This window comes from Salarchaeum sp. III (genome assembly GCF_036418315.1).
GTDB lineage: Archaea > Halobacteriota > Halobacteria > Halobacteriales > Halobacteriaceae > Salarchaeum.
Genome location: NZ_JAZHPG010000026.1, coordinates 56454 through 110891, shown reverse-complemented (window position 1 = coordinate 110891; position 54438 = coordinate 56454). Strand labels below are relative to the sequence as shown.

General features: G+C 60.5%; 62 protein-coding genes and 1 pseudogene (2 of these 63 running past the window's edge). 29 read left to right on the top strand and 34 right to left on the bottom strand.

Annotated elements, in window-relative coordinates:
- On the top strand, positions 1-341 hold the final stretch of the coding sequence (locus U3A55_RS09320; RefSeq protein WP_330991230.1) for a glycosyltransferase family 2 protein. Its footprint begins 772 nt before the window's first position; the window shows 341 of its 1113 coding nt (coding positions 773-1113); its start codon lies off the left edge, out of view; it ends in the stop codon at positions 339-341.
- Here the strand turns inward: U3A55_RS09320 and U3A55_RS09315 are convergent.
- A complete protein-coding gene (locus U3A55_RS09315) occupies positions 338-814 on the bottom strand; it encodes a cupin domain-containing protein (protein WP_330991229.1) in 477 nt (158 codons plus the stop codon). The two genes, U3A55_RS09320 and U3A55_RS09315, sit on opposite strands and share 4 nt — an antisense overlap.
- 78 nt (positions 815-892) lie before the next feature.
- Between U3A55_RS09315 and U3A55_RS09310 the strand changes: the two genes are divergently transcribed.
- A complete protein-coding gene (locus U3A55_RS09310; RefSeq protein ID WP_330991228.1) occupies positions 893-1555 on the top strand; it encodes a hypothetical protein in 663 nt (220 codons plus the stop codon).
- On the opposite strand, the gene aglJ is transcribed toward U3A55_RS09310, so the two are convergent.
- The 4 genes from aglJ to U3A55_RS09290 all read right to left on the bottom strand — a co-directional run bounded on the left by aglJ (position 1544) and on the right by U3A55_RS09290 (position 4081).
- Complete coding sequence (gene aglJ, locus U3A55_RS09305; protein ID WP_330991227.1) at positions 1544-2464, bottom strand: S-layer glycoprotein N-glycosyltransferase AglJ; 921 nt, start codon at positions 2462-2464, stop codon at positions 1544-1546. The genes U3A55_RS09310 and aglJ overlap by 12 nt on opposite strands.
- Before the next feature lie 120 nt (positions 2465-2584).
- Complete coding sequence (locus U3A55_RS09300) at positions 2585-3073, bottom strand: hypothetical protein (RefSeq protein ID WP_330991226.1); 489 nt, start codon at positions 3071-3073, stop codon at positions 2585-2587.
- 3 nt (positions 3074-3076) lie between these two features.
- The gene (locus U3A55_RS09295) at positions 3077-3616 is read right to left on the bottom strand and encodes a DUF7342 family protein (protein WP_330991225.1); all 540 of its coding nucleotides are present in this window, start codon (positions 3614-3616) and stop codon (positions 3077-3079) included.
- Between the two features lie 75 nt (positions 3617-3691).
- Entirely contained in the window at positions 3692-4081 is a 390-nt protein-coding gene (locus U3A55_RS09290; RefSeq protein WP_330991224.1) for an acyl-CoA thioesterase, read from the bottom strand.
- 107 nt (positions 4082-4188) lie between these two features.
- On the opposite strand from U3A55_RS09290, the gene U3A55_RS09285 reads away from it, so the two are divergent.
- Positions 4189-4614, top strand: coding sequence for a DUF7557 family protein (locus U3A55_RS09285; RefSeq protein ID WP_442978294.1), 426 nt, complete (start codon positions 4189-4191; stop codon positions 4612-4614).
- A 159-nt stretch (positions 4615-4773) separates the two neighbouring features.
- Here the strand turns inward: U3A55_RS09285 and U3A55_RS09280 are convergent, their stop codons facing one another.
- From U3A55_RS09280 to U3A55_RS09260, 5 genes are all read right to left on the bottom strand, one after another.
- Positions 4774-6009 (bottom strand): RNA-guided endonuclease InsQ/TnpB family protein, encoded by a 1236-nt coding sequence (locus U3A55_RS09280; protein WP_330991222.1) that lies wholly within the window; start codon positions 6007-6009, stop codon positions 4774-4776.
- Entirely contained in the window at positions 6006-6395 is a 390-nt protein-coding gene (gene tnpA, locus U3A55_RS09275; protein WP_330991221.1) for an IS200/IS605 family transposase, read from the bottom strand. Before tnpA ends, U3A55_RS09280 begins: the two co-directional genes overlap by 4 nt.
- A 171-nt stretch (positions 6396-6566) precedes the next feature.
- On the bottom strand, positions 6567-6995 hold the full coding sequence (locus U3A55_RS09270; protein WP_330991220.1) for a GtrA family protein: 429 nt from the start codon (positions 6993-6995) through the stop codon (positions 6567-6569).
- Positions 6992-7720 carry a glycosyltransferase gene (locus tag U3A55_RS09265; protein WP_330991219.1) on the bottom strand — a complete coding sequence of 243 codons (729 nt, stop codon included), beginning with the start codon at positions 7718-7720 and terminating at the stop codon, positions 6992-6994. Before U3A55_RS09265 ends, U3A55_RS09270 begins: the two co-directional genes overlap by 4 nt.
- Before the next feature lie 267 nt (positions 7721-7987).
- On the bottom strand, positions 7988-9187 hold the full coding sequence (locus U3A55_RS09260) for an orc1/cdc6 family replication initiation protein (RefSeq protein WP_330991218.1): 1200 nt from the start codon (positions 9185-9187) through the stop codon (positions 7988-7990).
- A gap of 624 nt (positions 9188-9811) precedes the next feature.
- Here U3A55_RS09260 and U3A55_RS09255 point away from each other — a divergent pair.
- On the top strand, positions 9812-10087 hold the full coding sequence (locus U3A55_RS09255) for a ribbon-helix-helix domain-containing protein (RefSeq protein ID WP_330991217.1): 276 nt from the start codon (positions 9812-9814) through the stop codon (positions 10085-10087).
- Positions 10080-10259 (top strand): annotated as a pseudogene (locus U3A55_RS09250) (type II toxin-antitoxin system RelE family toxin); the annotation flags it as partial. The gene U3A55_RS09255 and the pseudogene U3A55_RS09250, both read left to right, overlap by 8 nt.
- On the opposite strand, the gene U3A55_RS09245 reads toward U3A55_RS09250, so the two are convergent.
- The 7 genes from U3A55_RS09245 to U3A55_RS09215 form a co-directional block, all read right to left on the bottom strand.
- Positions 10255-10692 carry a type II toxin-antitoxin system VapC family toxin gene (locus U3A55_RS09245; protein ID WP_330991215.1) on the bottom strand — a complete coding sequence of 146 codons (438 nt, stop codon included), beginning with the start codon at positions 10690-10692 and terminating at the stop codon, positions 10255-10257. The pseudogene U3A55_RS09250 and the gene U3A55_RS09245 sit on opposite strands and share 5 nt — an antisense overlap.
- Entirely contained in the window at positions 10689-10964 is a 276-nt protein-coding gene (locus U3A55_RS09240) for a hypothetical protein (RefSeq protein ID WP_330991214.1), read from the bottom strand. The genes U3A55_RS09245 and U3A55_RS09240 overlap by 4 nt, the downstream gene beginning before the upstream one ends.
- 391 nt (positions 10965-11355) lie before the next feature.
- Positions 11356-12132: a sulfite exporter TauE/SafE family protein gene (locus U3A55_RS09235; protein WP_330991213.1), complete on the bottom strand. Its 777-nt coding sequence runs from the start codon at positions 12130-12132 to the stop codon at positions 11356-11358.
- A 4-nt stretch (positions 12133-12136) separates the two neighbouring features.
- Positions 12137-13411, bottom strand: a complete 1275-nt coding sequence (locus U3A55_RS09230; RefSeq protein WP_330991212.1) for an NRAMP family divalent metal transporter — start codon at positions 13409-13411, stop codon at positions 12137-12139.
- 749 nt (positions 13412-14160) lie between these two features.
- Entirely contained in the window at positions 14161-15459 is a 1299-nt protein-coding gene (gene aglM, locus U3A55_RS09225; protein ID WP_330991211.1) for a UDP-glucose 6-dehydrogenase AglM, read from the bottom strand.
- A 422-nt stretch (positions 15460-15881) separates the two neighbouring features.
- Positions 15882-16913 carry a glycosyltransferase gene (locus tag U3A55_RS09220; RefSeq protein ID WP_330991210.1) on the bottom strand — a complete coding sequence of 344 codons (1032 nt, stop codon included), beginning with the start codon at positions 16911-16913 and terminating at the stop codon, positions 15882-15884.
- Between the two features lie 6 nt (positions 16914-16919).
- A complete protein-coding gene (locus U3A55_RS09215; RefSeq protein WP_330991209.1) occupies positions 16920-18089 on the bottom strand; it encodes a glycosyltransferase in 1170 nt (389 codons plus the stop codon).
- A 111-nt stretch (positions 18090-18200) separates the two neighbouring features.
- Between U3A55_RS09215 and U3A55_RS09210 the strand changes: the two genes are divergently transcribed.
- From U3A55_RS09210 to U3A55_RS09195, 4 genes are read left to right on the top strand one after another with little or no spacing between them, the layout of a single operon-like run.
- Positions 18201-19262: a GDP-mannose 4,6-dehydratase gene (locus U3A55_RS09210; protein ID WP_330991208.1), complete on the top strand. Its 1062-nt coding sequence runs from the start codon at positions 18201-18203 to the stop codon at positions 19260-19262.
- Entirely contained in the window at positions 19259-20218 is a 960-nt protein-coding gene (locus U3A55_RS09205) for a GDP-L-fucose synthase family protein (RefSeq protein WP_330991207.1), read from the top strand. Before U3A55_RS09210 ends, U3A55_RS09205 begins: the two co-directional genes overlap by 4 nt.
- 11 nt (positions 20219-20229) lie before the next feature.
- Positions 20230-20703 carry a GDP-mannose mannosyl hydrolase gene (locus U3A55_RS09200; RefSeq protein WP_330991206.1) on the top strand — a complete coding sequence of 158 codons (474 nt, stop codon included), beginning with the start codon at positions 20230-20232 and terminating at the stop codon, positions 20701-20703.
- Positions 20704-20727: 24 nt separating this feature from the next.
- Positions 20728-21945 carry a glycosyltransferase family 4 protein gene (locus tag U3A55_RS09195; protein WP_330991205.1) on the top strand — a complete coding sequence of 406 codons (1218 nt, stop codon included), beginning with the start codon at positions 20728-20730 and terminating at the stop codon, positions 21943-21945.
- A 122-nt stretch (positions 21946-22067) separates the two neighbouring features.
- On the opposite strand, the gene U3A55_RS09190 is transcribed toward U3A55_RS09195, so the two are convergent.
- Both U3A55_RS09190 and U3A55_RS09185 read right to left on the bottom strand, forming a co-directional pair.
- The gene (locus tag U3A55_RS09190; protein WP_330991204.1) at positions 22068-22970 is read right to left on the bottom strand and encodes a glycosyltransferase; all 903 of its coding nucleotides are present in this window, start codon (positions 22968-22970) and stop codon (positions 22068-22070) included.
- A gap of 595 nt (positions 22971-23565) precedes the next feature.
- The gene (locus U3A55_RS09185; RefSeq protein WP_330991203.1) at positions 23566-23841 is read right to left on the bottom strand and encodes a hypothetical protein; all 276 of its coding nucleotides are present in this window, start codon (positions 23839-23841) and stop codon (positions 23566-23568) included.
- Between the two features lie 201 nt (positions 23842-24042).
- On the opposite strand from U3A55_RS09185, the gene U3A55_RS09180 reads away from it, so the two are divergent.
- The 8 genes from U3A55_RS09180 (at position 24043) to U3A55_RS09145 (ending at position 33842) form a co-directional block, all read left to right on the top strand.
- On the top strand, positions 24043-24495 hold the full coding sequence (locus U3A55_RS09180) for a hypothetical protein (RefSeq protein WP_330991202.1): 453 nt from the start codon (positions 24043-24045) through the stop codon (positions 24493-24495).
- A gap of 272 nt (positions 24496-24767) precedes the next feature.
- Positions 24768-25592: an FkbM family methyltransferase gene (locus U3A55_RS09175; RefSeq protein WP_330991201.1), complete on the top strand. Its 825-nt coding sequence runs from the start codon at positions 24768-24770 to the stop codon at positions 25590-25592.
- A 144-nt stretch (positions 25593-25736) separates the two neighbouring features.
- Positions 25737-26468, top strand: coding sequence for a UTP--glucose-1-phosphate uridylyltransferase AglF (gene aglF / locus U3A55_RS09170; RefSeq protein ID WP_330991200.1), 732 nt, complete (start codon positions 25737-25739; stop codon positions 26466-26468).
- Positions 26469-26867: 399 nt separating this feature from the next.
- Positions 26868-28403: a flippase gene (locus U3A55_RS09165; RefSeq protein WP_330991199.1), complete on the top strand. Its 1536-nt coding sequence runs from the start codon at positions 26868-26870 to the stop codon at positions 28401-28403.
- 398 nt (positions 28404-28801) lie between these two features.
- Complete coding sequence (locus U3A55_RS09160; protein ID WP_330991198.1) at positions 28802-32011, top strand: oligosaccharyl transferase, archaeosortase A system-associated; 3210 nt, start codon at positions 28802-28804, stop codon at positions 32009-32011.
- Complete coding sequence (locus tag U3A55_RS09155) at positions 32012-32941, top strand: DUF368 domain-containing protein (protein WP_330991197.1); 930 nt, start codon at positions 32012-32014, stop codon at positions 32939-32941.
- A gap of 167 nt (positions 32942-33108) precedes the next feature.
- Positions 33109-33414, top strand: a complete 306-nt coding sequence (locus tag U3A55_RS09150) for a toxin-antitoxin system TumE family protein (protein WP_330991196.1) — start codon at positions 33109-33111, stop codon at positions 33412-33414.
- A gap of 23 nt (positions 33415-33437) precedes the next feature.
- Positions 33438-33842, top strand: a complete 405-nt coding sequence (locus U3A55_RS09145; protein WP_330991195.1) for an HVO_A0114 family putative DNA-binding protein — start codon at positions 33438-33440, stop codon at positions 33840-33842.
- Positions 33843-33977: 135 nt separating this feature from the next.
- On the opposite strand, the gene U3A55_RS09140 is transcribed toward U3A55_RS09145, so the two are convergent.
- The 3 genes from U3A55_RS09140 to U3A55_RS09130 form a co-directional block, all read right to left on the bottom strand.
- A complete protein-coding gene (locus U3A55_RS09140) occupies positions 33978-35183 on the bottom strand; it encodes an FAD-dependent oxidoreductase (protein ID WP_330991193.1) in 1206 nt (401 codons plus the stop codon).
- A gap of 25 nt (positions 35184-35208) precedes the next feature.
- Positions 35209-36666, bottom strand: coding sequence for an oligosaccharide flippase family protein (locus U3A55_RS09135; protein ID WP_330991192.1), 1458 nt, complete (start codon positions 36664-36666; stop codon positions 35209-35211).
- Positions 36667-36749: 83 nt separating this feature from the next.
- The gene (locus U3A55_RS09130; RefSeq protein ID WP_330991191.1) at positions 36750-37022 is read right to left on the bottom strand and encodes a hypothetical protein; all 273 of its coding nucleotides are present in this window, start codon (positions 37020-37022) and stop codon (positions 36750-36752) included.
- A gap of 29 nt (positions 37023-37051) precedes the next feature.
- On the opposite strand from U3A55_RS09130, the gene U3A55_RS09125 reads away from it, so the two are divergent.
- A complete protein-coding gene (locus tag U3A55_RS09125; protein WP_330991190.1) occupies positions 37052-37363 on the top strand; it encodes a hypothetical protein in 312 nt (103 codons plus the stop codon).
- A 298-nt stretch (positions 37364-37661) separates the two neighbouring features.
- Here U3A55_RS09125 and U3A55_RS09120 read toward each other — a convergent pair whose 3' ends face one another.
- The 3 genes from U3A55_RS09120 to U3A55_RS09110 are packed head-to-tail and all read right to left on the bottom strand — an operon-like array spanning position 37662 to position 38635.
- Complete coding sequence (locus U3A55_RS09120; RefSeq protein ID WP_330991189.1) at positions 37662-37955, bottom strand: DUF7526 family protein; 294 nt, start codon at positions 37953-37955, stop codon at positions 37662-37664.
- Positions 37952-38386: a PIN domain-containing protein gene (locus U3A55_RS09115; RefSeq protein WP_330991188.1), complete on the bottom strand. Its 435-nt coding sequence runs from the start codon at positions 38384-38386 to the stop codon at positions 37952-37954. Before U3A55_RS09115 ends, U3A55_RS09120 begins: the two co-directional genes overlap by 4 nt.
- Positions 38387-38635 (bottom strand): AbrB/MazE/SpoVT family DNA-binding domain-containing protein, encoded by a 249-nt coding sequence (locus tag U3A55_RS09110; protein WP_330991187.1) that lies wholly within the window; start codon positions 38633-38635, stop codon positions 38387-38389.
- Between the two features lie 90 nt (positions 38636-38725).
- Here U3A55_RS09110 and glpK point away from each other — a divergent pair, with 90 nt between their 5' ends.
- Positions 38726-40243 carry a glycerol kinase GlpK gene (gene glpK / locus U3A55_RS09105; RefSeq protein ID WP_330991186.1) on the top strand — a complete coding sequence of 506 codons (1518 nt, stop codon included), beginning with the start codon at positions 38726-38728 and terminating at the stop codon, positions 40241-40243.
- Between the two features lie 390 nt (positions 40244-40633).
- Here glpK and U3A55_RS09100 read toward each other — a convergent pair whose 3' ends face one another.
- The 4 genes from U3A55_RS09100 to U3A55_RS09085 all read right to left on the bottom strand — a co-directional run bounded on the left by U3A55_RS09100 (position 40634) and on the right by U3A55_RS09085 (position 42355).
- Entirely contained in the window at positions 40634-41047 is a 414-nt protein-coding gene (locus tag U3A55_RS09100; protein WP_330991185.1) for a putative toxin-antitoxin system toxin component, PIN family, read from the bottom strand.
- Positions 41044-41307 carry an AbrB/MazE/SpoVT family DNA-binding domain-containing protein gene (locus U3A55_RS09095; protein ID WP_330991184.1) on the bottom strand — a complete coding sequence of 88 codons (264 nt, stop codon included), beginning with the start codon at positions 41305-41307 and terminating at the stop codon, positions 41044-41046. The genes U3A55_RS09100 and U3A55_RS09095 overlap by 4 nt, the downstream gene beginning before the upstream one ends.
- 143 nt (positions 41308-41450) lie before the next feature.
- The gene (locus U3A55_RS09090; protein ID WP_330991183.1) at positions 41451-41918 is read right to left on the bottom strand and encodes a hypothetical protein; all 468 of its coding nucleotides are present in this window, start codon (positions 41916-41918) and stop codon (positions 41451-41453) included.
- The gene (locus tag U3A55_RS09085; RefSeq protein WP_330991182.1) at positions 41915-42355 is read right to left on the bottom strand and encodes an acyl-CoA thioesterase; all 441 of its coding nucleotides are present in this window, start codon (positions 42353-42355) and stop codon (positions 41915-41917) included. The genes U3A55_RS09090 and U3A55_RS09085 overlap by 4 nt, the downstream gene beginning before the upstream one ends.
- Before the next feature lie 85 nt (positions 42356-42440).
- Here U3A55_RS09085 and U3A55_RS09080 point away from each other — a divergent pair, with 85 nt between their 5' ends.
- Positions 42441-43910 carry a TraB/GumN family protein gene (locus U3A55_RS09080; RefSeq protein ID WP_330991181.1) on the top strand — a complete coding sequence of 490 codons (1470 nt, stop codon included), beginning with the start codon at positions 42441-42443 and terminating at the stop codon, positions 43908-43910.
- Positions 43907-44491, top strand: a complete 585-nt coding sequence (locus tag U3A55_RS09075; RefSeq protein ID WP_330991180.1) for a metalloprotease — start codon at positions 43907-43909, stop codon at positions 44489-44491. The genes U3A55_RS09080 and U3A55_RS09075 overlap by 4 nt, the downstream gene beginning before the upstream one ends.
- Here the strand turns inward: U3A55_RS09075 and U3A55_RS09070 are convergent.
- Positions 44488-44787, bottom strand: coding sequence for a hypothetical protein (locus U3A55_RS09070; protein WP_330991179.1), 300 nt, complete (start codon positions 44785-44787; stop codon positions 44488-44490). The two genes, U3A55_RS09075 and U3A55_RS09070, sit on opposite strands and share 4 nt — an antisense overlap.
- A 101-nt stretch (positions 44788-44888) precedes the next feature.
- Between U3A55_RS09070 and purM the strand changes: the two genes are divergently transcribed.
- Positions 44889-45863 carry a phosphoribosylformylglycinamidine cyclo-ligase gene (purM, locus tag U3A55_RS09065; protein ID WP_330991178.1) on the top strand — a complete coding sequence of 325 codons (975 nt, stop codon included), beginning with the start codon at positions 44889-44891 and terminating at the stop codon, positions 45861-45863.
- Here purM and U3A55_RS09060 read toward each other — a convergent pair.
- From U3A55_RS09060 to U3A55_RS09050, 3 genes are all read right to left on the bottom strand, one after another.
- Positions 45850-46539, bottom strand: a complete 690-nt coding sequence (locus tag U3A55_RS09060; RefSeq protein ID WP_330991177.1) for a TVP38/TMEM64 family protein — start codon at positions 46537-46539, stop codon at positions 45850-45852. The two genes, purM and U3A55_RS09060, sit on opposite strands and share 14 nt — an antisense overlap.
- Positions 46540-46541: 2 nt before the next feature.
- Positions 46542-47081: a CBS domain-containing protein gene (locus U3A55_RS09055; protein WP_330991176.1), complete on the bottom strand. Its 540-nt coding sequence runs from the start codon at positions 47079-47081 to the stop codon at positions 46542-46544.
- A 68-nt stretch (positions 47082-47149) separates the two neighbouring features.
- Positions 47150-47515, bottom strand: a complete 366-nt coding sequence (locus U3A55_RS09050; RefSeq protein WP_330991175.1) for a DUF555 domain-containing protein — start codon at positions 47513-47515, stop codon at positions 47150-47152.
- Between the two features lie 251 nt (positions 47516-47766).
- Here U3A55_RS09050 and U3A55_RS09045 point away from each other — a divergent pair, with 251 nt between their 5' ends.
- The 4 genes from U3A55_RS09045 (at position 47767) to U3A55_RS09030 (ending at position 49984) form a co-directional block, all read left to right on the top strand.
- Positions 47767-47931, top strand: coding sequence for a hypothetical protein (locus U3A55_RS09045; protein WP_168219965.1), 165 nt, complete (start codon positions 47767-47769; stop codon positions 47929-47931).
- A gap of 52 nt (positions 47932-47983) precedes the next feature.
- A complete protein-coding gene (gene psmB / locus U3A55_RS09040) occupies positions 47984-48715 on the top strand; it encodes an archaeal proteasome endopeptidase complex subunit beta (RefSeq protein ID WP_330991174.1) in 732 nt (243 codons plus the stop codon).
- A 334-nt stretch (positions 48716-49049) separates the two neighbouring features.
- Positions 49050-49418, top strand: a complete 369-nt coding sequence (locus tag U3A55_RS09035; protein WP_330991173.1) for a hypothetical protein — start codon at positions 49050-49052, stop codon at positions 49416-49418.
- Entirely contained in the window at positions 49415-49984 is a 570-nt protein-coding gene (locus U3A55_RS09030) for a hypothetical protein (RefSeq protein WP_330991172.1), read from the top strand. The genes U3A55_RS09035 and U3A55_RS09030 overlap by 4 nt, the downstream gene beginning before the upstream one ends.
- 107 nt (positions 49985-50091) lie before the next feature.
- On the opposite strand, the gene U3A55_RS09025 is transcribed toward U3A55_RS09030, so the two are convergent.
- Positions 50092-51624: a hypothetical protein gene (locus U3A55_RS09025; protein WP_330991171.1), complete on the bottom strand. Its 1533-nt coding sequence runs from the start codon at positions 51622-51624 to the stop codon at positions 50092-50094.
- An 81-nt stretch (positions 51625-51705) separates the two neighbouring features.
- Here U3A55_RS09025 and ligA point away from each other — a divergent pair, with 81 nt between their 5' ends.
- The 3 genes in view from ligA to U3A55_RS09010 are tightly spaced (at most 57 nt apart) and all read left to right on the top strand, a layout consistent with a single transcriptional unit that may run on beyond the window.
- Positions 51706-53361 (top strand): ATP-dependent DNA ligase LigA, encoded by a 1656-nt coding sequence (gene ligA / locus U3A55_RS09020; protein WP_330991170.1) that lies wholly within the window; start codon positions 51706-51708, stop codon positions 53359-53361.
- A 57-nt stretch (positions 53362-53418) separates the two neighbouring features.
- Entirely contained in the window at positions 53419-54267 is an 849-nt protein-coding gene (locus U3A55_RS09015) for a mechanosensitive ion channel family protein (RefSeq protein ID WP_330991169.1), read from the top strand.
- Positions 54264-54438, top strand: the 5' end (the start) of a protein-coding gene (locus tag U3A55_RS09010; protein ID WP_330991168.1) for an HAD-IIA family hydrolase. It continues 605 nt past the right edge of the window; the window shows 175 of its 780 coding nt (coding positions 1-175); it begins with the start codon at positions 54264-54266; the stop codon falls past the right edge of the window. The genes U3A55_RS09015 and U3A55_RS09010 overlap by 4 nt, the downstream gene beginning before the upstream one ends.

Here is a 54438-nt window from a genome sequence, read left to right as displayed (position 1 = left end):
AAGGCCAGGACAGACTGTTGCCGCCGCACTACTGGGTGCTGTACGCGGTGCGGAACGCGTCCTGGGCGATGAGTCCGTTCGCACCCATCGTGACGTTCCTCGCGTACCGCCACCACACTCATATCGCGTTCGGCACCGCGTTCCGCGTGTTCTCCGCGGTGTTCGTCGGGTTCACACTCGTCTGGATCGCTGTCGGCCTCTCCTACTACGAGGACACGAACCGCTGGGACTATCTCCTGTTCGTTGCCTCGCCCTTCGTGTACGCATTGCACGCTATGGGCGCGCTCGTCGGGTACCTTCGGAAACCGGAGACGTTCGAGACGACGGAGAAGGTCGACTAAGCGAAGCGCGTGACTTCCGCACCGCACGACTCGCAGTACAAGACGTACTCGCCGTCCGCCTTCTCGTGCGTCCGTCCCGTGACCTCGCCGCAGGCGGGACACTCCTCTTCGATTACCGCGTCGTCGGCGTCCTTCGGCGCGCCGACCGCGACGACGCGCGCCGGCCGGTCACCGACGGCTTCCGCCGCGACGGGCGCGTTCTCCGGGACGAAGAAGGCGTCCTCAGCTTCCAGGTGCTGGGTGCCGTCTGCGGTGTCGACGCGGAGTTCGCCCGCGACGACGTAGAACAGTTCCTCTTGTGCGGGGTGGCGGTGGTAGCCCCACGGCAGTTGCTCGCCCGGGTCGGCGGTGTAGACGTTGAAGCCGAACGCGGACGCGCCGACCGCCTCGTCGACTTCCTTCTTCTCCCGGCTCGGGTTCGGCGTGTGCTCGATGTCGGGGACGTGGACGCGCGCGTACTCGTGGTCGCTCATACCGATGGCATCGCGCGGCACGACCTAAACCCCCGTGGCGGGACGAAGACGTATCCGGAACGCGTGCGAAGGACGACTATGGTTATGCGTGTTGACGGGCCGGCGGACGAGTACCGCGAGATAGACCGCTTCGACGGCGGCGTTGGCTGGCTCGCCCATCCGGACGAGGCGATGCAGCGCGCGAGTCACGTGCTCGAAATCGACGGCGAGGCGTGGGTTATCGACCCCGTTGACGCGCCCGGCGTGGACGACCTCGTCGCGGAGTTCGGCGACGAGGTCGCGGGCGTCGTCGTGTTGAGCGACCGGCACGCGCGAGACGCGGACGCGTTCGGCGAGCGACACGACGCGCCCGTCTACGTCCCGAGTTTCGTCACGCCCGAACTCGCGGGACCGAGCACGCCGTTCTCGGACGAACTCGAGGACACGGGGTTCGAGGTGCTGCGGGCGGTGGACGTGCCGGGCTGGCGGGAGGCCGCATTGTACGACGGGGAGACGCTCGTCGTCGCGGACGCGCTCGGGGACACGGAGTACTTCACGGCGGGCGACGAGCGCATCGGCGTCCACCCGATGCTGCGCGCGTTCCCACCGAAGGCCTTCCGGGGCCTCGAACCGGAACGCATCCTCTCCGGACACGGCCCAGGTGCCCTCACTGATGCGACGAGCGCGCTCGACGACGCCTACCGTACGTCTCGGAAGAACATCCCGCAGGTGGTGGTGAACGGCCTGAAGTCACTCTTCTGAGCGTTCGCGGACCTGTTCGAGGCGGTGGAGTTGCTCGCGGTGGAGGGTGACGAAGAGGTCGGAGAGCACGCCGAACATGATGAGTTGCACGCCGAACAGGAGTGCGACGCCGGCGGCGACGGCGATGACGTTGTGGGAGACGCCTTTCGCGAACCACTCGTAGGCGACGTAGACGCCGAGCGCGAGGCTGAGGAGGAGTGCGCCGCCGCCGACGCTCCCGAAGTAGAAGAGGGGGTTGTTCGTCTTCGCGAGCCGGTAGAGTGTGTAGATGATGCGCGCGCCGTCCGTCACGGGATTGAGGTTCGTCTCCGAGTCTTCGGGCCGGGGCTTGTACGCGATGTCCACGACGCGCACGGTCTGGTTGTGGCGCGCGCACTCGACCGCCATCTCCGTCTCGATGCCGAACCCGTCCGCGGTGAGACTCATCTTCTCGAACGAATCCCGGGTGAACGCGCGGTAGCCGGAGAGGATGTCCTCGTAGTCGTGACCGTGGATGCGGGCGAACGCCCGATTGATGAGTGAGTTCCCGACCCTGTTGAGGCGCGTCATCGCCCCCGACTCCATGTTCGCGAACCGGTCGCCGACCACGTGCTCGGCGTCCCCCGACACCACCGGCTCCAGCACGTTCGGGGCGTCCTCGGTGCGGTAGGTGCCGTCCCCGTCGAGCATGAGCACGTACGGTTCGTCGATACGCCGAACCGCCTCCCGCACCGCCTGTCCCTTCCCGGAGCCGGACTGCTCGAAGACGTCTGCGCCGTGCTCCCGCGCAATCTGGCGCGTCTCGTCCGTCGAATGGCCGTCCGCGACGAGGACGTTCTCCAGGCCCTCCTCGCGCAGGCCGTCGATGACGCTCCCGATGGTCTCGGCCTCGTTCAAAGTCGGGATGAGCACGCACACGTCCCCGTACATCTATCCGTACTCTCGGTGGCGCGTGGAAAAGGATTACCGTTCCCATCCCGGACAAACTCCGTCCGGTCGTTGAAACGGAGCGTAACTCCCCTAGAACGCGAGACCGAGATGCGGAACGCGCTACGACTCAACGAGATACGTACCACCGTATTCGTCGCTGAACTCGTATTCGCTGGGAAAGACTGGATCGGTTGCTGTCGTCCAGAGGTCGTTGATGCGGCTCTCAATCGTTCCGAAGACGAGCCGAAGGACGTCACCGATGTCCGTCGGATATGCAGCGGTAACTGCCGTGTCTTCGCGGGGCTCGGGTGGGCTGTGGAAGTGCTCGCGTGTATTGTGCGTGTTCGGGTGGCGGTCCCACCGACACGACCAGCGCTCACCGGCCCACTCCTCAATATACTGCACGTTAAAGTCACCATTCACTCGAAGTCGTACTTCGAGGCGAGCTGTCTCGATAACATCCGGATAGTAGCTGTCCTCGATACTGGCGACGACGCGGTCTTCCTTTCCGGGTGGGAAGTACTGGACGGTCGCAGCGAGCGAGAGGTCGGCGAGATACCGTCTGAGAATCCGAAGCCGTTCCTCGTTCAGGTCCGCAACCCGGGTCATGCGTCAGGGGAACGAGGAAGCGGGCGCCGGCTCGGAGTCCGATTCGAGCCGGAGTTTCGCTTCGTGGAGTTCGCGTAAACGCCGTGTGACCGCACGCCACTCGCTCAACGTGTCGTAGGCTGCGTCCAGGTCGTCGTGGTCGGTGTCCGAGAGGACGACTGCCGCTGGCGAGGCCGCCTCGAAGGACGCTGCGAGTGTCCGCTCTCGCTCACGGTACTCCTCGATTGCGTCCGCGACCGCGTCCGCCGTCTCGAACTCGCGCGTGAGCTCCGTGACGCGACGGAACGCGAAGTAGGCCTCGTTACGGACGAAGAGCGCCGGGTTGTCCGCGACCTTCTCGAGGACACCGAGTTCGACGAACCACTCCAAGTGGGGTCGTGCTCCTTCCTTCGTGCAGTCCGCTCGCTCCGCAATCTCCGTGACCGCTGTCGGTGATGTCAGCGTCGTTGCGACTTCGTAGACGCGATCCTTCACCGTCCGCGCCTCTCGGGCCGCATCCCACTCCCCGGTGAGATCCAGCTCCGGTGGCGTCTCCTCACTCATCACGTTCCTCTACAGCCCACACTCACATTAGTTTGTGGGCGCGAGAATATCTTATCGCCACCGGTCGGATGGTAGTTACTCGTATCCGTCGAGCGCCTCGCGCCAGTCGTCCGGAATCGCGGTCGGCCGGCCGTCCTCGTCGAGGTAGACGGAGACGGTCTGCCCGGTCGCCACCACCTCGTCCGCGACGCGGAGTTCGTAGTCGATGGTGAGACTGCTCTTCCCCACCGAAATCGGCGAGAGTTCGGCGGTCACCGTACTGTCCGGCGGAATCGAATCCCGGTACTCGACGTTCAGCGACCGCACCACCGTCGGGGAGTCCGCGAGCGACACACCCAGGACTTCCTCGTAGAGGCGTTCCTTCGCGTGCTCGAAGTAGGACGCGTACACCACGTGATTCACGTGACTCCGGGTGTCGAGGTCGCGGAACTGCACGTCGATGTCGTGCGTGAACGGCTCCGGCATACGTAGGAACTCAGGAGCCGGCCGCTTCAACGCATCGCCCGGCGACTACTCCACGGGGACGCGCCGCGACACCGGCGAAATGACTTTGCAGGGCTGCATACAACTGTATGCATATGTCGAAGAGTATTCAGCTTTCCGAGGAAGCCTACGAGCGTCTCGCCGCGCACAAGCGCGAGGACGAGACGTTCTCCGAGGTCGTCCTCCGACTTGCGGGCGAGCGCTCTCTCCTCGATATCGCTGGCGTGCTCAGCGACGAGGAAGCGGACGCACCCGAGGATGGTGACGGAGAGGGCGAGATGGTGAAACTAAATGTGAAAGTGCCGGAACGCCTTCTAGACGAGATTGACGAACTGGCGGAAGAGTTGAACTACACCAATCGCTCGGAGTTTATCCGGGAGGTGCTGCGCGATACCACGGAGCCGATTCTCACTCTGGGTGCGCAGGAGGGCGTCTCACAGGGATATGCGGATGTCGCTGCTGGTCGAACCACCAGCCACGAGGAGATGAAGAAGAAGTTTGGAATTGACGGCTGAGAGGACTGAACGGTGGCTCACAACCTGGAATACTCCGATACCATTCAGGAGACCTTGAACGAACTCGAACGCGAGGACGCACAGCGATTGACCTCCTCCCGCGCCTGAAGTTGCGGGAATCCCACCATGGGATTTCAGGCCAGGCGTGGCCCTAAGGTTTCAAGACGCATACGGTCCACGCGTCGCTTGCTGGGTGTCAGCATCGGCGTGGCTGTCTTGTGGGACGGTCAAACGTCCCCCTTCCTCAGCCGAGTCATCGCCACTCGTGTCTTCTCTTGAGTGACTCTCTCCGCTGAGGTAGCGGTCTGCAATATTGAGCGCGGCGTTCACGTCTGCGTGGTACTCCGAAACCCAACACTCCGAGTTGGAACAGTTGACCGTCGCCTGCGTCGGACGGGAGCCCTGTTCTCCGCAACAGTGGCACGTCTTCGAGGTGTACGCGGGATTCACCGTTCGGACACGAAGCCCCTTCTCAGCCGCTTTGTAGCAGATCTGAGCGTGCATCTTCGCAAACCCCCACCCGTGAAGACGGCGGTTCATGAACGCGCCGTAGTCCATGTTCTCACGGATATGCGTCAAGTCTTCCAGAACCAGGACGGGGTTCTCGAATTGGTCGGCGTAGGCGACGACCTCTGACGTGACCGTATGAAGAATGTGGTCGATGTGTCGCCACAACTCGTCACCGTAGGACTCTGCGATACGTTCGCTTCCGCGTTTCTGAAGGCGTCGAGTCGCCGTGAAATACGTCTCACGGAGTTGTCGAACCGTCTTGCCTTCGTCGTTCCAGAGGGTGGGTGCAGTCGGGGAGCCGCGCTCATTACGGTGACACACCGTTACTAGAGTGGCTTCCCCGATGTCTACCCCAATCGGCGTCTCCGCCGAACTGGTTTCTCGTTCCGCCACGTCCCGCGTCGCCGTGATGTGGAAGTACCACTCGCCGTCACGGTCGAACAGCCGACATTCACCCATCTTCGCGTCTCCCGCGTGCAACGCTTCCAACCACTCTCGCTGTTCCGGGTTCGGTGACGCGGGCAACCAGAGGTCGTAGTCGTCGTGGTGCGGAATCTTGACGTACCACTCGATGGCGTTCTGTGGCTTGTGGTCGAGCTTCGGGCCTTCGTTCGTGAACCGAACGGGATGGTCATCGTGGAGCTCTTTTGCGTCGTAGCTTCCGCCACAGAGTTGCGGGACGTACTTTTTGAGCGCGTTCTTCGCGTACCCGCTCAGATCGTAGTTAATTACTACGTCGTTAGCCGCCGACTGTGTAGTGCAGTTTGCGGTGAACGCGGCTTCGAGCGCGTCTTGATACGCTCGTTTCGTTTCACAGAGTTTCCGATGCTTGTGGGCGTTCGGTTCCACAAGCTTCAGTTCCAATGTCTCGGTGAGTCCGGTCACTGTTCGTCCTCCTCGTGTCGCTGAATGTACTTTTCGACAGTCTCACTCGAAACGTGGCCTGCCGTTCCCGCATAGTAGCCGCGTGCCCACGTGATCTTCTCGCTGTCGTGGGTGGCGTAGCGGTGGTTGTATTTCCGCGAACTGATGCCTTTGAACCAGTTAGCGAGAAGTGATGGGGCGTGTTTTGGTGGGCTACTGACGAATAGGTGGATGTGGTCGGGTTGAACGGTCAGGTCGATTATCTCTAAGCCCTTGTCGTCGGCGATTTCGTGGAGGATGTCTCGCACACGGTCGGCGACCTCATTGACGAGTACCGATTGGCGGTACTTCGGTAACCACACTATGTGGTAGTTGAGGTTGTAGGTCGCGTGCCGTGTGCTCTTCATCCGTATGTACACTATAGTTCGTTGGCACCTTATCACCTTCGGTGACGCGTGGGAAATCCGGTAATAGGGAGAGTCGTGGATTGACGCACTATGCCTATCGCTTGACCTCCGCCTGAAGACGGAGGTATGCGCTATCGGTCTATATGACTGATTCCGAACCCAGCGACAGTCCTACTCCATGTGGACGCGCCACGTGAACAGGCTTTCCGCGACGTAGTTCACGACGAATCCGACGCCGATGCCGATGACGTTCGCGAGCGCGTACCAGACGCCGAACTGGCCGTTGAGAACGTAGAGCACGGACAGCGCGACCGCGACGCCGCCGGCGCGCACGACGTTCGAGCGCACGAACCGCTTGCCCGTCGGGACGAGACCGCCGCCCGCCTCCCCGGAGAACGTCCAGCGGTCGTTCACGACGAACATCAGGATGATGGCGGCTTCCGCGCTCACGAACTTCGCCCAGAACGGCTCGATACCGGCGAACTCCACGACGAGCGTCAGGACGAGCGTGTCGAAGAGCGCGCCCATGATGCCGACGGAGAGGAACTGGCCCGCGCGCACGCCTCGAATCAGCGCTTGGATGTCTTCTGTGAGCGTCATCGGTCCACCAGCCGCGTTCGAGAGCGCTGTTCGGTTCCGTCCGCGATACTCGGATAGCGCTGGCGGAGCGAGAACACCGTCCGCGCGAGTTCCTGCACGGTGTCCGTCGTGTCCACGGTGGAGCGCGGGTCGTCCTCCCACTCAATGGGGACTTCCGCGATGTCGAGGCCGCGCGCGTCCGCGACCGTCACCAGTTCCACGTCCCACGCGAACCCGGGTTCGTAGAGGTAGTCGCGGACTGACTGCCAGGCATCCCGGGTGAGCGCCTTCGCTCCGCACTGGTAGTCCGAGAGCGACACCGGGAGGAGGACGCGGCTCCCCCACGCGAACGCGTCACCGAGCTTCCGCCGGAGCACGCTCTGATGCGTCTGAATCCGGGACTCTGGGTGTCTTCGAGAGCCGACCGCCACGTCCGCGTCGTCGAGCGCCCCCACCACGTCGGCGATGGAGTCCGCGGGCGTACTGCCGTCCGCGTCCGCGAACGCGAGCACATCCGTATCAAGCGCTTCGAACCCCTGCGTAATCGCGAGGCCCTTCCCCCGACGCTCCCCGACGACGTTCACCTCGACAGTGTCGTACTCGGGAAACGACAGGCTGGAGCCGCCCGGTGCATCGAGCTCGATGCGGACGACAGCGGGCTGCAGAACGTCGAGGAGGGCATCCACGTACGACCGGAGTTTTCCGGTGTCCGGCTCGTACGCAGGGAGGACCAAACCAACCGTCACGCTACCCCGTATTCGGACTCCGCGAATAAGAATTGTGTTCTCCCGGGTACGTCGGATGTGGGCTGGACCAGTGACGAGGGAGAGAGTACGTTTCGTCTGTCCGGCAGTCCGCGAGCGGAGGAGGGGAGCGTTCTGTTGGGCGTGGACGCTTGGTGAGTCGTAGGGAAGCGGGGGTTCTGGGGTGGTGTTCGGGAAGGGAGAGTACGTTTCGTCTGTCCGGGCGGTTACTATCCCCTTCGGAATTCCCCCGTTAGGGGTGAGAAGAGGTCACGGGGCGTGTTCGGTTTCGATGTCGTCGCGGACATCGAGGATGATGTCGGCGTCGAGGTCGAGGTCGTACTCGTAGTAGCGGCCACCGCGTTCGCCGTGGTTCTGTCCGTTCCGCCGGAGAAACCCGAGCATGTGGAGGTCCGCGAGGTGGTTCTGAATGCTCTTCAACGTCGTTAGTGGGTCGGACGCGTGAGATTGGGCGACCTGCTCGTAGCGCGTCTTGATGGTTTTCGAACGCGCGGGCGTCTCGCCCTCCCGGTCGAGGTACGCGAGCGTTTCGAGGATGTACTGTGCGTGCTGGGTCTGATCGCGAATGCGATTGCTCAGCCGGCCGCGTTGCACGAGCTCTTGAGCGTCCGTGATGTGGTCGTCGGTCACTCGGCCGTCCCCCTGTTTCTCCGCGACTTCCGCGCCTACGCGGAGGAGGTCGATGGCCTGCCGGGCGTTCCCCCGGTCTTTCGCTGCGATGGCCGCGGCCTTCGCGATCGCCGAATCCGCACAGCCATCATCGACGAATGCGCGGTCCGCGCGGTCCCGGAGGATGGTGCGGAGTTCGGACTCGTCGTAGGGACTGAACGATATCTCGGCCTCCATCAGGGTGTCCTTGACTTTCGGGGAGAGCGACTGCCGGAACGTGTAGTTGTTGCTGATGCCGATGACGCCGATTTTCGAGTCGGTGATGTGGCCGTTCGACTTCGCGCGAGGGAACTCATAGAGGAGCGTGTCGACATCGTCGAGGTGGTCTATTTCGTCGAACACGACCAGGTGGGTGCCGCCGAGCCGGTCGAGCTGGGCGTACAGTTCTTCGAACGCGTCTCCCACGCCGAGTCCGCGTTTCGGGAAGTCACTCGCGCTGTCGGGGAGGAGGTCGTTCACGAGGCCGCGAACGACCGTGTACACCGTCTTCCCGTTGCAGTTGCACTCGTGGACGTGGAGTTCGTCGGCCTCCGGCCGCGTCGCGACCTCCTCTCGGAGCGCGTCCATCATGTAGGTCGTGACGGCCGTCTTCCCCAGTCCGGCCTTCCCGTACAGCATGATGTTCTGCGGGTTCCGCCCGAACAGCACGTCCTGGAGTGCGAACCGGTACTCGTCGATTTCCTCGTCCCGTTCGAGGATTTCGCTCGGCTGGTAGCTTTCCGCGAGTACTTTCTTCTCCTCGAAGATCGTTTGTTCGATGTCGCTGAACGGCCCACCCATCGTCTATCGACCCCAACACGAACAATATACTTAAAACCTTCTTTCGTCTGATTCGTATGTCTATCAGAATTCGATACACTCCCGGAGTAGATGACCGGCACTCCCAAAGACAAACGAAACGCCCTCTCTCACTTCACCCAGCTACCCCTCCACACATCTTCCGGCCCGCCATAGCAAAGCCACGTGTCGTTCCAACACACCCTTTCGCAAAGACAGACGAAATCCACTCTCTTTCTCCCCACCGCAGATTGCACACATACGTCTAGTCCACCACCCGCCGGCAATATTCCACGAAACGGACGGTGTTGCCATCCCGACGGACCCGGTCGAACGCTGAGAGATACGCGAGCCGCTTGTGAACCTTCGAGAAGCCCTGACCTCGAGGCTGTCGCCTCTCGTTGATAAGACGTGACCCCCTCGTGGTCAAGCGCCGAGACACTCGCCTTGCCTCTTGATGCCGACGGCGTCCTTGACTACGAACGGTCGAACCGGCTTAAGAACCCGATCACGCTTTGTCGTGACGTACCTGGTGGCGCCGATGGAGACGCGGATTGAGGGAAGCGATGCGTGAATCGCCGGCGGAGGCACGGAACGTTTTTCTGTAGTCCCGCTGTACTACAGCACATGAGCGCCGACACGGACGCGAGCGACGACCGGATGGAGAAAATCAACGTCCGACTTCCTGAACCGCTTCTGGAGACTATCAACGAGGAGTGGGAGCGACGCGGGTACTCCAGTCGATCCGAGGCCATCCGCGACGCGCTGCGGGACTGGGCAAACCCGTCCGTCACGCTCTCTGCTGAGACGCTGGACGACCTCGAGGATAGCCGTGAACAGGCCGAACGCGGTGAGACGGTGTCCGCTGAAGAGGCACGCGAGCGTCTCGGACTGGATGACTGATGTCGAGCTCACTGAGAATGCACTCGGTCACCTAGAGGAGCTCGATCCACAGGTCGCCGACCGGGTGCTGAACAAGGTCGAAGAGGCGACCGAGTGGACCGAACACCGCCTTGACCCCCTCTCCGGGTATCCCTACTACAAGCTTCGAGCTGGGGACTACCGGGCGATTATCGTGAGAGGGTTGTTGGGTCGAGTCGAGAGATGAGGCCATCGAAATCGTCGTCGAAACTGAGGAGTGTATCGATGTCGTGTCGTTCGACGAGTGCGATGTTGGTTGCGTCTGTGAAGCTGAGCCCGTGGTCGTCGTAGTGTTCGAAGATGTCGACTGCAGTGTTGAAGTCGGTGGTGGAAATGGTGAGTTGCTCATAGACGTTGGGATAGGGGTCGACGCCACGGAGTCGTTGTCCGAGTTGGATTGCTGGGTCGGTTGTGCCTCCGCGGGTTGCTGTTAACGTCACTGCTTCGTCGTAGATGTAGTCGCTAATGTATGGTTGCCCGTACTCTCCATTATAGACGGTTTCAAGAGCGGTAGCGGCTGGTTCGTGTCTGGTTGCATCGGTGTCGTGGTCGGCGTAGAGGACGCCGGTGTCGATGAGGACGGTCATCCGTACAGAATTTCATCGATATCGGATTCGTCTGTCTCAGTTCCTGAGCTGAACCGTCCTTGCTGCATTTGTTCTTTTTCTGCCTCGGTGAGTGGAACGTGCTCCTCGCGGAATGAATCGATGAAGTCATCGCGGGAGTCGTAGGCAGTAGTGATGAGTTGGGAGAGTAGTTCTTGCTGTGTGACCGACGTCCCCGTCTGTAATCGAATTGCTGCCTGTAATTCTTCAAGTCGGGATTTCGCGTCCTCGTCAACTTTTACAGCGGTCGCCATACGATTAGTTACATCTGCAACCAAGTAAACGTTTCTACCACATTGGATAGCCCAGCAGCCAGGAATGCGGTGCGCGCGTCAGCCAGGGATGTGGGGACAGGCATCTGTCGCCATATCCTGTTGGCCCCTTAATATAAATACGTTCAACAGAGTAATGGCGTCCAGCACCGATTCCTCGGCGGCGGTCGACGACGAGGTCCGCCAGCTGTACGAGCGGTATCAGGTGGCCGAGAGCGACGCAAAACGTCACGAGATCGCTCTCAACAGGGGGAAGCTCGACGGACGCCGTCACGCGGAGATCTACAGGCGGAGCAGGCCGAGTGCCTCGGGGATTGACCCCGAGGCGGTTCACGCAGCACTCGAAGACGAGTACGGTCCAAGCGAGCGGATGTCACCGGAGTGCGATATATGGCCCGACGACGAGCAAGAGAATCGCGAGTACTCGGGTGAGTGTTTCGGCATCGATGGATTGAGCGATCTTCCAGCCGGCGACGACGCCGACGAGTTCGGGGATACCAATCGCGATGGCGAGTGGCCACGAGACTGCGTCCTGGGTGAGATAGCCGGCCGTCGCGAATGCGGCGACAAACACTGACTGGACTTGTGCGACGCCGACTGCGATTAGCATTGGGACGCCGATAGCCACCAACAGCGGAACGGCGAGGACCGGGCCACCGACGCCGAGGAGCCCGCCCGAAATACCGACGAACGCCCCGATACCGGCGACGCCGAGCGTGCCGCGGGGCGTCATCACGTCAAAGTCGCTCCCGGACGTTCCGTAGCGGGTCCGGTAGAAGACGAGGACACCGGTCAGGGAGACGAACACACCGAGCAGGACGCTGAACGTCGATTCATCGATGAGCGCGTTCAGCCGGACACCGATAAGTGCACCTGCGAGCCCAGTGAGGCTCAACACGAGCGCCATCCGCTTGCCGTCCCGTGAATCGAGCTCGCCGGAGCGCCGATAGCTCTCGGCGCCGACGAGGCCCGTTGCGACAAACGTGGCGCTGGCCGTGCCGACAACGACCGCCGGTGGGAGGTCGGTCAGCGCGACGAGCGCGATGGTGATGAAGATTCCACCCGGACCGACGGCGGTGATGCCGACGCCGGCGAACAGCGAGAGGACGACGAGGACGACGAGCGTCGCCGTGGGAAGGCCAGCGATCATCGACTCAGATTCCGCCTGTGAAGATGGCGTTGATGACGAACTGGCCGGCGCTCCACGCCGAGTAGATGGCGAGGAGGATGAGCGCGCTGTTGATGACGTTCAGCTTCCAGCCGTTCGTGTACGCGCCCATCATGTCGCTGTCGTTGACCGCCCAGAACAATAGGACGGCGGTGATGGGCAGGCCGACGACGCCGTTGTACGCCGGGAAGAGGATGATCATGTCGATGACGCTCAGCCCGAGGTACTGATGGACGAGCGGCGAGAGGCTGCCGAGCGCGACGCCGCCGACGTAGATCGCCTTGAACACGCGGGTGCTGTCAGCAACCTTACCGCCGATGGCCTCGGGGATCATGTAGGCGGGCGCCCACATGATGGGGATGATGCTGTTGAACGCGGCTGTGAGCGTGCCGGCGAGGAAGACGACCATTGCCCACTCACCAAGGACGGACGCGAGCGCTTTCCCGGGCGTGAGGAACGTCTCAAGCTGAGTGTAGCCCGCCGGTTGGAGGACCGCTGCGGCGGCAATGACAATCGCGATGGTCGTGATACCACCGACGGTGTAGCCGATCGCGAGGTCGCGACGCATCGTGGGGATGTCCGAGCGGTCGGTCCAGCCCTTCTCCTCGACGAGTCGCGACTCAAGGAAGAAGTTCGGCCAGAGTGCGGTCGTGCCGAGGATGCTCACGGTGAGGGCCATCGAACTCGGCGATAGCCCTGTCGGGGCGAAGCCGGCGACGACGGCGGTGAGGTCCGGACTACTCGCACCGGCGACGACGACGTACGTGAGCAAGAGGGCGAACATCATCGCGACCATGATCTTCTCGACGGCGTCGTAACTGAGGACGCCAATCACAATGGCGAGGAGTCCCGTCAGATAGGCGAAGGGCATCCACCCGATTGCCTGTAGGTCGAGAAGGACGACGATCCCCTTCCCGACAGCGGCAGTGAGTTCGAGCGTCCAGGCGACACAGCCGATTGAGAGCAAGACCATCACGACGGTCGCAAGCGTCGACCCGAGTTTCTCCCGGGCGAACGCGCCCAAGGAGTCACCGTGAATACCGAGTCGGGCGCTCATGTCCTGTGCCACGAACCCGAGGAGTACCGCACCGACAACAGCCCACAGTAGTGTGTAGCCGAACCTGACTCCGGCGGAACTTGCAATGAATACTGACCCCGACCCGAAATAGCTCGCGACCATCACGAGCGCGAGTCCATACCGTTCGAAGAACTCCGAGACCGAGGGAATTGATGCACCGTCTATCGCTTGTCTGACACTCATAGTTAGTCGAAAACGACAACCGAACACTCACTACACGACGACTCTCCCCTGCAGTAACCGACGCGTCAGTTGGATATGTGCCCAGGAAGGGAAATGCGTGATGGCTCATCGCTCGACGAACGTCAGTCGTGGTTCTCAGTACCGCGCTCGAATATCTGCTGTGCGAGTCGCCCCTCTACTCACCGACACGCCACCGCCGCCGGAGCGCTTCGGACGGAGCGCCGGCCGTGACGGGGCCAACACCCACCACATCCTGGTTCCGAAGAACCCCAGGCTCGATCCATCCGCATCCGCCAGATTCGAATCCGTGCATCTAGTGTCTGACACCCCCGTCCGCGGTAAACGGCGTGGCTTCCACCACCGGTGGACTACCAGCAAGTGCTGGAGTGAGTAGTGAAACCATGGGCCCTCCAGGAGTAGGGTATGTCGCGCCCGGAGCGCACATCGTGAATGACGCCCATGGACAGCGATCTTCTCGAACGACTCCAGAACCCGGGTAACGACGACCTTGTCCGCTCTCCGCGAAGGATCGCCGAACACTGACTAGACGCGGACACGTATTCGAGAGCCCTTAATTACGCATCGTGAGAGCGGGCTGGTCGAGTACTACGACGAGGAACGCGGTATCTACCAGCTCTCTGAAACGGGGCTCAAATGGCTACAGGACGAGATATCCACTGCTGATATCGAGGAGTGATGCAGAGCGGTAGTCAAGAGAGGGGTCGCAACTAGATTGCTGGCGAGGCCGGCTACCAGGTCAATCCTTCATACGTCATTCCTTCGCGGGGTGCGATACAACGGCGTCCATCCACGACGATTTGCTGGGTCATCGCGTCGAATTCTTCGTCGAGGACTTCGAATTCGTCCCAGTCCGTACAGACGAGACACGCAGAGGCGTCGGTGAGAGTGGCTTCGGCGGAGTCTTCGTATTCGATATCTGGGAGTTGTTCACGCATGTTCTCGGTCGCAACTGGGTCGTAGGCAGCCACGGTCGCCCCGCGTTCTTGGAGTCCTTCGATGACGGGAATCGCACGCGAGTTCCGAACGTCGTCCGTGCCGGGTTTGAACGCGAGACCGAGAACGGCGACGCGCTTCCCGGAGACCTCGATGTGGTCGTCAAGCAGGGAGAGGAGGCGCTCGGGCTGTCGGTCGTTCACTTCCACGGCGGCTTCGAGCATCGCGGGATCGTAGTTCTGGTTACGGGCCGCAGCGATGATGGCGTTCGTGTCTTTCGGGAAGCAACTTCCACCCCAGCCGAGGCCGCTCCGAAGGAACTGCTCGCCGATTCGGTCGTCCAACCCCATGGCGTCCGCGACCTCGTACGCGTCGATTCCGAACTCCTTGCAGATGTTCCCGATGTCGTTGATGAGCGAGACTTTCGCCGCGAGGAAGCCGTTGTTCGCGTACTTGATCATCTCCGCAGTTTTCGTGTCCGTCTCGACTACTGGCGCGTCAGTTCGCTCAACGAGGGGGTCGAAGACATCGTGCATGTCGGTGAGCGCGCGCTCGTCGTCCGCTCCGAGCACGACCTTGTCCGGATCGAGGAAGTCGTGAACTGCCGTTCCCTCCCGGAGGAACTCCGGATTCATGCCGACACCAAACTCTTCGCCAGCCGTCTTTCCCGCCGCATCCTCAATCACTGGCGTGATGACATCCTCCGTCGAACGCGGAATCACCGTGCTCTTCACGATAACCGTGTGCCAGTCCTGCTTCTCCGCGAGGGTCTCCCCGAGCTGCTCCGCGCCAGTCTTCATAATGGAGAGATCTATACTCCCATCCTCGTTCTGTGGCGTCGGCAGACAGAGAAACGTAACGTCGGTATCGAGTACACTGTCGTAGTCCGTCGTCGCTTCCAGACGTTTCGTCTCCTGAGTGTGTTCGCGCACTAGTTCTGAGAGGGCGTCCTCGTGAATCGGAGCCTCCCCCGAATTAATCGTATCGACGATAGATTCATCGACATCGATATTTACGACCTCGTGACCGATATCAGCGAAACACGCAGCGATAGTAGTGCCGACGTATCCACTGCCGATGACGGAGATGCTCATATTCGCACGTAGTGGCGGCACTTATATGAAACGTCCGAGGGATCGATAACGGTTGAACTATTGGGCATCTTTACGGCCAGAATGTAATCAACTATTTGAACATCCGGGGATGTAGCAACAGATAGAGCTGTGCGGCTTTGTTGAAACACTTTAAAGTTGACATTGAGAAGGCTGGCTCTTCCGACCGGATCAGACGGATCCGCTACGAAACTGGCTTTTCAGCAAACCGCAAGACTGCAAGAGGGTTTCAACAGAGCCAGATGTGCATACTTCCTGGTAACTTGAGGATTGACAATATCTTGGGCTGTAATCCTCTTTGCCGATTTACTGGCATTTTCATGCTGGTAAAATATCTTGATCGTCGCTGGGACGCCGCAGCTCATTAATATGGAGGTTCCGTTTTCTCTGCCCATATTGGCGCACTATCTGAATTCTTCGCGAGAGCTCCTATCGATATCCCACATCCCGGATGTATTTCCACTCCGAAGTGTCGATATTATCCCTGAAACCAATGATGTATTAATGTCTATAATTGAATATATTGGCTGGAACGGTCCTAACTTTTCGCGCCCCCCCAACCAAAGTGCTACAACGAACAGTCCTGGAACCACTATTCCAAAAGGACCTATCCATACTAGCGAAACCAAGGAGGCCCCCAAGAACGTTAACACTCCCAAAATTGGCATCACAATCATCAACAACCAATTTACCGGAAGAATAATCCGCCCATATTTCCCAAATTTACCCAACATATCCCTATTTCGAATGAGGGTTTGAACTAATCCAGCAGCTCTCCGGTCTTTCCTTGCTCTTCGTGACGTGAATTTGGATGCCCCTGCTTCTGCAAACTCCATCTTTTCATTAAATTTGACGTACTTCCCTTGCCTCCTAATTTCAAGCCCTTCAGCTGTATCATCGGCGATTGTGTTCTCGGGAAGTGGTTTGTATAAATCTGCTTCAAAGGCAAAACAAGGGCCATGGCAAATATACGTCGAATCTACTTTCGACTCGATTTTTTGCCAGGTAGACAAGTAGTTTCGGTAATCTTGTTCCACTGACGATCCACCGATAACTTCGGATTGTTGGCCCGTAACAGCTCCAATTTCCTCGTTAGATAGTGTTTCTACTGCTTCAATCAATGTTCCCGGTGAAGTACGGGAATCCGCATCCGTTCTGAAGATTATATCCCCGGAGGCTTGTTCAACCCCGATATTCACAGCACTAGCTACTCCCCGTCTCTTGGTTTGGCGAATTATTGTTAACTCAATATCCTGGTTAGCGAGGTATTCTCTGGCCCTTTCAACTGTTTCATCGTCTCCCGAATCAACAATAACTATCTCGACCTTCCCTTTCGGATATTCAACATCCATTAAGTTATCCAAACGGTTTTGGATGATTTCTTCTTCATTAAAAGTCGGAATTAAAACGCTCACCTTAGGATAATCGTCTACCATACTGATTTATAGCCTCTGGAGAACACTTTCTAGCTGTTCGGATACGTATTCTGTAGTGCCTTCTCTTTCGATTCGCGCCTTTGCAGCTTGGCGATATTTACCATACTCGTTTGGGTGTTCTTTAATATCCAGAATCGCCCCCCATATTGATTCGGGGTCGGGATCTGCAAATATAATTTCAGCCCCAAATTCGTCCTCGAGGTCCGACATTTTTGTCGAGACTATATAATTCCCTGTCGCCATGAAATCGAGCAACTTCGAGGGGAATGTATATTTTGAAATTCGCCGATCTGGGTCCTGAAGATTCACTAATACATCGGCAGATCGGATATATCTAGGATAACAGTCCCATGGAAGTGTGCCAAAGAAGGTCACGCTCGAATAATTTCCCTTTTGAACCTCTTTTTTCACCCGAGTTTGTTGAGGCCCGTAGCCCGATATCCAAAATTCAACTTCTTGATTAACTCTGGTATATTTCGAAATCACGTCCAGAAATGCGTGGATGCCACGGACATCGTCAAACCTGCCCGCAAACATCACGGTGAATTTGTCGGGGTCCTTTGAATCAACCTCCTCGAACTCTGATGACATCTCAATAGATGGTTTTCCGCGTATTATTTTTACATTTTTAGACGGCAATTTTTTTGAAAGAGGTTGGTTCACACAGACGCCCCCGTCGAGTATCGGTCTAGTTAAATTTCGTAAGAGTATATCTGAGTATTTTCTTGGGCGGTCTGAACCTGCGAAGTTTCCGTCTTCCCACTCTACCAGTATGGCTATATCTCGGATTAGACCGACTACTGCTGTTGGAAATCCCGTATGTGGGAGGTAATTATAGAACAGTATGGCGTCCGAATCGTTATCACCCGAATATTTTAATAGAATATACGTGGTAGAAATTAATAACCAAACGTAATTCACAAGTGGGATGTCGATGATAGATGGGACAATAATCTCAACATCCTTTTTGGGGTGTTTATATTTCTTTTTCGGGATGTATTCGAATGAAGCCTCTCGCTTCGTGATTGGGGAAATCACTGAGACGTTGTGGTCATTGTACGTGAGCGATTCAATGATTGTCTCTTTCTTATTATTCGCCGCAAAAGAATGGGTGGAATAGTCTAAGTCGTTAATAATTCCTTCTGTATAATAACTCGCTACATAGATGAGATCCATTGCAATCTCTTGTGGGATGGTTGACGCTGGACCTCAAGTATCTATCGGAGTATCTGAACCTCCTTCGAGTCCACAGATTGATTACCGCGGCCTACTTTTCCCTGAATTAGAATGGCGATTGATTACGACTTAGAGGACCGCCCAGTACTCGTGACGGGGGCAGATGGATTTGTCGGCTCGCATCTCGTTGACGAACTAGTCGCCAACGGCGCGGACGTACATACCTTTATACGTGCTACGTCGAGTGGAGAATTGAACAACATTCGCCATCAGTCTGAGAAAGTTACTGTTCACCGAGGCGACCTCCGCGATAAACACTCGGTACGAGAAGCGCTTTCCACTTTCACGGATTACTCCGACACGCTAATTTTCCACCTTGGTGCTCAGGCCCATGTGGGTGAATCCTGGGACCGTCCCTACGAAACGGTCGATACCAACGTCACGGGGACTCTCAATCTCCTCCAGTCCATCGTTGATTTGGATCTAGACATTGCCAAATTTGACACGGCTGGTACAAGTGAAGAATACGGAAACGTGAAGGACGAGATGTTCGAAAAGCACGACTTCGAAGAAGACGGTCGTGTGCTACTCTCCGAACGCTCGCCAGTCAATCCCACGAGTATCTATGCGACATCGAAACTGGCAGCCGACTTCCTCACGATGAACTTCCACGACGCATATGGTCTTCCAGCTGTCACCACACGGATGTTCAACAACTACGGACCACGTCAAAACCCACGCTACATCACGGGTACTGTGATTACCCAGGCGTTAGAACGAGACATAGTCGAGCTCGGAAACCTATCACCAAAGCGGGACATGTGTTACGTCCAGGATGGTGTACGAGGACATCTCCATGTCGCTTTAGAAGGGAAACCTGGTGAACAGTACGTCTACGGATACGGAGAGAACATCTCGATGCGTGACTGGACGAATCTCATTCTGGACGTTGGCGCAGAGCATGGCTACTGGGAACGGCCCGAGATCGTTCAGGACGAGGACCGGTACCGCCCAGGGGACAGCGACGTCGAAGAGTTACTTGTCGGCTACGAAAAATTGAACGAACTAACTGGGTGGGAGCCCCAAGTCGAATGGCGCGAGGGCGTCAGACGGACCATCGACTGGTATGCGAACAACCGTCGATCGTGGTACGGTCGGGTGGACTGGCGATGACTGACTTCCATCGCGAGACTACCGACTATTGGGATGGAAAGTCAGTGATGGTTACTGGCGGGGCAGGCTTCCTTGGTAGTCACCTCATCGAAGAATTGGAGCGTCGTGCTAACGACGTAGATATCTTCGTTCCACGTAGCGACGAGTACGATTTGAGGGAGAAAGCAGACATCCGCCGTGCTCTGACCGATTCAGATCCGGACGTTGTGCTCCATCTTGCCGCCACAGTGGGGGGTATCGGTGCGAACCGTGAAAACCCTGGAAAATACTTCTATGAGAATGCGGTGATGGGCATCGAGCTGATGGAACAGGCCCGGAAGTTCGGCGTCAAGAAGTTCACTATCCTCGGGACTATCTGCTCGTATCCGAAGTACACGGATGTCCCGTTCCAAGAGGAAGATCTCTATAGTGGGTATCCAGAGGAGACCAACGCACCGTATGGAATCGCTAAGAAGGCACTCCTCACCCAGTCGCGAGCATACCGAAAGCAGTACGATTTCAACAGCATCTATCTGATGCCGGTCAACCTCTATGGTCCACGTGACGATTTCGACCTCGAGACTTCCCACGTTATCCCCGCCATCATCCGGAAGGCGATCGAGGCACGGGAGAACGGTGATGAGTCGTTCGTGGCATGGGGTACTGGGGAACCAACGAGAGAATTCCTGTACGTAAAGGATGCAGCAGACGGCATCTTGACGGCGACCGAACGATACGATCAGAGTGACCCCGTGAACCTGGGCAGTGGCATGGAGATCTCTATTCGGGATTTGATCGAATTGATAGCCGATCTTGTTGGATTCGACGGTGAGGTCGAATGGGACACATCGAAACCCGATGGGCAGCCTCGACGACGACTGGATACGTCGCGGGCAAAAGAACGGTTTGACTGGGAAGCCACAACGGAATTTGAAGAAGGGCTCCGTAAAACGATTGAATGGTACGAAAATCAGTGAGTGGGTCGGATATGAGTGATTCATACATCCCCGAAGATGAGTGGGAGACTATCGTCTCGAACGTCCCGATAGTTTCTGTTGACCTCGTGGTTCTCTACGACGGGGGAGTGGTCCTCGGGAAACGAACGAATCAACCGGCAAAGGGAGAGTGGTTTGTGCCGGGTGGTCGAGTGCATAAACACGAGCGGCTCCGAGAGGCTGTTCACCGTATTGCACAGAAGGAATTAAATGTCGAAGTGGAAATTCAGGAGTCGCTTGGATCCTACGAACATTTCTATGAAGTTTCCGACGTCGACGGTAGCGATGGAAAACACTACGTCGCCCACGGGTTCGTTGTGACGCCTACTAGAGATGTTGGGTTAGGGCGGGACGACCAGCATGCAGATGTCCGTGTCTTCGAGTTTTCGGAACTTCCTTCAGATCTCCATGAGTATCCGAAATCATATTTAGAAGACGCAGAAGTATTAGATTCAACAATACAGTAAGTCAATAGGTAAGGGGTTTAAGAAATGAGGGTTCTTCATTTAAGTAATTCGGATAAGAAGGGGGGTGCTGCCATCGCAGCCTATCGGCTTCATCGAGGTCTTAGAGATCTGGGCATTGACTCTCAAATGCTCGTCCAGCACAAGGTCACTGATGACGATACAGTTCATGGGCCTGCGGGACTAACTGGGAAGGCGATAACCGGGATCCGTGGGGGCTTGGACTCAATTCCGACTTATCGTTACAGTGATAGAGAATCTAGGCCGTTCTCACCCGCCTGGTTACCTGATAACGTTCCCAAAAAAATCTCAAAATACGACCCTGACATTGTACATCTTCATTGGATCAATAATGGGTTTATGCAAATAGAATCAATTAGCGAGATAAGTACACCGATAATTTGGACTCTCCATGACATGTGGGCATTTACTGGTGGCTGTCACTACGACGCGAATTGTAGGAAATATCAACGAGAATGCGGATCATGCCCTCAACTTTCGAGCAGAACTGAAGATGACTTATCTCGATCTCAATGGGAGCGAAAGCGAAAAACATACTCAAACTTAGATATTCCAGTGGTAACTCCCAGCAATTGGCTACGTGATAGAGTTTCCGAGAGTAAGTTGATGGGCGATATGCCCGTTGAAGTCATCCCCAATGGTATCGATACTAAGCAGTACCGGCCAAGGGAACGTACAATTGGAGTCGATCGATTCAATCTAGACTCTAAAAAGAAATATATTTTATTTGGGGCGTCGTATGAAACCAAAAGAAAGGGGGGTGATCTATTTGCCGAAGCCGTCAAACAATTAGATAGGACGGATGATGTGCAGGTAATTACTTTTGGTAACTCCGGTCTCGACGCTTCCCAAATTCCCATCAAGGTTCATGAGTTGGGATACTTGTCTGACGATGAACTGAAAATTGCATATAGTACGGCTGACGTTATGGTTGTACCATCAAGGCAAGAGGCGTTTGGCCAAACAGTCACTGAATCATTGGCGTCTGGAACACCGGTTGTTGGTTTTGACATCGGTGGGCTTTCGGATATTATTAACCATGGTGTATCTGGCTACTTGGCGGAACCGTTCGACACTTCTGAGTTATCAATGGGAATAAGGTTGGTAATCGATAGACAATCTCCGTTTGAAAATATTAGTAGATTAGCGAGAGATAAATGTACAGAGCAATACAAAATTGAGAACGTATCCAAGAGGTATTTGGCCTCTTATAGGAAACTATAGGTCGGATGATTTTCCGCTTGGGACGAGTATCTAGAGAACCCCGTTCTCTCAGAGATCGATTCCAACTGAGGCAATACGCGATCTATTAATGTCAGAGTAGTCGGGCTTTCGTAGACACGCTCTTATATTGACCGTATTTTATTCAGGATTTTCAGCTTCGTCTCGACTAGCCTTCCTCCCGCTATTGCTCTATTATATCTGCGATTGATAGTGCTTTCTATAAATGGGTTATCGGGCAGGTCCAGCTCAGTTACTGGCTTCGGAGATAGGTCCACCTCAAACTTTTCCGTGCTGGTCGTGTGCGTCCCCGAATCGTCATGACCAATGTTTTGGATATGTGATTTTATTGGATTAACACACAATCCTCCTTCTTTAGCGATAGCATATGACCACCAGACAGCCCATGAATTAATCTCTCCTTCTAAGTGCTCCTTCATCATTGGATAGAGATCGTGGCCAGCCTTTCGGGTTACCTTGATTAATTCCTCCCTATTGGATTCCAATTCATCCAGGTCAAAAGGCTCAAATACGTAATTTTCCCAAGCCGACTTCCACGTCCCCCACCCCCATGACGAGTTCCGATATGTGAAGTATATGTCGGGATCATATGAGTCAGGGATTCTTATCGGCGGGCTGTACCCATTCACATTCATCACTCGTCCGTTATTCTCATACTTATCCAACATTTTTCTCATATAACTTATATAATTTTTAGACGGCATACAGTCGTCCTCGAGAACAATTATCCGGTCATAATCCTCAAAAACCCTATCAACTCCAGTAATTATGGATTTTGCTAATCCGACGTTCTCATCACGTTTTATTATCGTTGTCTCACACCAGTCTATTGCGTCGATCTGGGTTCTGACTTTCTCAATATCTCTCAAATCCTCTTCACCTTCTTCTGCCTTCGGCCCATCAGCGAATATATATAACTGATTGATGTCATTTTCCTTTAATTTCTTTAAAACTCGATTTAGGTGCTGTGGCCGATTGTAAACGAACAGGGCAATTCCTTCTTGCATACTGGTCTTACGCACTGGATCTGATTACAACGATATTATAATACTCCTCTCTGGTTGTACACACAATTTATTTTGCATCAATTCATTCTATTTTCTTTAACTATTGTATCATTAATGGATATTGTGGTTAGCGTAACTGTATTTGCCATGGGTTGTAAGCATCAACGACGGGATCATATCCCGAAGTGATTTGGCTAAATCGACGTTCCGTTCTATACTTAAGATGATGCCCCCGTCTGGGATTAATCTGTTGAGTTCTTGCATCGACATCACTCGCTGTATGAGCCTCCTCGGAGAGTCCTATGCCAATTGGTATTCCAGGCTTTGTTGAAATGCTTTAAAGTTAACATTGAGAAGGCTGGCCCTTCCAACCGGATCAGACGGATCCGCTACGAAACTGGCTTTTCAGTAAACCGCAAGACTGCAAGAGGGTTTCAACAGAGCCTTATTCCAGCATCCTGCCCGGAGCATACATCACTACTTATTTATCTCAAACTCAAGTCCATACTCAGATACAATGGAAAACCGTGACCACACACTTATTTTCACTGCAGGGGGCGGTCGACTTGGGAACCAATTGCTTAACTACGCCAATTTACTCGCGTTCTCTCTGGAATATCCCGAGTTTGACCTGATTAATCTTGCATTCTCGCCGTACGTGGCAGACTACGGCAACGATTCGCTCGCCTGCTCCCCTGTTGACTCCTCTGACCTCGAGCGTCCTTGGAACGTACTCAGCTGGCTTGCTGCGAGTGAACTTCCCGTAATCGAGTCCTCCCCCTTTCCTTTTAAGGAACTCCGCTTGAAGGCCCTTCATCGAATCGCCTGCTATCGCTCGGACGCACAGAGCATCATCGCTGGTCCAACTCATACACGATTCCAGTTCACCGGCGACCGATACGATCAGTTTGACCTGGTAGCACAGGAGAATGTCGATCGATTGCGGTCGCGATCGGTTTCACTCGTCGCCGGTTGGAACGTCAGAGCGTGGCCACTCATAGAAAAACACCAAAAAGACCTTCGGTCACTGTTGCAACCTGGGAATAAGCATCGGACCGTCGCCAATCGGTTTGTGGAGTCACTCCGCGACGAGTTTGACATACTAGTCGGCGTGCTCGTCAGACAGGGGGACTATCGGAACTGGAGAGACGGTCGATACTTTATCGAGCCTTCCGAGTACCGCGAACGGCTTCTTGAGTTTGCAAGTGAATTTCCTAATGAGAAGGTAGGATTTGTTATAGCTTCGGACGAACCACAGTCGGAGTCAGTTTTCGTCGATGACCGGTTCGTATTCACGACCGGAATCGCTGGTGGCGACGGCCACTACGTCGAGAGTTTCACCGAGCTGTCGTTCTGTGATGTCGTGATGACACCACCAAGCACGTTTTCCGTCTTCGCGGCGTTCTTGGGTGACATCCCAGTCGTCCCGCTATATGAGGACATCAGTAGTAGGGAATGGGAGTGGCTTGAATCCGCACTCATGGACTCGGTTGGCCATCCCGAAATGAGCGCGGCGATCAACTGACGACCGGATAAGTTCGAATATTTTGCACTCATTTTCGTCAAGTCCTCGTCCCTACATTGGATCCAATAATCTTTGAACTGAGGTTTTGGCAAGCGTCTCCGTCGAACTTCAGGGCAGCCGGCGTAATCCCCTCAACATCCAATCCTATGACACCTGGTTGAAGATACATCAGGAGTGCCCGATATATGACATTATCTTATTGTGCCTTTATATAATACTGAGCTAATCGGATGATGGTCGGCTTTATACAGCACGCATCAGTCATTTATGGTATGCTAAAACAACTGGCGGCAAAATTACTCCGAGGCGCATTCAGAAATAGATTTGTGAAGTCTGCCACTTCTCACCGACTTTCGCAGGAAGGATTGGAGCTGGTGGTATCTGAATTGGAATATCTACAGGGAATCGGAGCAGGTGCAGGAGTAGAATCTAGTGGCGAACAAGTAATAACGAAATTATTAAAAAGTATAGAAGGAAATAAAATTATTTTTGACGTTGGTGCTAATATGGGTGATTACACAGATATGGTGGACAGACAGGTTGATCAAGCCTATTTCCATCTATTTGAGCCTCAACAACACCTCAAAAACCAATTGAAGGATAAATACTCAACAGATGGGAGAAAATGTGTGAATGGCTTTGCTTTGTCAGATGAACGTGGCCAAACAACCATTCACTATAACGAACAGGGGTCGGGCTTGGCCTCGATGACTAATAGGAAACTTGATTACTTTGATATTGAGTTCGATCAAAAGGAAAATGTAGAAACAGAGACGCTCAACAACTATTGCGAAGACGAGGAAATCGCGGAAATTGACTTGTTAAAAATTGATGTAGAGGGTCACGAATTGCAAGTATTAAATGGTTCTGTGGATATGATTGCGTCCCAAAGTATAAAATATATAACTTTTGAGTTCGGGGGTGCAAACATAGATACACGTACGTATTTCCGAGATTATTACTACTTTTTCGATGAGTATGGTTACGATATTTATAGAATTCTCCCAAATGGTAAATTGTACCATATTGACTCATACAACGAACTCAATGAAAAGTTCAGGACCACTAATTATATTGCTGTTAGGGATAGTATATAAAACTTCTAGGCCATTAAAACTAAAGCCCGAACTCAACAGCAAGTGGATAAACGTTGAGTTCGGCGTTAAAGTATTTCAACGCGCCAACCTATTCAATAATATAACAGCAAAATCTATTTCCTGCGATACACCAATAAGATATCAATGCAAGCAGTCGTTCTAGCTGCCGGCAAAGGAACCCGTCTCAAGCCGCTAACCGACGACAAACCCAAAGGTATGGTCGAAGTCAACGGCCAACCCCTCCTCGCACACGTCTTCGACCAACTCATTGGCCTCAACGCTTCCGAACTCATCGTCATCGTCGGTTATCAGAAGGAAGACATCATCAGCCACTTCGGCGACGAGTACCGCGACACGCCCATCACCTACGCCCATCAGCGCGACCAAGCCGGACTGGCCCACGCCCTCCTCACCGCTGAGGAGCATATTGACGACGACTTCATGCTCATGCTTGGGGACAATATCTTCCGGGCCAATTTGGAGGATGTCGTCAATCGACAGCAGGAGAACCGCACCGACGCAGCCTTCCTCGTCGAAGAGGTCCCCTACGAACAAGCATCCCGGTACGGCGTCTGTAACACAAACGAGTACGGCGAGATAGTGGATGTCGTGGAGAAACCCGACGACCCACCGAGCAATCTCGTCATGACTGGCTTCTACACCTTTACACCGGCCATCTTCCATGCTGCCCACCTGGTCCAGCCTTCAGACCGCGGGGAGTACGAACTTTCGGATGCCATCGACCTTCTCATCCAGTCCGGCCGGACCATCGACGCGATTCGAATGGATGGCTGGCGTATCGACGTGGGCTATCCCGAGGACAGGGACAAAGCTGAAGAACGTCTCCAAGAACTCGATGAGGCACCGGCCGAGTGAGGAAGAGATTCTGTAGCCTGACTACCCGGTCTACTCTTTGTAATCGATTCATCACCGGTCGACAATGCCAGCTGTCGACGATCATAAGCATCTTCATTCCGTTAGTTGATGACTCCCTCAAATCTATTGATGCCGTTCTCGGGTTTGTAGATGATACTGACCTTCGACGCAAGGAGGCGATATTCTCAAACTTGATGAACCTTGCCTCCCGGATTCCCGAATCGACGACTATCGTCCTCTGGGCAACTATGGGAGAGCGTCGCCCCTCAGTCTGTTATTACATTGTTTAAAAATAATTTCACTTCTTGACCCTTGTCATGGTTCAAAGACCCGACTCGTGTTCTCGGGAGGGGCACACCGATTCGCAAGACATACGCATCCCCCTCTTTGAGTTACATCATGGGCACTTCCCTGGACGGCGCTGTGCGGAAACTCTTCAAGGGTGGTGGCATTCTCTTCATCGGGCTCGTCGTCCAACTCGGTGTTTCTTTCTTCGCGAAGGTCATCATCGCTCGCGTCTTGACCCCCGTCAACTATGGGGCCGTCTCCCTTGGGGTCACCACGCTCGGCCTGCTCTCAACGCTCTCCTTGCTGGGCATCCACTCCGGTATCGGCCGATACCTCCCTCGATATGAGACTGAGGAAGAGCGGAGAGGGATTCTTGTTTCCGGCTTCCAAATCGCCCTTCCGCTCGCGACAGCGACTGGCCTGACGGTCGCCATCCTCGCCGGTCCGATTGCTCGGCACGCCTTCACTGACCCATCCGTAGCACCATTCCTCCGTGTGTTCGGACTGGCCATTCCCTTCGCCGCGCTGATGAACCTCTCGATTGGCGTTATTCAGGGCAACCAAGAGGCACTCCCTAAGGTAGTCGTCCAAAATGTCACCCCCCCAGTGACGCGCTTCACTGCCGTCGGGATTGCCGTGGTCATTGGTGCGGGTGCGATCGGAATCGCCACAGCCTACGCTCTGGCCTATGTCATTGCAGCCCTGGTGGGTCTCTGGTACGTATTGCGTCGCACGTCGTTGCTCTCCGACGTCACACCAGTGATGAGGCGGCGCGAACTTCTCTCCTTTTCTGCCCCGTTGGTCGTCACCGCTGCGATGGGTTTCATCCTCTCAGATCTCGATACGTTCATGCTCGGGTATTTCTCGAGCACTGCCGCAGTGGGGGTCTACAACGTCGTCTACCCGATTGCCCAACTTTTGACTGTTGGTATCTCCGCTTTTGGTTTTCTATTCATGCCCATCATCTCGGAACTCGACGCCGAGGGAGCACAAGACGAGATGCATCGTGTCTACCAGGTAATCACCAAGTGGGTCTTTATGGGAACGCTGCCGGTCTTCCTCGTGGTTGCCCTCTTTCCCGAGATGACCATTGCTGTCACATTCGGCGAAAAGTACATGGCGGGTGGGACGGCGCTCTCGCTGTTGGCGATTGCCTACTTCTCCCACGCTATCGCGGGCCCGAACGCTAACACGCTCACCTCGATCGGACGGACGCGGACCATCATGTGGGATAACATCGCGATTGCGGTCCTGAACTTCCTCCTCAATCTCCTGCTGATTCCGCAGTACGGCTACTTGGGGGCAGGTGCGGCGACGGCCGTTTCCTATATAATCCTCAACCTCCTCTACTCAACGCAACTCTACCGAGAGACGGGTATTCATCCCTTTTCGGCGGCTCTTGTCAAGCCCGGAGTCGTCGCCGTTATCCTCGTCGCCGTCGTTTACTGGGTTACGCGGACCTTCTTCCCTATTACGATTCCCGTCCTTATTGGAATGTTCTCCATCTTCATGCTGTTGTATGGATTAGTTATCATCCGATTTGGAGGGATTGAAGAGGAAGAAATCATGCTCGTCTTAAGTTTCGAGGATCGGTTTGACATCAACCTTGGCCCGCTGAAAGACATTGCAAAGTTCCTCATGCGGTAACCATCTGCACGTCAAGGTCCATTCCTACAACTAGGCGATCGAGACATTCCGAAAATCTGCCAGTAGTTCTATTAATCCTGTTGGAACCTGCTAGGTTTGAGATGCGCTCGCGGATGTATTCCTGATTCTCAGGTTCGAGGCGTGCAAATGCTCTCAACGGCTTTCCACACAAGAACGTTCGACTAGTGTGCGTTAGTCCGCGCTCCATCGTGCAAATCACGAGCCGATACTCTTGATGTTGAGGGGCGGAAGCGAGTGTCCGTCTGTTGCCGGTTGTCAGCTGTACGTACTCGACAAATTCTCATCGGCTCACGGGTTGCGTTTGGAGGGCGCGAGGCATAGACGAACCCTCCTCGCTTTCACAAACCTTATCCTCGTCTTCCCCAACCCTCAATGCAATGAGCGACGACGACGACCAGTCCGGCGAGGCCCTCCAGCGCGCTGGGGACTGGCTCAAACAGTATTATCAGTATCCTACGCTCGCACTGGTGCTTGCGTTCATGTTCTGGGTGCGGGCGAAGTCGTGGGATGCGTTCACGCGGAGTGGTGAGGTGTACTTCTCGGGGAACGACGCGTGGTATCACTTCCGGGAGGTTCAGTACACGGTGAGTAATTGGCCGTCGACGATGCCGTTCGACCCGTGGACGAACTTCCCGTTCGGGACGTCTGTGGGGCAGTTCGGGACGTTGTTCGACCAGCTCATCGCGACGGCGGCCCTCGTCGTCGGCCTAGGAAGTCCGAGCGAGAACACGGTCGCGATGACGCTGTTGTTCGCGCCACCAGTGTTCGGGACGCTCATCGCCATCCCAACGTACTTCATCGGGAAGCGCCTCTCGGGGCGTCTCGGTGGCGTCATCTCGGCGGTCGTGCTCGGCCTTCTACCCGGTCTCTTCCTGTCCCGGTCGCTCGTCGGGTCGGCGGATCACAACGTCGCGGAGCCGCTGTTCATGTCGCTGGCGGTGCTCGCGATGATGGTCGCGCTGTCCGTCGCGGAGCGCGAACGCCCCGTCTGGGAGCAAGTCGTCGAGCGCGAGTTCGCCGCACTCCGCGAACCGCTCGGCTGGAGTGTTCTGGCGGGTGTCGCGACGGCGCTCTACCTGTTCGTCTGGCCGCCGGCGGTCCTCCTCGTCGGTATCTTCGGCGCGTTCTTCGTCGTGCAACTCTGCTCGGACTACTACAACGGCACGAGCCCGGACCACGTCGCGTTCGTCGGCGCGGTGAGCATGACCACGACCGGCCTGCTTTCCCTGCTGGCGTTCGGCGAGATGGGTTTCAGCGCGTCCCAGCCCTCGCTCCTCCAGCCCTTGTTCGCGTTCGCGGTCGCGTTCGGCGCGGCGTTCATGGCGTGGCTCGCCCGCCAGTGGGACGCCCAGAACCTCGACACCACCCTGTACCCGGTGACGGTCGGCGGCGTCATCCTCGCGGGCGCGGGCGTCGTCGCCGTCGCGATTCCGAGCCTGTTCTCGATGGTCCAGTCGAACCTCCTGCGGTTCGTCGGCTTCGGTGCCGGCGCTGCGACGCGCACCATCAGCGAGGCCCAACCGTTCCTCTCGCAGGCCTCTCGGTACGGCATCAGTGATTTCGCGGTTATCTTCCTCGACTACGGGCTGACGTTCTTCATCGCGGTGCTCGCGGGCGCGTGGCTGCTGTGGCGGCCGACGCTCCGCAACCGGAACCTGAACCGCGTCGGGTTCGTCGCCGCGTCCGCGCTCGTCGTGCTCGGCATGATCGCGTTCCCGGGTGTGATGCAGGGCCTCGGTGACTTCGTGGGCGTGGACTCCCAGCTCATCGGCGTCGCCGTCATCGGCCTCGTTATCGCCGTCTCCGCCATCATGGACGACCGGCCGGCCGAACACCTCCTCCTCATCGTCTGGGGCGTGTTCCTCACGTCCGCGGCGTTCACGCAGGTGCGGTTCAACTACTACCTCGCCGTCCCCATCGCTGTTCTGAGCGGGTTCGCGGCGGTCGAAATCCTCCGAATGGTCGGTGCGAGCGCGGCGGCGACCCAGAAACTCGAGGACGTGGACGCGAGCCAGGTGTTCGCGGTCGCGCTCGTCGTCCTCGTCCTCGTCGTTCCGCTCGCGGTGCCGTTCACGTTCGCCAGCACGCAGTACGGGAACGTCTCCTCCAGCACCGCCGTCTCCACGGGCGACACCGGCCCGCAGTCGTCCGTGCTGTCCTGGGATTCGATGCTGGACTGGATGAACGAGAACACGCCCGCGGAGGGCAACTTCGGTGACGCCGAGAACGCGGACCAGCTCGACTACTACGGCACGTACTCGAAGACTGACGACTACGAGTATCCGGATGGCGCGTACGGCGTGATGAGCTGGTGGGATTACGGCCACTGGATTACGGTCGAGGGCGAACGCATCCCGGTCGCGAACCCGTTCCAGCAGGGCGCGACCACGGCCGCGAACTACCTCTTGAGTGGGAACGAGACGGCCGCGAACGACATCCTCGAGAACCTCGGAAGTCCGGGTGAGGAGACGCGGTACGTCGCGGTGGACTGGCAGATGGCGTCGCTGAGCGCGAAGTTCAGCGCGCCCACGCAGTTCGCGACCAACGCCACCGCCTACGACTTCTACAGTCCCTTCTACGTCCTGAACAGCGAGGGCGCGGTCCAGCAGCAGACCCAGCTCCGGAGTCAGGCGTACTACGAGAGCATGATGGTGCAGCTCTACCGCTACCACGGGAGCCGGGTCGAAGCGAGCGGGACGACGGTTATCGACTGGGATCGTAACATCCCGCTGTCTGACGGCGGCTATCTCCGTGTCTATCAGCCGAGCGGCGAGAACGATTCGCCGACGAAGTCCTTCGACACGCGCGCCGAAGCTGAGGCGTTCGTCGCGAACGACTCGACGAGCCAGGGCCAGCCCACCAGCCAGATCGGCGGCCTCGGCGGCACGCCCGTGGAGGACGTTGAAGCCCTCGACCACTACCGGCTCGTCGGCACCAGCGAGGACTCCGTGAGCTTCCAGCAGATAATTCGGGGGTCGCAGTTCACGAACCTCCCGAGCGCGGTGAAGCTGTTCGAGAAGGTCCCCGGCGCGACCGTAGAGGGCACCGGCCCCGCGAACACGACCGTGACGGCGTCCGTCACGCTGAACGCGACGACCTACCAGGGCAACCAGCTCATCGGGAACCAGACGACGTACACCCAGCAAGTCACCACGGACGAGAACGGCGAGTTCACGATGACGCTCCCGTACTCGACGACGGGCTACGACGAGTGGGGGCCGGAGAACGGTCACACGAACGTCAGCGTGCGCGCGGCCGGTCCGTACACGTTCAGCACGCCCGCCTCCGTGAACGACTCCGCGTACACGGTGACGTACAACGCGACAGAACACGTTTCCGAGGGCGCGGTCCTCGGTGAGACCGACGAGACGGTCCAGGTCGAACTGACGAAGGAAGTCCTCGACGTGCCCGGCGGCGCGGAGAACGACAGCGAGACGAACACGACGAACGACACGAACACGTCCAGCCTCGTCTCGCCGTCCGCGCTCGACGCGTTCGCGACGGACACCGACACCAGTGGGTCGACCACTGGACCGACGGCCGCGATAGCTGACACGACTACCGCGTTCGTCGCGCGCCCCGTCTAGATGTCCGCGCGCGACTGGCTCGCGGTCTACCTGAAGGGCGTCGCGATGGGCGCCGCTGACGCGGTGCCCGGCGTCTCCGGCGGCACCATCGCGCTCATCACGGGCATCTACGACCGCCTCATCGCGGCGCTCGCCGGCCTCGACCCCCGGGAGGCGTGGGCGCTCCTGCCGTTCCTGGCGCGCGTCCACCGCGACGACGCCCGTGCGGAACTCCGCGCCGGCCTCGGCGTGCTCGACGTGCCGTTCCTCGCCGTCCTCGGATTGGGCGTCGTCTCCGCCGCCGTCACCGTCGCGAACCTCGTCGAAGCCGCGCGAACGACCTATCCCGCACTCACGTACGCGTTCTTCTTCGGCCTCATCGCGGCCTCCGTGGTCGTGCTGTGGAGCGAACTCGACCTCACCACGCCGAACCGGAAGTTCGTCGCGCTACTCGGGTTCGCGCTCGCGTTCGCCGTGAGCGGGCAGGCGTCCGCGACGCTCCCAACGGGACTGGTGACGATGTTCGTCGCGGGCGCTATCGCCATCTGCGCGATGGTGCTCCCCGGCGTCTCCGGCAGCCTCCTCCTCCTCACACTCGGCCAGTACCACGTCGTCACGGGCGCCGTCGAAACCGCGACGGACGCCGTCTTCGCCGGCACGCTCGGGGACGCGGTCGACCCCGTGACGACGCTCGCTGCGTTCTCACTCGGCGCCGCGGTCGGTATCGTGTCGTTCGCGCGCGTCGTCGCGTGGGCGCTCGACACCTACCGCGCCGCCACCCTCACCTTCCTCGTCGCACTCATGGCGGGCGCACTCCGCGCACCCGGCCAGATAGTTCTCGACGAAACAACCGCGTGGACGCCCGAAACCGCGCTCGCGCTGCTCGCCGTCGCAGCGGTCGGCGCACTCGCCGTGGCCGCGCTCGAACACACCACCGGCGACATCACCTGACGTGGAGTGCTAACTGGGAGTCCCATGCAGGGGAAGCCTCGCCGGTTACGGCGAGGCGAATGTCACGTGGCGTGGCTGGCGACGTTTGGCGCAGTCGCGTCGCTGTCCGGCCTATGTAGTGGCGTCCATAGGATTATGTGTATGGAGGGAGTAACATAGGGTGGCGGATGGCGTCCTACACCACCATCGAAGACTGGCAGGCTGTCGAAGACGGCTACGTCGTCGATGTCACCATCCGAAAGACGCAGGCTGAGACGTATCCAAGTGGATGGGACTACGGCCTCCACCTCGGGGAAGTCGGTGGCGACACCATCCTTCGCTACGACAACGCCCACGAACGGACAAAAGGCCACGAACGCCACACCCGCGATGGTGTCGAAACCATCGAGTTTCCCGGGATGCTGACGCTCTACGATCGCTTCACACGTGACGTTGAAGAGCTGTCGCCCGTCTCGTGGGAGTGGCCGGAGTAGGACGCCGCCAGGAGGAACACACCATGCCAACGCTCAAAGTCACCGTCGGCGACCGTGACCGCCTCGATCAGCGCACGCGTAACCGCATTAAGGCCGCTCAGGACGGGGACGACCTTGAGGACGCACAGCCGGTGCTGAACGTCGGGTCGTACGCCGAACTCAGTCGATTGCTGAGTCCGAAGAACCTGGAGCTACTGGACGCGATTTCCCAGCACGACCCGGAGAGCATTCGCGCGACCGCCAGCATAGTGGATCGGGACTACAAACAGGTTCACCGAAACCTCTCTGAACTCGAAGATATCGGTGTTATCGAGTTCGAGGGCGGCGGGCCGGGGCAAGCGAAACGGCCGACGCTAGTCTACGATGGTCTCGAAATCGACCTCCCGTTTGTTGGTTCGAACGAGACTATCGGCGCAGCAACCTCGTAGCAATCATTCGGTGAGCGGATGCCACGAGCATCGACGTTGACTTTGCAGCCGTCCCTCTCTTGAGACGGATACGGAGCGTTTGGAGCACTAGTTCCGGTGAGCTAGAGTACCGCTTTGAGAGCGATTCTCCCGCGTTCACGTACTGAGTACGTCCACGTCCGCCGGCCCGCCCGCGTCGAACTCCCGCACGAACGAATCCAACGCCTCCACGTCGTCCGCGCCCGGTAACTCCTCCTCGGCGGTCCGACACTCCGCGTCGACATTCAGGAGGTCGGTGACGTGGTCGGCGGTCGCTTCCGCCATCAACCGATACGTGGTGAGCTTCCCGCCGACAACACTCGTCAACCCGGACACACTGTCGCGTTCCGCGTGGTCGAGCACGAAGAACCCCCGACTGATTCCGCGGCCCTCAGCGACACCGCTCGGTTCGTAGAGCGGCCGCACCCCCCAGTACGCGTGGTCCAACGCGGCGTCCGCAACCGCGGGCAAGAGGTCCGCACACTCCGCGCGCATCCGCTCGACCTCCTCCCTGCTCTCCAGGTCGCCGTCGGGGTCGTCCACCTCGACGCTCGTCGTCCCCAGAACCACCGTGTCCTCGTGCGGGACGACGATGTCGCCGTCCGCGGGCGGCCGACACCGATTCAGAACGGTATCGAGGTCGTCGTACTCGACCGTGACCATCACGCCCTTCGTCGGCGTCATCTCCAGGTCGATATCCGCCGTTCGCGCGAGGTCGCCCGCCCACGCACCCGTCGCGTTCACCACGTGCTCAGCACGAATCTCCCCCTCAGAAGTGGACGCCCCACTAACCTCCCCACCTGTCGTGAGCAAGCCCTCTACTGGCGTGTGCGTCAGAATCCTGGCGCCGTGATCGCGTGCGCTCCCGGCCGTCGCGGCCACGAGACGCGACGGATAGATGACCGCGTCCGGCACCTCCAATGCACGCTCCACGCCGTCAGGCAGGCCGGAAACCAGCCCGCGCGCGTCGTCGCCGTCGTAGACGGTCGCGGGAATCGAGAGGTCGCGACACGCCGCGAGCTTCTCGTCGAAGAACCCGGGGTCGTCCGAGTCGAGCTGGACGAACAACCCCCGCGTGTCCCGTACGGCCTCACCGGCGATATCTTTCAGAATACGATTCTCCCGGATGCACTCGCGCGCGCCGTCCGGGTCGTGCTCGGCGTACCGCGCGCCCGAGTGCAGGAGGCCGTGCGACCGCCCGCTCGTCCCCGCGTTCAATCCACCGCGCTCCGCCAGCACCACGTCCACGCCGCGCATCGCGAGGTCGCGCGCCACCCCCACGCCGGTCGCACCACCACCCACGACCAGTACTTCGGTATCCATACCGACTTCTGGAACTGCCAGCACCTTAGAGTCCGCCGTCACGCGACCCAGCGAGGTCGGCGCAGATGCCGCGCACGGTCTCGCGGTGGTAGGTCGAGACCGCGAACAGCACGAGGAAGTAGACGGCGGCGCCGAGCGCGACGACGCCGACAACCGCGGGCCAGCCGCCGATTCCGACGCTGGATTTCGCCGCGAACACGACACCACCCATCACCGCGCCGGCGCCGAGTTGCGCGAGGAACGGCCGCGTCACGACGACCTGCACGTCGGTGAGGCCGCGGACGAGCAGGGTGTTCGCAGCGTACGCGAACGCCTGCGTCACCACCGTCGCGGCGACGATGCCGAGCGGGCCGTACGCGTACCAGAGCGCGAGACCGAGCGCGACGTTGATTGTGAGTTCGGCGGCCGACACCCAGAACCCGAGGTCGGGGCGGTCGAGGCCGCCGAGCACGGCCCCGCGGGGCGCGGTCTGCGTTTCGAGCAGCCGGTATGCTGCGAGACCGACGAGGAACGCGCCAGCGCCCGCGTACGCGCCGCCGAACGCCGTCACGACGATGGATTCTGCGAGCACGAGACTCCCGACGAAGATTGGGACGGCGAGCACGCTCCCCGTCGAGAGCGCGTTCCGGAAGTCCGGCGTCCAGTCGCCGCCCGACCGGCCCGCGAGCGCCGACACGCGCCCCATCAACCCCGCCGTGATAGCGCCGGAGACGAACGTCGCGGGCATCGACACCTTGAGCGCGACCTGATAGTTACCCGCCGCGCTCGCCGCCGCCAGCCACCCCAGAAGCAGCACGTCCATCTGCGACAACCCGGTGCCGACGAACCCGCGCGGAATCGACCACTTCGAGAACGCCACAACCGACCGCAGCGACTCCCGAGAGGGAAGACGCGCCCGGACGCCGAGCCAGCGATACACGACGGGCAGGACGACCAGCGCGCCCGTCACGGCACCCCCGACCATCCCCCAGAGGCCGAACCCGAGCAGGACGAACGCGACCTGCGCTATCGTCGTCACTACGGTTTCGACGACGAGCGCCCAGTCCGCGAGCGCGAAGTTCGCACGCCCCGAGAGCAGGGTCGTCGACGACCGGTACGCCGCGAGCGGCACGAACAGCACGGGCACCGCGAGCGGCAACACCGGGTTCGCCGTCACCGCGTCCACCACGACGTACCCCACCGGCACGCCGACGACGCCGAGCACGCCAATTGCGACCGCGAGCGACCCCACCGCCTCGCTCGCCGCGAAATCCGGTTCCGTCAACCGCTTCTTACACGCCGTCGCCCACCCCGTCACGGGGTTCACGAAGAACGCAGCGACGGAGAGCGCGACGTAGAACAAGCCGTAGTCGCTCGGCCCCAGGGCGCGCGCCAGCACCACCGACCCGACGAACCCCACGACCGCCGTCGCGGCCTTCCCCGCGAACCCGAACCCGGCCTGCACGCCGAACGCGGCGTCCGCGATATCGCCCTCGTCGCTCATTCGAACACAGATTCGAACGCGAACCTGATAGGCGTACTCGTCCGGACTTTGCGGTCAGACGGTGGTGATCAGCGGCCGAACGTTCATCGCGCCGGTGTGGGTCCCTCACCGGACGGCCGGCCGACGAATTCGACGTCTAGGTGGATGCGCTCGTAGGGGAGGTACGGGCGCTTCGCCTGGCCGTCCTCGACGATGAACAGCAAGCCGTAGTCCGCAAGTAGCGAGATACTCTCGGCCGCGCCGTTGAAGTCACACAGGATGCCGACCCCGTGTTCCTCCGAGAGGGGGCAATCACGCCCTTCGAGTAGCGTAGGAAAATCGCAGACGTTCCCACACGTACCCTTGTGGGAGAACACTTATTTCTGGCACGCTCTTACCTATTGCTATGAGTCAGGGCTCGTACGACGACACGATTAAATTCCGTGCGGGCGCGCTGAAGGAAGCTGCTGGCGAACTCGATTCAATCCACCTCGGCGGGATTAACATCAGCGAGCTGGCGCGCACGGGTCTCACGGACATGCTCCGACGGGCGATGACTGACGAGGACAAGATCGCGCTCTACGAAAACTACAAGGCAGGCGAAGTCTCCGAGGAAGCAACTCGGCTACTCCTCGGCGACGAGTTTGAGCTCCTCCAAGAGGACATCGAGGAGTTCTCGGCGGCCGCCGACGAGGACACCAGTCAGTACCTCGTCTAGATGGCAGGCGATGGTCCACAGTATCCGATTCTCGTCGATACTGACGCTCTGATCGCTGTCGCCGGGTGCGTGCTCGCGCCACGCTTCTACGACAGCCGCCGCGTACGCTGTCCTCGCCATTCCTCAGGGTGTGCACGCCCGAGTTCGTCCTCAATGACGTCCTGGAGTCGACTCGTTTCGAATAACTCCTCTCCATCGTCCGCGCGCACCTCCTCTCACGTCGCCAGCTGCCGCGCCTCCCGTGCCGGGAGGTAAATCACTGTTACAGGCGCTCACTCGTCGGAATAGAGAACACCCGCTAGGCTTCTCGTATCTCGGTCGCGTCGAACACGCCCGCCATCTCCGTTTCCGTGGCGGTGACGTGGAGTTCGTCGCCCTCCTCGTAGGCGTCGTCGGTGATGACGGTGACGGCTTCGATGGAATCGCGGCGGAAGAATGCGACGATGCGGTCGAGCCAGGATGGCGACCCACCCTTTCGAACGACGAGCACGTAGCGGTCCTCGCTGAGGCGTTCGAGATACGGGGTGAGGTCGTGGTCGTCGCGCTCGTCCGGGCCGACGACGTGCATGACTTCCGCACTGAACGTGATCATTCTGTCTGGTATGGGTCGGTGGCGGTCGTGAGTCGATACACGTCGTCCGCGGCGTCGAAGTCGTCGTCGAACGCGTACAGGTAGCCCAGGCCCTCGGACTGCATGTACGCGACGAGGCTGGCGTCGACGAACGAGAACCCCGCGTGCTGGCGGAAGACGGATTTCGCCGTCGCGCGACCGTCCGCGCTCAACGCCGCGATGTGGACGCGCGCGTTCTCCTCGATTCGGTCGAGGAAGTCCACCGCGGCGTCGTGGCCGGCGTGCGCGGTGAGGCCGTTCAGCGTCTCCGCGAGGACGTAGTCGAGAAGTACGGCCTCGGGGAGCGTGCCGTCGTCGACGCCCCGGAGAATCGGTAGCGCGTCCTCGTGGCGGGCGTCGCGGCGGTACGCTGCGGCGAACAGGACTGACGTGTCGACGAGCGCTCGCGGCATCTACTCGGGGGAGACGCCCCACGCGTCGTGGCCCGCGGTGGCGTCGGTGTCCGTCGCGCCGTCGTACCCCTCGAACTCGCCGAATGTGCCGGTGCGGCGCTGTACGACCTTCACGCGAACCGCGCCGTCTTCGACGTGCCAGCGCAGCCTGTCGCCGTCGTCGATGTCGAGCGCGCGGCGGACGCGCGCGGGGATGTTCGCTTGGTTCCCCGACACCTTACTCTCCGCGTCGACTCGGTCGCTACTCATGTCGTCGAGTTCGGCGGCCAGTCGTAAAAACGTAGTGTGGCGCCACACTACTCCCGCGCTTTTATCGGGACGCGGCGCGCGTCCCCGACTATGTACGTCGGCGCGATAGACCAGGGGACGACGGGCACGCGTTTCCTGGTGTTCGACCGGGACGCGTCCGTGGTCGCGAACGCGTACGAGACCCACGAGCAGTACTATCCGGAGCCGGGCTGGGTGGAGCACGACCCGGGCGAACTCTGGGCGAACACGAAACGCGTCGTCGAGTCGGCGCTCGCGGACGCCGGTATCGCCCCCGGTGACCTCGCGGCCATCGGCGTGACGAACCAGCGCGAGACCACCGTGCTCTGGGACGCGGAGACGGGCGACCCCGTTCACGACGCGATCGTCTGGCAGGACCGCCGCACCACCGAACGCATCGAAGGACTGAGCGACGACCTCGACGCCTACGCGCGGGAGACGACGGGACTGGAGCTGGACGCCTACTTCTCCGCGTCGAAACTGGAGTGGCTCTTGGAGAACGCAGACCCAATCGAACCGACGCGTTCGGCCACCCGGAGCGTCCGCGAACGCGCCGCGAACGGCGACGTATTGTTCGGCACCGTCGACTCCTGGCTCGTCTACAACCTCACTGGCGCGCACGTCACCGACGTGACGAACGCGAGCCGAACGATGCTGTACGACATCCACGACTGCACCTGGGACGACCGCCTACTCGCGGAGTTCGATGTGCCGCGCGCCTGCCTCCCCGACGTCCGCCCGTCCTCCGACGACGAGTACTACGGGTACACCGACCCGGACGGCTTCCTCGGCGCGCGCGTCCCCGTCGCGGGCGCGCTCGGCGACCAGCAAGCGGCACTGTTCGGGCAGGCGTGCTTCGATCCCGGTGACGCCAAAAACACCTACGGCACCGGTTCGTTCTTCCTCCTCAATACCGGTGAGATGCCGGTCGAGTCGACGCACGGTCTCCTCACCACGGTCGGCTTCCAGCGTCGCGGCGAACCCGTGCAGTACGCGCTCGAGGGCTCAATCTTCGCGACCGGCGCGGCAATCGAGTGGCTCAACGACGTCTCCCTTGTGGAGAACGCGGGCGAGACGGAGTCGCTCGCGCGCACCGTCGACGGCACAGACGGCGTCTACATCGTCCCCGCCTTCACCGGGTTGGGCGCGCCACACTGGGACCCCCGCGCCCGCGGCACCATCGTCGGCCTCACCCGCGGCACCCGCCGCGAACACCTCGTGCGCGCCACCCTCGAAGCCATCGCGTACCAGACCCGGGACGTGGCCGAAGCGATGCTCGCCGACAGCGACGTGTCGCTCTCCAGTCTCCGCGTGGACGGCGGCGCGGTGAAGAACGACTTCCTCTGCCAGCTCATCGCGGACGTGATGAACACCGAAATCGACCGCCCCGTCGTAGACGAAACCACCGCGCTCGGCGCCGCCTACGCCGCCGGCCTCGCCGTCGACTACTGGAACGACCTCGACGACCTCCGCGAGAACCGACGCACCGACCGCGCGTTCAGCCCGCGCGACGGCGACTGGGACGCGAAGTACGACCGCTGGCAGGACGCCGTCGAGCGCTCGCGCGACTGGGCGACGGAACGACCTTAAGGAACTCAAAGGTAGGTAGATTTGATACGCCCATATATGGATAAGACGCTTACTGTGGAAGGGCGTGTGTTCTGATACGGCGTGCGAGACCGCCTCCCCCGGGGCGTCCCGCACCCGTTAACCATTGGTACACGCAGAACTCCCGGCCTCCCGCCGGGACGTACTGCAATACGACACCGGAGTTTCTTGTATCCCCTGCAGCTTTGTTTGAACCCCATCTACAGTGAAGCAACTAGGGGGTTGTCTCTAGACGGAGCAAGCCGAGTGCCTCGGGGTTTGATTCCCGAGGCGGTGTACTGGTTTGGGCTCGATTGAAATCCCCAACGGCCGACATCTTCTGGTGGGGGTCGCTAAGTACAGACGAATTACTGGACGCTACCTACAGGCACGCTAAGAGGTATCGAGTTGATCGTAGAAAGTTCTCGGTTCAACGATATCGATACCGCGGTATGAGTCTAGAGAGAGTAGATGTCCATCACCGGAAACGAGATACTCAACATCGCCAGCTACTGCTGCTTCTAGGAATTTGTCGTCGTCCGGATCATCGTCAACAGCTGTGATGTCTTCCTGTGGGGTTACGAACTCAGCGAAATACCGAATCGTTTCGACCTCCTCCTGCACTTCGTCTTCGCTCATGTGGAATCGCTCGGGATACTTGAGGAGGGTTTCGCGGAACTCAGTGAGCGTTGCTACGGAAACGACAATCTGATAGTCGTGGTTGAATCCCTTGACGAGTAGTTTGTGTGGGACACCGGTTGCAATAACTCCCGAAATGAGTACGTTTGTGTCAAGGACGGCCCTCATTTATCGTTGCTTCGTGCTTTGTGGACGAGCTGTGAGACTTCTTCGGGGGAGACATCGACTGTTTGTGCACGCTGTTCGACTCGTTGTTGAAATTCTTCGACCGACGGGAGGTCAATTTTCTTCAATACGAGTCCATAGTCTGTCGGAACGACCATGAGCTTCGTTCCTTCTTCTAACCCAAACTGCTCTCGAAGGCTGCTTGGGATTGTGATCTGTCCTTTCGAGGTGACGGTCGTCACCTCGGGTTCGTCAGATGCCATGCTATCCTCCTGTGTAAGAATTCCTTACGAAGGAGTTTGAATCTACCGGTCAATACGCACACCACGCCGGAAGAACCCGAAAAACAACTCGGCGAAGGCCGTACTGACGAGGAACTCGAAGCCGACATAGGCGGCGGAACTGACTAATCGAAGTCCGGCAGGTCGTCCGGCGCCTCGTACTCCGCGTTCCAGTCCACGTAGTCCGCTTTCAGTCGGTCGGAGACCGTTCGTCCGAGTTCGGTGAGTGATGCGTTGATGGCTGAGACCGTGCTCCAGGAGTCGAGGTCGGGGTGGAGGTCGCGTTCTTGCCAGTCCTCGGGGAGGCCGGGGGCGTGGTAGCCGACGCGGTCGGCGAAGTCGTCCCAGAAGAAGTCGAAGTTCGAGAGGAGGTCGAGGTCGAGCACGATTTGGTACTCCTCTTCGGTGAGTTCGGTGTCGTCCGCCCATTCGGCGAACGCGTCTTCCCACGCGCCCTCCCGGAGGAAGGCTTCGAGGTCTTCGCGGTGGTAGTCGTTCCCGCCGACGTCGAGGTCCTCGTAATCGTCTACGTCCGCTTCCGTGTCGAGTTCGGGCGGATCCGGGACCTCGCCCGTCGAGATGTCGAGGCTCATTCGCCCTCGCCCTCCAGCGCGATGCGCCGATACTCCTCGCCCTCGTCGGTCTCGACCGTGACCTCGGGGACCGCTGTCGGCTGACCGTCGTCGTCCACTGCAACGTACACGAAGAAGGACTCCGTGGTCTGCTCGCGCTCGCCCGTTCGCGGGTTCTCCCGGAACGTCCGCAGGCGGACGCGCATGCTCGTCGACCCGGCCGCGTACACGTACGCCTCGATGAGCGCCGTATCCCCGACGGGGATGGGGCGGCCGAAGTTCACCTGATTCATCCGTGCGGTAACGACCTCCTCGCCCGCAAAGCGCATCGCGCTCATCGCGCCGATTTCGTCCATCCACTTCATCACGTTCCCGCCGTGCGCGGTGCCGTGGGTGTTCGCGTGGTTCGGCTGCACCATCTCCCGGTTCTCCACGTACGTTTCCATCACCGAAGGCATACCCCGACGTACTGGCGTCGGCGGGAAGAACGTGCCGACCCCCGACCGACACCTGTAAGGCCCGCCGACCGACTACTCCACGCTAATGAGCGACGAGTCCCGCGAGGGGTCGGTCCACCTCGTCGGCACGGCGCACGTCTCCTCCGACTCCGTCGAAACCGTCGAGCGCGAGATCGAGGAGCGCGACCCGGACGTGGTCGCCGTCGAGCTGGACGAGGGCCGATATCGGCAGATGAAGGGCGACGCGCCCGACGACATCGACCCCAAGGACCTCCTCCGCGGGAGCATGGCGTTCCAGTTCCTCGCGTACTGGCTGCTCTCGTACGTCCAGCAGCGCCTCGGCGAGCGCTTCGACGTGAGTCCCGGCGCGGACATGCTCGCCGCCGTGGACACCGCGGAAGCGCTCGGCATCGACGTGGCGCTCGTCGACCGGAACATCCAGGTGACGATTCAGCGGTTCTGGACCCGCATGGGCTTCGTGGAGAAACTCCGGATGGTCGGCGGGCTCGCGTTCGGCCTCGCGGACCCGTGGACGCTCGGCCTCGCATTGGGGTTCACGGGCGGCGGGTTCCTCGGCCTCATCGTCGAACTGCTTGCGGGGCCGTTCGTGCTCGCGGGCGGCGGATTGCTCGGCGTGCTCACGATGCTCGTCGAAGTCGTCGCCATCGCCGCCGGCGTCGCCCTCGTCGTCGGCACCGTCCTCGGACTGCTGTTCGCGCGCACCGGCAGCGAGGAGGACTACGAGGAACTCAGCATGGAGGACCTCACCGACACGGACGTTGTGAGCGCCATGATGGAGGAGTTCCGGCGGTTCAGCCCCCGGGGCGCCGAAGCCCTCATCGACGAACGCGACGCCTACCTCGCGCACAACATCCTCGCGCTCCGCCAGCAGGGCAAGGACGTGCTCGCCGTCATCGGCGCCGGCCACGTCGAAGGCGTGAAAGGCTACCTCGACAACCCCGAAACCCTCCCGCCGATGGAGAGCCTGCAGGGACGCGAGGAAAAACGGTTCTCGATAGCGCGATTCATCGGCGCGCTGATGTCCGTGAGCGTGCTCCTGTTCTTCGTCCTGATGGCGATGTCCGGCCTGAGCACGGACATCCTCATCGAGGCGTTCGCCGTGTGGTTCATCGTTAACGCCGTCTTCGCGGGCGGGTTTGCGCTCGCCGCCGGCGCACATCCGTTCAGCACGCTCGCAGGCGCGGGAAGCGCGTGGCTGACGAGCCTTGAACCGACCCTCGCCCCTGGCTGGATCGCTGGCTACGTCGAACTCCGGTACACGCCCGTCTCCATCAGCGACATCAGCACCCTCAACGAAATAATGAGTGACGAACAAGCACCGATTCGCGACCTCTTCGCTCGGATGCGCGAAGTCCCTCTGTTCAAACTCATCGCCGTCGTCGCGCTCACGAACGTCGGAAGCATGATCGGGTCACCGGTCGCACTCGCGCTCATGACGTTCGTCAGCCCGAAAATAGACTCGTTCGGTGAAATCAAACACTACCTCGGACAGGGGTTCAACAACATCGCGGACATCCTCTTGGCGCTCGTATGAACTACAGTCGACGCGAATTCAAGGACCTCGCCGTCGCCTGGTTGGCGCTCGGCCTCGCGTTCGGCCTGCTGCTCTCCCCGATTAGCGCCGCCCAACTCGACGTGGTGGTCTCGACGGAGTTCGCCATGCTGTTCGGCATAAGTCTCGTCACCGCGGGCGTCGGCTTCCTCGGCCACGAACTCGCGCACAAGGCCGTCGCCGTTCACTTCGGCCAGCACGCGGAGTTCCGCGCGGACTACGGGATGCTGTTGCTCGCCATCGCGGGCGGGCTCGCGGGCTTCCTGTTCGCCGCGCCCGGTGCGGTCCATCACGCCGGCCGCATCACGAACCGCCAGCGCGGCCTCGTTGCGCTCGCCGGCCCCATCGCGAACCTCGCGATGGCCGCCGTGTTCTGGGCGCTCACACCCGTTTCGGCCATCGCCGAGTACGGCGTCCTCATCAACGTCCTGCTCGCGGGGTTCAACATGCTCCCGTTCGGCCCGCTCGACGGCAACACCGTCAGGAAGTGGAACCTCGGCGTGTACGTCGCGGTCGCCGCGCCCTCGATACTGCTCGCACTCTGGCGACTCGGCTTCCTCTAGCTGTTTTCTTCACCGAACTCGCTCAGCGTCTCCCAGCCGAGTTCGTCCCCGATGTCCTGAATTACCTCAGTGAGACTCGACTCCTCTGTACTCCGCGTCGACTCGGTGACCTCCGAGAGTAACTGGCGCTCCACGTCGGTCTCCGCGCGGAACACCTCGTTCTTGTCGCGGTCGAGGAACACGGGCATCCCGGGCGCGCCCTCCGTGCCCGTGGTGGCGGTGGTGCCGAGCCACTCGACGTCGTGGCGGTGTCGGTCCTCGAACTCCCACTCCTCGTACTGCGGTCGGTTTGACATATCTGCGTGTAGCGCACGGGGCGTGTAAACGGTTGTGGGCGACCACGCGCGCTCGTGCATACACCGGTGGGTTTTTCGCTCCGTCATACCCACCGTCGTGTATGACCGACGAGGAGGAACTCACGTACGCCGACGCCGGAGTCGACATCGACGCGAGCGACGCCGCGACCGCCGCGCTCGTCTCCGCCGTCGGCGGGAACGACACCACCGAATACGCCGGCCTCCTCGACATCGGCGACCGATACCTCGCGCTCGCCACCGACGGCGTTGGCACCAAACTCCTCGTCGCCGACGCGCTCGGCGACTACAGCACGGTAGGAATCGACTGCATCGCGATGAACGTCAACGACCTCGTCGCCGCCGGCGTCACCCCCGTCGCGTTCGTCGACTACCTCGCCGTCGACGAACCCAGCGAAACCTTCTCCGAACAGATAGGCGCGGGGCTCTCACGGGGCGCGGAGGACGCCGGCGTCGCGCTCGTCGGCGGCGAGACCGCCGTAATGCCCGAAGTCGTCTCCGGACTCGACCTCGCCGGCACCGCCGCCGGACTCGCCGAGAAGACCGAGGTATTCCCGGGCGAGGCGGAGGCGGGCGACGTGCTCGTCGGTTTCGAGTCATCCGGCATCCACTCGAACGGCCTCACGCTCGCCCGGGAGGCCGCAACCCGCGACGGCGACTACACCGACCCTTACCCCTACGACGGCTACGAGACGGTGGGGGAGGCCTTCCTCGAACCCACTCGGCTCTACACGCACCTCCTCGACGACCTCCACGAACACGACGTGCACGCCGCCGCACACGTCACCGGCGGCGGCTGGACGAACCTCTCCCGCATGGGCGACTACCGGTACTCGATTCTCGACCCGTTCGACGCACAGGACGTCTTCGCGTTCGTGCAGGAGCGCGGGAACGTCTCCGACGCGGAGATGCACCGCACGTTCAACATGGGCACGGGCTTCGTCGTCGCGCTCCCGCCCGCGGACGCGGAGTCGCTCGCGGACGCGACGGACGGCCGCGTCATCGGGTCCGTCGAAGCGGGCGAGGGCGTGGCGGTGCGCGGCCTCACACTCGAGTGAGGAACGCTCGGACGCGCTCGCGGTACACCCAGCAGACGAGTCCGGCGAGGCCGAGCACGGCGGCGATGACTATCGCGGTCGTGTAGTCGCCCGCGGCGGCGTTCGACCCGGCGAGCGCCGCGAGGAAGAACCCGGGAATCCGACCGAGCGCGGCGGCGACGGTCATCTTCTTCAGGTCGAGATCGGTGAGCCCGGCGACGAAACACAGCACGTCGTCCGGGAGGCCGGGAATCAGGAAGATGAGGAACAGCGCGAGCAGGCCGTTGTCGTCCGTCACCGCCTCGAACCACTCGAAGGCGTCCGCGGTCACTACGCGCTCGACGTACGGTCGGCCGTACCGCCGGGAAAGCCAGAACGCGGCGTAACTCCCGATGCTCGCGCCGAGCACGCTGTACGCGGTCCCCCAGAGGGGGCCGAAGAGGTAGCCGGAGACGAACGACAACACCTGGCCGGGTATCGGCGCGACCACCACCTGCATCGCCTGCAGGAGGACGAACGCGACCGGCGTCGCCGGACCGAACGAATCCAGGAACGCGCGGAGTTCGGCCGGCGTGGAGAACACGTCGAGTCGGGCGAGCACCGCCGCGAGCACGAGGAGCGCGGCGAGCACGGCGGCGAGCGCGACGAGCGCGCTCCGTCGCGCCTCGTGCGAGCGGAACAGGCGGAGCGACCGCATCTCTACGAGATGCGGGCCGCCACGTCCGCCTGCGTGATGATGCCCACCGAGGACCCCTCCTCGGTGACGATGACGGCCGTGTAGTGGTCGAGGAGGCTCGACACCTCTTCGAGGGTGGCGTCCGGGGAGACGGTCGGGAAGCTCTCGCTCATCACGTCCCGGACGGGCTGTTCGCCGACGTTCTCGCCCGCGTGCACGATGTCGCTCTCGCTGATGCTGCCGACGGGCACGCCGTTCGTGATGACGGGAAGCTGGCTGTACCCCGCGTCTTGCATCTTCTCGACGGCGCGTTTCACTGGGTCGTCGGGGTCGACGTGCACGACCTCGTCGTGCATGAGGGTGCGCGCGCGCACTACGTCGCCTTCCGCCTCGTTCAGCGCGTCCACGATGCGGCGTAGCGTCGACAGCCGTGGGTCCACGTCACCGCCTTCGATGCGGGCGATGAGCGGCTGGGAGACGCCGGCGCGGTCCGCGAGTTCGCTCTGCGTGAGTTCGAGCGCGTTCCGACGCTCCCGCAGGTCCTGGGGAGTCGGGAGGTGCATACCCGTCATTACCCGAGGTTATCAATAAAGGTTTGGCTGTCCGCTCGATACCGCGACCGTTGCCGGTGTTACGCTTCCTCTTCGCTCTCCTCGGACTCCTCGACGACCTCGATGACTTCGAGGGGAACGTCGCGGAGCGCGCCGCCGACCTCGGACTTCGCGATGCGCGAGGCGTGCTCCTCCGAGTCCGCGTTGAACACGGTGAGTTCGAGCACCAGCCCGACCAGCGCCGTACTCGCTGCGAGGAACGACGCGTCCAGCGGCTCCCCGCACGCGGGACAGCTCGTCAATCCGGCTTCGACCTCGACGTAATCGAGGTCCTGTTGGTTCAGTCGCTTCCCGGCTTCGCTCACGGCGACACCGATTGCGTCGTCCGAGTTGTCGACGTCACGAACCAGCCACGCGGCCTCCATCGCCACGACGTAGTTGCTCATACCTATTCCTATCGCGCCGGGTAGTCGTGTCTTGTGGTTCGCCCGTCGCCGCGGACGTTACCCCGTATATCCGTATAACTTAGCGCTCACCACCGCCGAAGCCAGCCCCCGCCTACAGCCACCTGTCACGCGAACGCAACCACAGTTGTCCCCTACACTATTCGAGTTTAATCGCAAGACAGCGGTGACTTTCTCCTCGCCCCGAGGGAGTAACACCTATATAGGGGGCGGCGTTCCGAACGGGTATCGAGATGACAGCGCTCACGCGCATCACGACCGCCGCCGCGTACCAGACGACGCTCGCCCTCGGAATCGCCCTCCTCCCGCTCGCGGTGCTCACCAGCCGGCTCGGATTCACCCTCCCGATTCACCGGCTCGTCGCTCGCACCGAACACGCCTACGAGAACGCGCGCTAACAGACCGCCGCAAAGACTGGTTTTATAAGTCGCCCGTGTCTACGAACTGGTAATGTATAACCCGAGCAGAGGCTCCGACTTCGCGCAGAACAACGCGAAATTCGAGGACGCCACGCAGAACCCCTACGAACCCCAGGTCGGGGAGCTCCCCCAGAGCAACATGACCGAGAAGGACGTCAACCAGATCGAATCCGAGACCACCATCGTCGGCATCGCCGCCGACGACGGCGTCATCATGGCGTCCGACCAGCGCGCGAGCCTCGGCGGCCGCGTCATCTACAACAAGGACGTGCAGAAAGTCGAGGAAATCCAGGAGAACGCCGCGCTCGCCATCTCCGGCAGCGTCGGCGGCGCACAGTCCTTCATCCGCAGCCTCCGCGCGGAAGCGAACCTCTACGAAGCCCGCCGCGGCGAGAAAATGAGCATCAGCGCACTCGCCACCATCTCCGCGAACATGCTCCGCGGCGGCCCGTTCTTCGTCGTCGTCCCCATCCTCGGCGGCGTCGACGAGGACGGCTCCCACGTCTACAGCCTCGACCCCGGCGGAAGCAGCATGCAGGACGACTACACCGCACAGGGCAGCGGCATGCCGTACGCCCTCGGTAGCCTCGAAAACAACTACGAGGACGGCCTCACCATGGACGAAGCCGAAACCGTCGCCGCCCAGGCCGTCAAAGCCGCCAGCGAACGCGACGCCGCCTCCGGCAACGGCATCCACATCACCCGCATCACCGAGAACAACGTCGACATCGTCGGCCACGAAGACTTCGACGCACTCCTATAAGTGCCATCGTCCCGCCGCGAACGGCGGGCTTCTCCTCTCGCAAAACGATAGCGTGAGCAGATACGGTTCCGATTTCGGGACCACGCCCGCCTACACAATCAGCCAGCACAGGCTCGTCGATACCGACCCGTACCGGACTGCTACGAGCCGTCTAGAACTGGGTAACGTCGACAGCATTCGGGATGGAACGCCAGCCAGCTGACTTCTTGCGGTGCTGAACGTACCCGATTACGGCTACGACGTGGGTGGTGGTCTCGTTCGGAGAGTGTTACTGTGTGGGTTCTGTGCAGCCGCCGAAACCGTTATCATTCTGTGTGCAGAACTTGCACATAGAATGAGCGCGAGCGACGACCCGCGACGGGTCCACTTCCAGTCCCCGGAGTACCTCGTCGATCGGCTGGACGCAATCGCGGAACTCTTCGACACGAATCGGACGGATCTCCTCGTCGAGGCCATCCGCGAATACATTGAGGACACTGCCGATAGCGAGACGTTCCAAGAGCTGGTCGCGACGAAGTACTACGACGACCAACTCGAATTCGCGACCGTCAAGCAGCTAGTCGGCGCCGAAACCGCCCAGCGCCTCCACCTTCTCAAAGCGGACCTCGAGGGCGAACCACTCGACCTCGCTGCCCCCGACGATATTGATGTCTACGATGGCGACGCGACCGCGGTCGACACCGCAACGGACGACGAGCGATGAGCGGCCGGCAACTGCGAACGGTCGTCGCCGACACCAGCGCGCTCGTCAGTCTCGCCGTCCCTCGTGCTGACGCGGCCGTCGACACCGATACGCCGGACCCGTTCCAGTATCTCCTCACCGCGAGTGACGTGGTTGTGCCGCCAGAAGTCCTCAGTGAACTCCGCGATATCACGCAGTATCAGGACATCCACGCCGCGGCTGCGAGCAACGTCCTCGCGGCCCGCAGCTACTACACGGTCGAAAACCCCTACGAACGCGAGGATACTCCCGACTCGCGACCGACGGTCGGCCTCGACGACGGCGAAACCGACGGCATCGTTCTCGCGAACGCGCTCGATGTCGACGGCTTTCTCACCGACGAGTTCGGCGGGACGAACTTTCCGCTGATTCACGCCGTGCTGCAGGGGCCGCGAATCGTCCCGACGCCGCGGCTCATCGTCGACTACGCTCGGAATGGACATCTAACTCACGAGACGGCGCGAACGCTCATCACGACAATCAGCCCACATCGAAGCTGGACGAACAGCCCCTACGTTTCGCAATTGCTCCAGCGTCTCGATACCTAACTCTCGGCCGACCCACTGCTCGCTCTCTGCTCGTTACAACACCGTGCGCGCTCTTCCCATCCCACGTCAAACGGCTGCGTATCGCTGTTTCAACCCATCACCCGAGGTCACTTCGATAGGCCGTCGCCCCGCCCCACCCAGTCGGCGAAACTGCCTTCGAGAATCGTCTCGCGTTGGTTTTCGATGTACTCGCACTGCATCGCGTAGACGGCGTTCTGGAAGGTGTCGCCGTCGTCGAGCTGGTCGCGGACGCGCTCGCGCTTCCACGCGGCGGGGGTGATGCCGTGGCGGGCGCGCTGGCGGAGCGGCCAGAGGTACTTCGCGGCGGCTTCCTCGTCGAGGCCGCAGTCCAGCAGGCCGCGTTCGGCGTGCGTGAACAGGTCCTCGTAGATGGCGTGGGAGTCCGTGGTTTCGTCGCCGTCGGCGGTGACGTACGTGAAGTCGGCGTCCAGACCGTCCTCGACGCCGGCGTAGAAGTTGTCGCGGGCGTCCCGCCAGTCGAGCGCGTAGAGGTCGTGGTCGCGGCGCACCATCGACTGCAGGAGGCCCGCGAACATCGCCTGGAACGCGACGGTGTCCCGGACGGTCGGCTGCCCGGGGAGCGGCCGGAACTCGATGCGGGCGTTCGCGGACTCCCGGCTGCTCCCGCCGAGCACGGGCCGCACCCACCGCCAGTACGTGCCGTGTTTCATCCGGAAGTGCGCGAACTCGTCGTCGAACCGCCCGCCTTGCTCGACGGGCATCGGAACGATAGTGTTGTCCTCGACGATGCGGTCCACGGCCTCCTCGATGCTCTCGACGTCCCGGGGGAACCGCACCTTCTCCTGTTCGCCGGGGACGTTGAGCACGGACTCGAACACGCCGACGCGGTGCTCGTCGTGGCCGTCCGCGAGAATCTCCTCGGGGGTCGCGTCGTCGTCGTAGAGGTCGGGCGGGTAGAACGGCGAGTTCACGCCGAGCGCGACCAGCGGGCCGGCGAACCGGAGCGCGTACCGGAAGTACGTCGGGAGGTCCACCGCCTGCGGCACCTGATAGTGCGGCTGAATCGACGTGATGAGCGCCTCCGGCATCACCGTGTCCGCTTCGAGGGAGACGTGGGGCGCGTCGAGCGTCATCCCCGCCGGCTGGTCCGTGTTCGCCATCGCGTGATACCGCGTCGAGGCGCTCATGTTCGTCGCGAGGTCGATACCCGCGTCCGAGACGCTGTCCGTGAGGTACTCCTCCGCGGTCTCGCCCTCGGGCGGTATCGTCCACATCCCGTCGCTCACGAGGTGCAACCCCTCGGCGTCCATCGGCTCGTACGCGGCTTTCAGTCGCGCCTGCACCTCGGACTCCTGCGCGTCGAGACCGTACTCGTTCAGCGGCTGGGGACTGGTCGTCATCTCCGCGTTGTGCAGGCCGAGTTCCTTCTCGAACCCCACGAACTCGAGGAGGCGACGGGGGAGGCGGGCGAGCGACCCCTCGTCGCTCACCGCGTAGAACTCGTACTCAAGGCCGACGATTGCCTGCGGGTTGTCGAACGTCCCGGCCGCGAGTTCCTCCTTGATGACATCGGCGTCCTCCCGGACGCGCGACTGGAACGCCTCGGCGTCCACGTCGAGGACGTCGTCGACCGCGGCTGCGAGGTCCGAGCGAGTCATGGGCGAGGGTTCGTGAGCGAGCGTATAAAAGGCGGTGGGCCTTCGGTCGGTTTAAGCACGGACGCCGTGAACGACCGCGTAATGGAGTTCGCGGAGTTCGCCGAGCGCGCGTCCGACATCGAGGCCGAACCCGCAGACCTCGAAATCGTCTCCCTCGTCGCCGACCTGTTCGGGGCGGCGGGCGACGACCTCGCGGTGGTCGCGCGGTTCGTGCAGGGACGCGTGTTTCCGGCGTACAGCGAGACGAAACTCGACATCGGCCCGAACTACTGCTACGAGGCTATCGCTCGCGCCGCCGGCCCGAACACCGACAGCGAGGACGTGGAGGACGCGCTCGCCGACGAGGGCGACATCGGCGCGGTCGCGGCGTCCTACGACCTCGGCGGCCAGCAGGGCCTCGGCGCGTTCACGTCTGGTGGGGAAGACGACGCGCTCACCGTCCGCGAGGTGTACGACGAACTCGCGGCGCTCGCAGCGGCCGAGGGCGCGGGCAGTCAGGACGAGAAGATAACCGTCCTCTTCGGCCTCTTCAATCGGTGTTCGAGCACCGAAGCGCGCTACCTCGCCCGTCTCGTGCTCTCAGAGATGCGCATCGGCGTCGGTGAGGGAAGCGTCCGGGACGCCATCGCGGAGGCGTTCGACGTGCCCGTCGAGTCGGTGGAGCGCGCGCTCCAGGTGTCGAACGACTACGGCCTCGTCGCCGAAACCGCACGCACCGACGGCGAGACGGGGTTGGACGACATCCACCTCGAAGTCGGGCGGCCCGTGCAGGCGATGCTCGCACAGGCCGGCACCATCACCGACGCCGTCGCGGAGTGGGGGGCGGTCGCGGTGGAGACGAAGTTCGACGGCGCGCGCGTCCAACTCCACTACGACGGCGAGGTCTCCCTGTATTCGCGGAACATGGAGGACGTGACGGGCGCGCTCCCCGAGGTCGTGGAGTTCGCGGAGGACGAACTCGCCGCGCCCGTGATTCTTGACGGCGAAGTCATCGCCACCGACGAGAGCGGCGAGCCGCTTCCCTTCCAGGAAATCCTACGGCGCTTTCGCCGGAAGCACGACGTGGACCGGATGCGGGAGGAGGTCGAGGTGGAGCTGCGGGCGTTCGACTGCCTCCACCACGACGGCGACGACCTGCTCGATAAGCCGCTCACCGAGCGCCACGACCGACTCGCGGACGTGCTCTCGACGGGCGTCTCGGACCTCACGCTCACCGACGACCCCGACGAAATCGGCGACATCGAAGCCCGCGCGCTCGAAGCCGGTCACGAGGGCATCATGCTCAAGAACCCCGACTCCGCGTACTCGCCCGGCAAGCGCGGGAAGAACTGGCTGAAGCGCAAGCCCGACGTGGAGACTCTCGACCTCGTCGTCACCGGCGCCGAGTGGGGCGAAGGCCGCAGAGCCTCCTTCCTCGGGACGTTCCTCCTCTCTGCGTGGAACAGCGAGACCGAGGAGTACGAGACGCTCGGAAAGGTCGCGACGGGCATCACGGACGAGGAACTCGCGGACCTCACCGACCTCCTCGAACCCCACATTCGGCGTCAGGACGGTCAGGAGGTCGCCCTCGAACCCGCGGTCGTCTTCGAGGTCGGGTACGAGGAGATTCAGGAATCCCCGACGTACTCCGCGGGCTACGCGCTGCGCTTCCCGCGATTCCTCGGCGTGCGCGGCGACAAAGACCCCGGGGACGCGGACACCATCGAGCGCGTCCGCCGACTCGTGGAGACCCAGTAGCCGGGAGAGTTACCCGGTCGGCCCCCGACGTGCCCGTATGAACGGGAGTGACCATGCGTGGTGACGTTCGAATCCCTGCTCTCGCAGTACAGCGCGTGGTTCGAGAGCGTGGGACGCTTCCTCCTGACGCTGTTCGCCGTCTCCCTTCTCGGCCACCTGCTCGTCCGGCCGGCGGTGAGTCGCGTCGTCACCGCGCGAAACCCGAACAACCCCACGCTCGTGAACGCGCTCGAACAGTACACCACCGTCCTGTTCGTCATCATCGCGATACCGCTCGCCACCGCCGCTGCCGGGTTCGGCGGCCTCGTCGCCGGCTCCACGATGATCGTCGCCGCCGCGACGCTCGCGCTCGGCGTCGCCGGACAGGACGTCATCGGCAACCTCGTGAGCGGCCTCTTCCTCGTCGCCGACCCCGACTTCAACGTCGGCGACTACATCGAGTGGAACAGCGAGTCGGGGACCGTCGAACGCATCGACCTCCGCGTCACCAGAGTCCGCACGCCCGCCGACGAAGTCCTCACCGTCCCGAACACCCAGCTCTCCACGAACGCCATCCGAAACCCCTTCTCCCGCGGGAAGTACCGGCTCACCGAACGCGTGCTCGTCGGGTACGACACCGACCTCGACACCGCGACGGACGTCCTTGTCGACGCCGCTCGCGCGGACGACCGAATCGCGAGCGACCCCGAACCGGTCGTGCACGTCACGTCGCTCGGCGAGAACGCGATAGAACTCTCGGCGCGCGTCTGGGTGGAGAACCCGCGCTCCGCGAACGTCGCGAACGTGGACAGCGAGTTCGCGACCCGCGTGAAACGCCGGCTACAGGACGCTGACGTGACGCTCGCGCCCGCGAGCGCACAGCGCGTCGACGGCCGCCTCGACGTGTCGATGGAGGACGGAATATGACCGAGCGTGGCGTCGTCGTCGACCTCGACGGCACCGTCCTCTCCGGGGAGTCGCTGCTCGACGGGGCGGCGGACGCGCTCGCCGACCTCCGCGACGCGGGCCGGGGCGTGCTCTTCCTGACGAACAACCCCACGCGGCCGCCCGCGGAGTACGCCCAGCGGCTCGCTCGCC

Excerpts from the sequence above, each read along its gene's own strand:
- U3A55_RS09050 (WP_330991175.1), bottom strand. The coding sequence starts at position 47,515 with ATGAGCAACTACGTCGTGGCGATGGAGGCCGCGTGGCTGGTTCGTGAC.
- U3A55_RS09100 (WP_330991185.1), bottom strand. The coding sequence starts at position 41,047 with ATGAGGGCCGTCCTTGACACAAACGTACTCATTTCGGGAGTTATTGCA.
- tnpA (WP_330991221.1), bottom strand. The coding sequence starts at position 6,395 with ATGAAGAGCACACGGCACGCGACCTACAACCTCAACTACCACATAGTG.
- U3A55_RS09285 (WP_442978294.1), top strand. The coding sequence starts at position 4,189 with ATGCATATGTCGAAGAGTATTCAGCTTTCCGAGGAAGCCTACGAGCGT.
- U3A55_RS09140 (WP_330991193.1), bottom strand. The coding sequence starts at position 35,183 with ATGGATACCGAAGTACTGGTCGTGGGTGGTGGTGCGACCGGCGTGGGG.
- U3A55_RS09215 (WP_330991209.1), bottom strand. The coding sequence starts at position 18,089 with ATGGATCTCATCTATGTAGCGAGTTATTATACAGAAGGAATTATTAAC.
- U3A55_RS09030 (WP_330991172.1), top strand. The coding sequence starts at position 49,415 with ATGAGCGGCCGGCAACTGCGAACGGTCGTCGCCGACACCAGCGCGCTC.
- U3A55_RS09195 (WP_330991205.1), top strand. The coding sequence starts at position 20,728 with ATGAGGGTTCTTCATTTAAGTAATTCGGATAAGAAGGGGGGTGCTGCC.
- U3A55_RS09255 (WP_330991217.1), top strand. The coding sequence starts at position 9,812 with ATGAGCGCCGACACGGACGCGAGCGACGACCGGATGGAGAAAATCAAC.
- U3A55_RS09295 (WP_330991225.1), bottom strand. The coding sequence starts at position 3,616 with ATGAGTGAGGAGACGCCACCGGAGCTGGATCTCACCGGGGAGTGGGAT.
- U3A55_RS09025 (WP_330991171.1), bottom strand. The coding sequence starts at position 51,624 with ATGACTCGCTCGGACCTCGCAGCCGCGGTCGACGACGTCCTCGACGTG.
- U3A55_RS09200 (WP_330991206.1), top strand. The coding sequence starts at position 20,230 with ATGAGTGATTCATACATCCCCGAAGATGAGTGGGAGACTATCGTCTCG.
- U3A55_RS09315 (WP_330991229.1), bottom strand. The coding sequence starts at position 814 with ATGAGCGACCACGAGTACGCGCGCGTCCACGTCCCCGACATCGAGCAC.
- U3A55_RS09125 (WP_330991190.1), top strand. The coding sequence starts at position 37,052 with ATGAGTCAGGGCTCGTACGACGACACGATTAAATTCCGTGCGGGCGCG.
- U3A55_RS09185 (WP_330991203.1), bottom strand. The coding sequence starts at position 23,841 with ATGAGTTGGACCAGCGATGATGCTCTGTGCGTCCGAGCGATAGCAGGC.
- U3A55_RS09055 (WP_330991176.1), bottom strand. The coding sequence starts at position 47,081 with ATGCACCTCCCGACTCCCCAGGACCTGCGGGAGCGTCGGAACGCGCTC.
- U3A55_RS09165 (WP_330991199.1), top strand. The coding sequence starts at position 26,868 with ATGGGCACTTCCCTGGACGGCGCTGTGCGGAAACTCTTCAAGGGTGGT.
- U3A55_RS09095 (WP_330991184.1), bottom strand. The coding sequence starts at position 41,307 with ATGGCATCTGACGAACCCGAGGTGACGACCGTCACCTCGAAAGGACAG.
- U3A55_RS09220 (WP_330991210.1), bottom strand. The coding sequence starts at position 16,913 with ATGGTAGACGATTATCCTAAGGTGAGCGTTTTAATTCCGACTTTTAAT.
- U3A55_RS09150 (WP_330991196.1), top strand. The coding sequence starts at position 33,109 with ATGGCGTCCTACACCACCATCGAAGACTGGCAGGCTGTCGAAGACGGC.
- U3A55_RS09060 (WP_330991177.1), bottom strand. The coding sequence starts at position 46,539 with ATGCGGTCGCTCCGCCTGTTCCGCTCGCACGAGGCGCGACGGAGCGCG.
- U3A55_RS09075 (WP_330991180.1), top strand. The coding sequence starts at position 43,907 with ATGAACTACAGTCGACGCGAATTCAAGGACCTCGCCGTCGCCTGGTTG.
- U3A55_RS09080 (WP_330991181.1), top strand. The coding sequence starts at position 42,441 with ATGAGCGACGAGTCCCGCGAGGGGTCGGTCCACCTCGTCGGCACGGCG.
- U3A55_RS09210 (WP_330991208.1), top strand. The coding sequence starts at position 18,201 with ATGGCGATTGATTACGACTTAGAGGACCGCCCAGTACTCGTGACGGGG.
- glpK (WP_330991186.1), top strand. The coding sequence starts at position 38,726 with ATGTACGTCGGCGCGATAGACCAGGGGACGACGGGCACGCGTTTCCTG.
- U3A55_RS09145 (WP_330991195.1), top strand. The coding sequence starts at position 33,438 with ATGCCAACGCTCAAAGTCACCGTCGGCGACCGTGACCGCCTCGATCAG.
- U3A55_RS09240 (WP_330991214.1), bottom strand. The coding sequence starts at position 10,964 with ATGGCGACCGCTGTAAAAGTTGACGAGGACGCGAAATCCCGACTTGAA.
- U3A55_RS09160 (WP_330991198.1), top strand. The coding sequence starts at position 28,802 with ATGAGCGACGACGACGACCAGTCCGGCGAGGCCCTCCAGCGCGCTGGG.
- U3A55_RS09155 (WP_330991197.1), top strand. The coding sequence starts at position 32,012 with ATGTCCGCGCGCGACTGGCTCGCGGTCTACCTGAAGGGCGTCGCGATG.
- U3A55_RS09290 (WP_330991224.1), bottom strand. The coding sequence starts at position 4,081 with ATGCCGGAGCCGTTCACGCACGACATCGACGTGCAGTTCCGCGACCTC.
- aglJ (WP_330991227.1), bottom strand. The coding sequence starts at position 2,464 with ATGTACGGGGACGTGTGCGTGCTCATCCCGACTTTGAACGAGGCCGAG.
- U3A55_RS09135 (WP_330991192.1), bottom strand. The coding sequence starts at position 36,666 with ATGAGCGACGAGGGCGATATCGCGGACGCCGCGTTCGGCGTGCAGGCC.
- U3A55_RS09090 (WP_330991183.1), bottom strand. The coding sequence starts at position 41,918 with ATGAGCCTCGACATCTCGACGGGCGAGGTCCCGGATCCGCCCGAACTC.
- U3A55_RS09205 (WP_330991207.1), top strand. The coding sequence starts at position 19,259 with ATGACTGACTTCCATCGCGAGACTACCGACTATTGGGATGGAAAGTCA.
- U3A55_RS09260 (WP_330991218.1), bottom strand. The coding sequence starts at position 9,187 with ATGGGTGGGCCGTTCAGCGACATCGAACAAACGATCTTCGAGGAGAAG.
- U3A55_RS09310 (WP_330991228.1), top strand. The coding sequence starts at position 893 with ATGGTTATGCGTGTTGACGGGCCGGCGGACGAGTACCGCGAGATAGAC.
- U3A55_RS09045 (WP_168219965.1), top strand. The coding sequence starts at position 47,767 with ATGACAGCGCTCACGCGCATCACGACCGCCGCCGCGTACCAGACGACG.
- aglF (WP_330991200.1), top strand. The coding sequence starts at position 25,737 with ATGCAAGCAGTCGTTCTAGCTGCCGGCAAAGGAACCCGTCTCAAGCCG.
- U3A55_RS09300 (WP_330991226.1), bottom strand. The coding sequence starts at position 3,073 with ATGACCCGGGTTGCGGACCTGAACGAGGAACGGCTTCGGATTCTCAGA.
- U3A55_RS09070 (WP_330991179.1), bottom strand. The coding sequence starts at position 44,787 with ATGTCAAACCGACCGCAGTACGAGGAGTGGGAGTTCGAGGACCGACAC.
- U3A55_RS09235 (WP_330991213.1), bottom strand. The coding sequence starts at position 12,132 with ATGATCGCTGGCCTTCCCACGGCGACGCTCGTCGTCCTCGTCGTCCTC.
- aglM (WP_330991211.1), bottom strand. The coding sequence starts at position 15,459 with ATGAGCATCTCCGTCATCGGCAGTGGATACGTCGGCACTACTATCGCT.
- U3A55_RS09035 (WP_330991173.1), top strand. The coding sequence starts at position 49,050 with ATGAGCGCGAGCGACGACCCGCGACGGGTCCACTTCCAGTCCCCGGAG.
- U3A55_RS09190 (WP_330991204.1), bottom strand. The coding sequence starts at position 22,970 with ATGCAAGAAGGAATTGCCCTGTTCGTTTACAATCGGCCACAGCACCTA.
- psmB (WP_330991174.1), top strand. The coding sequence starts at position 47,984 with ATGTATAACCCGAGCAGAGGCTCCGACTTCGCGCAGAACAACGCGAAA.
- U3A55_RS09175 (WP_330991201.1), top strand. The coding sequence starts at position 24,768 with ATGCTAAAACAACTGGCGGCAAAATTACTCCGAGGCGCATTCAGAAAT.
- U3A55_RS09110 (WP_330991187.1), bottom strand. The coding sequence starts at position 38,635 with ATGAGTAGCGACCGAGTCGACGCGGAGAGTAAGGTGTCGGGGAACCAA.
- purM (WP_330991178.1), top strand. The coding sequence starts at position 44,889 with ATGACCGACGAGGAGGAACTCACGTACGCCGACGCCGGAGTCGACATC.
- U3A55_RS09230 (WP_330991212.1), bottom strand. The coding sequence starts at position 13,411 with ATGAGTGTCAGACAAGCGATAGACGGTGCATCAATTCCCTCGGTCTCG.
- U3A55_RS09270 (WP_330991220.1), bottom strand. The coding sequence starts at position 6,995 with ATGACGCTCACAGAAGACATCCAAGCGCTGATTCGAGGCGTGCGCGCG.
- U3A55_RS09115 (WP_330991188.1), bottom strand. The coding sequence starts at position 38,386 with ATGCCGCGAGCGCTCGTCGACACGTCAGTCCTGTTCGCCGCAGCGTAC.
- U3A55_RS09120 (WP_330991189.1), bottom strand. The coding sequence starts at position 37,955 with ATGATCACGTTCAGTGCGGAAGTCATGCACGTCGTCGGCCCGGACGAG.
- ligA (WP_330991170.1), top strand. The coding sequence starts at position 51,706 with ATGGAGTTCGCGGAGTTCGCCGAGCGCGCGTCCGACATCGAGGCCGAA.
- U3A55_RS09085 (WP_330991182.1), bottom strand. The coding sequence starts at position 42,355 with ATGCCTTCGGTGATGGAAACGTACGTGGAGAACCGGGAGATGGTGCAG.
- U3A55_RS09245 (WP_330991215.1), bottom strand. The coding sequence starts at position 10,692 with ATGACCGTCCTCATCGACACCGGCGTCCTCTACGCCGACCACGACACC.